Below are 57,671 nucleotides of genomic sequence, written 5' to 3'. Positions count from 1 at the left end.
ACAAGTCTCAGTGGTGTGCTCGTACACTTTCTCAAACTTGGCCTTTCCGTCACTCCACTCTTTGTGTGCCTTTTTGAAACAACTGTGGTAATAGCGCGGACCAAAAGCAAAGTTGTTGAATTGCAGGTCAGGTGAAATATCCGGTTGTACGATAACTCGTCCACAAGTCGCACAGTTAGTTTTACCTGACGCCATTTTCTTCTCCCATATCAGAATACAAAATGAACCGCATCTCAACAGGATACAAGATCGCAATTGTAGCAAGAAACCCAATGCCTGTTTAGGATCAATTGCAAGGCTTGTGAAAAACTCTAGACACGATTTCAGAAGGAAGAGTTGAAGGCTCTCTCTCCTTGCTTGCAGGCGTTTCCGCGCGAATGTACCGAATCATTTCAAGAAGGTCACAAGCGAGCGTTTGAATTCTTCGGTGGCGTACCGACACGGATCAGCTACGACAATCTAAAAATTGCTGTGACGAAGATCACCGGCAGTCGTCAGCGTGAGCTGACCAGTGAGTTCTTGAGACTCAAGAGTCACTACCTGTTCGAATCTCATTTCTGTTTGGTTCGTCGAGCCAATGAGAAGGGGCACGTCGAGAACTTGGTGGGCTATTGCAGACGCAATTTTCTAGTGCCGATTCCCAAGGTGAATACGCTCACCGAACTGAACGAGGAACTAGAGCGACGCTGCCGCGTCGATCTGGACCGCACCTTACGTGGTAAATCGGCGAGCAAGCGAGAACTTCTCCGAGAAGAACTCGCTAAGATGCTCGACTTGCCTCGGCAAGCGTTTGACGCCAGAAGGGTCACCGGGGCAAGTGCTAACTCGCTGTCGCTGGTCCAGTATGATACGAACCGATATTCCGTTCCTGTAAAATACGCTCATCGGCAGATCACCATCGTGGCGAGCGTTGATGAAGTTCGCTTGACGTTTCAGGGAGAGCTAATCGCTAGGCATTCACGACACTGGGGGCGAGAAAAACACGTCTTTGACCGACGACCTCGAGGTTATGAGGCTCCCTGCTGCAATCTAGAGAAACTACTTAAAAACAAGCCTAGAACGCGATCTTACTACACTGTTGACTTCTTGCAAGTCTTAGCAAGTCTTAGCATCTTTAAGCAGGTTTTAGCACTTTTCTACCTGCCAACGGTGTAATCGAAATCGGTGGACAATTGTCTGACCTGCCCCCAAAAGTGGTACCACTTTTGGGGGCAGGTCATCTCCTTTGCTGTTTTTCCAAAAACGTATGTACCGTTCTTGAAGCTTGGGAAACGCCGCACTGTCGAACGTCGACAGGTAACAGAAACTCTTATTTCGGCGGGAGTTTCGTCTAGTCCGCCCGGAGGGACTCGAACCCCCAACCCCTGGTTCCGAAGGTCGGAGCCCACGCTGTTGTTCCGTCGAACCTAAGCTGTTGTCCTGGTTGAAGTTGCCAAAGCAAATCGAGTCGTAACGACCGCTCTGACGACACCCAGATTTTACATGTTTTTCAGATTCTTACCAGGGATTCTCTGACAGTTTTCTGACAATGATTGAAGTACTGGTGCATAGCACCTGAGCTCTATCCTCAGTTGCTTCACTTGTCATAGAAGTGTCAGAGAAATGAACAAGAAACGGTTATCGTAAGTGTAACGATATTTATTGGCCTCGTGTAAATGGCAGTTGAAAACCAGAGCGCCTGGCGGGGGGAATTGGCAACTGAAAAGTGAAGCGCACAACCGTGCAGTCGGTGTAATCTGTGAAGATGGCGGCGTCAGCCGCTATCTTCCCCAGATTCACACGGAGGCACAGGAGTGTATGCCGATATGCAACAGTGGACCGAAGTCCGTCGCCGGGTGCTGACCGGCGAACTTTCCAAGCGCGCCGCCTGTCGTGAGTATAATCTCAGCTGGCCGACGCTCGAGAAGATGCTCACCCACGCCGAGCCCCCCGGCTACCGGATGAGCAAGCCCCGCACGAAGCGGAAGCTCGATCCCTACCTGCCGATCATCCACGAGATGCTCGAAGCGGATCAGCAGGCTCCCAAGAAGCAGCGGCACACGGCGACCAGGATCTTCCATCGCCTGCAAGCAGAGCATGGCTACGACGGAGGTTATACTTCCGTCCGCAACGCAGTCCGCCAGTGGCGGGAAACCTCCCAAGAAGTCTTCCTGCCGCTATCGCACCCACCAGGCGAAGCGCAGGTCGACTTTGGCCACGGTTATGTCGACGTAGCGGGAGAAAGAGTCCAAGCCGCTTTGTTCGTGGCGTCACTCCCTTACAGCGACGCCTTCTATATCCAGGCTTTCCCTCGCGAATGCACCGAATCGTTCCAAGAAGGTCACAAGCGAGCCTTTCAGTTCTTCGGCAAGGTGCCCACGAGGATCAGCTACGACAATAGCAAGATTGCTGTCACCAAGCTGACCGGTAGTCGCGATCGAGAGCTCACCAAGGAGTTTCTCCGGCTCCAGAGCCACTACCTGTTCGCGTCGCACTTCTGCCTAGTGCGACGAGCGAACGAGAAAGGGCATGTCGAGAATCTGGTCGGCTTCGGCCGCCGCAACTACCTGGTCCCCGTTCCGAAGGTGGATTCCTTTGCGCAACTCAACGCCGAACTCGAACGTCGTTGCCGGGAGGATCTCGAGCGAAGGCTGTATGGCAAGCCGGCCACGAAACAGCAGTTGTTACTCGAAGAACATGCTGCGATGCGGGAACTCCCCAGCCAGCCGTTCGATGCCCGGAGAGTCACACCGGCTGCCGCCAATTCGCTGTCACTCGTGCAGTTCGATACGAACCGCTACAGCGTGCCGGTAAAATATGCCCATCGACAGATCACCGTGATTGCCAGTGTTGACGAAGTTCGCCTGGCGTTCGGTGGGCAACTCGTGGCCCGGCACCCACGGCACTGGGGCCGGGAACAACACGTCTTCGATCCGGTCCACTACTTGGCCCTCTTGGAGAAGAAGCCGGGGGGCTTCGATCATGCGAGGCCCCTGGAGGATTGGGACCTCCCTGAGTGCTTGCTGACGCTTCGTCGCCGGATGGAGACGGAGCCCAGTGGCTTGGGGACACGGGAGTTCATCCGCACACTCCGCCTCCTGGAGTCGTGTACGCTGAAGCAACTGGCCGATGCGGTCGATTATGCGCTCGACATCGGCATCCACGATGCCGATAGCATTCGGGTAATCCTGGAGCATCGCCGGGAATCGCCGGTGGGGCTGTTCTCGCTCGATGGCCGGCCCCATCTCAAAACGGTGGCGGTGACCGAGACGAATGTCTCGGCCTACCAGGCTCTGCTCCTGGAGGGCCAATCATGACCAAGACCGAAACCAAGAGCACGGTGCTGGTGAAGCACCACCTGAAACAACTCAAGCTGCCCACCATGCATGGCGAGTGCGAGAAGGTGGCAGCCCGCAGTGCGCAGGAGAATCTCGATCACCTGGCGTTCCTCTTAGCATTGTGTGAACTGGAACTGGTCGATCGGGAGCGGCGGGCCGCCGACAGGAGGCTCAAAGCCGCCCGGTTTCCCGCTCACAAGACGCTCGATGAATTCGACTTCGCGGCCCAGCCCTCGGTCAACAAGCCACTGGTGCTGGAACTCATCAACGGCGAGTACCTCTCGAAGCGGGAGAACTTGATCGTGGTTGGTGCCAGCGGGACCGGCAAGACTCACCTGGCCACAGCGCTGGGCATGGCGGCCTGCCTCTCGGGCAAGAAGGTCCGCTTCTTTCGAGTCACGGAGCTGATCACCACGCTGATCGAATCGCGTGACGAGAAATCGCTGCTGCGGATGCGTTCGCAACTCGCGAAGCAAGACCTCTTGATTCTGGATGAGTTGGGCTACGTGCCGGCGAGCAAGGTCGGTGCGGAGTTGTTGTTCGACATCATCGCCACGGCCTACGAGCGGCAGAGCCTGATTGTGACCACCAATCTGCCGTTCGAGAACTGGACCGAAGTCCTTGGCAGCGAAAGGCTGACCGGCGCTGCGCTGGATCGCTTGACGCACCGCTGTCACATTCTCGAAACCACCGGCGAGAGCTATCGACTCAAGGACGCCCAGAAACGTCGCCGAAGAAAGCCTCAGGAGTAACGTACTTGGCCCAAACGGGAGGGCTCATTACAATCCCCGTACCCAACCAGCGCTAAACTTTTCGACCGCCAGGCGCTCTGATTTTCAACTGCCATTTACACTATCGTCGAGACAGAACGTCGAGTACCGCCACTGTGGCGAGAATGCCTTTTGAGACGAACAGCCCGCATATCACTTATTGTGCCGGAGTCACAATTCCCACGCAGATAATAGCTTGCTCAATGGGACGGACTCGATGTATGTAACTTGAGTAGAGTTGAAGTGCTCGCTCGAACTTATACCGTGTTGCCAGACAGGCTCATGTGTCGCCGGACAAGCAGCACTCGTGTTGCGAGACAAGGTTCTCACGTGTCCTGAGACATTTTGTCACGTGTTCTCAGACAAGAACTGTCGTGTCGCCAGACAATTTCGGTGGTCATTTCGTGAGTGAATTCAGGAAGTTGGCAGGAGCGGACTTATGAACTAGATGAACATAAAGAACGTTTATGGACTTTTTTCGAGAAAATTAAAGGAGCAACTTGAAACTGGTTAGGAGCAAGCAAGCAGAAGATAAACTAGTCCCGCTTTTCGGAAAGGATGAGATGAATCTCGTCGAGTTTCCGTTCGGCCCCATCAGTAACACCCGTGTCAAAACGATGGAAGTAGAGCACGAAACGTTTGACCGCACGCTCAAACGACCGGTCGCACGAAAAATGCTGATTACCGGTTCGGACGCTTTTGGGCTGCCACGCCCGATTGACGATCAAGTCCTCGTGGGAATGAAGTTATTGACGCATGAAGCGGGCTATCAGTCCCGTAGAGTTGATTTCAGCCGCTACTATCTGTGCAAATCGATCGGCTGGCCACCCGATGGGCGAGCGTATCGTCGGCTGGAGGAGTCTTTTGATCGAATTGCCGGCACGACGCTCAAGTTCAAGAACGCCTGGTGGGACAAAGGAGAGCAGGAATGGAAATCCAAAACCTTCCATTTGATTGAAGAGGTCAACCTCTGCTCTCGGGACCGGCTCGACCGGGCACGTGCCGCTAGCGGCTCCGCTGAGCAGCGACTCTGTTCCTTCGTATGGACCGAAGTCATTTGGAAGAGTTTTCAGGACGGATTTATCAAGACTCTCAACATGGAACTGTTTCGCAAAATCGGCCAAGGGCGTCGGCGCGAAGTCCCCCTTCGATTGTTTCGCATCCTTGACAAACGATTTCATCACAATCCCGTCGCCAAATTTGATCTGCGCCGGCTGGCTGTGGGTACGCTGGGACTCTGTCCGACTTACAGCCCGAGCCAAATGGCCCGCGTCCTGGATCGGGCCGCCAAATGGCTGTGCGATTGCGAGTATCTCCAGGAGATGTGGTATGGAACCGAAAAGGGCACGGCCATGATCTTCTTTCGCAAACGCATTGAACCACGCCTGCCGAAGCAAAGTAGAGAGTCCGCTGTGACGATAGAATCGACGAATGATCAATTCAAGTCCTGGCTCGCAAGTCAACAAGAAGACGAACTCTTCGCTGGTGAAACGAGGGCACTGGAGAGCGGGTTTGGATCAGACTTCGAACGTCGCATCGTGCAGGAGGAGCGCTCCAAGGGAACCCCGCTCCTTCAATCGCGGCGGATTCGTCAGGAGTATGTCCGCCGTTTCCTGGACATCAAAGCAGGTGCGCCTGCTAATTAACCGGCGGTGTCACTTGGCTGGGTCATGGTAGTAGAATCCTTGTTGCTATCGATCTTTTCATTGATTTCTTATTCCAAACCATGTTATAGATTTCATTCAGGAGGGCACAGGATAGGCCCTTCGACTGTCGATGATCGTAAAACGCTTTGACATTTCCATCCGTTTGGGAGTGATCGCCCGAGGAACATGGCCGCCAGCCATGTGAAAGGGGACGGAGTTTACCGCCCGTCACGATCGCTTGCCGGTAGAGCCGGATGCGCGGAAACGTGCTTGTCCGGTTCGAAGGAGGCTTTCCAGAGTAATCCTTTCGGACCGAACTGTTTTTGTAGTGCAGTTCACACAACGAGAGAGTAATCCTGGATCTCTATCCTATAGACTTATTCTCTTTTCGCTCCGAATGGGGGCGATGCGGAAAACCTTGCGATGGAGTTCTATCGCAAGCCGTCAATTTCAAAGTAGGTGATGCCATTCCATATGTAGGATGGCGTAATCCACCCAGGGGATACAGACCTCCAGCGGGAGACTGTATGACCTCGGCCGGCGTGGGGAGTTTCCGACTTGGCGACAAGCGGAATCGGGCGGTGACGCGCCCGGCGTCTAGCGGAAGCTAGCGACGAATAGCTCAACCATGAAAGGCCCGTGAGGGCTTGCCGGTCAGCTTCGAGAGAGTCGATGCCGAAATGCGTACGTTGGCGGCGATAGCCGCAACGTACTGGGGACAAGCAACCGTTTCACGGTAAGGGGATCTTCTAGATTCGCACCCTGAAACCGTAAGGGATGGACCGATCGAATCGGTCACCTTGCGTCGAGTAGGACGGCCTGACAGCCGCACCTAGAAGCGTGATTGCCAAGCAGGGAAACCTGCTCACCCACGGAACTCTCGTGACTAAGCGAAGAAATTGACTAACGCAGGAAGGGCTGTCGCTGCCGGTTGGTAGCCGGTGCGTCGCTTGTCAGCGACGTGCTTCAAACGCGACAGTCTGGGAGTGGGCTGCAAGTAGAAAGCCAAATGCCTGCGGGGCGGAAGCCTCGGAGTGCACTTCGGCGATGTTCTTTGCGCAGGCAAAGACGGAATTCGCACGCACGATGCATGTCGATTCCGCCGGGCAAGGCAGTCCGGACTCGTTGGCGTCCTGGGTGGCACCAGGACACAATAGCCACGACGAAAGCAGTGACTGGCCTACAGGCCAAACGGATGGACGAGCTACTTGCGGGCCGACCGGGATTTGTGTTCCCGGCGGTCCGCTGTAGTTTCCTTGGTTGGAAGCAATGTGAGTCAAACGAGTTCTCTTCGGGAGAAGAGGAGTCTTTTGGCAGCGAATCGAGGGTGAACAGCCGAGGTGTAATTACTGCACGAGGACGTTCCCCCGAGGTTTTCAGATACTGCGGTGGTATGGAATTAAGAGCGTGGCGGCTGTGAATTTAGTAGCCACGCCGCTGCCAACCCGCGTGTCACAAGGCTCTTCAATGCAAGGTTGATCAGGATTTTCCAGAGGTTCTTGAAAGTCTTGGCACTTTCCTGCGGGGAGGTTGCCAGGGCGTGAAAGGATTTTCTCTAGCGGGCGAACAACAAGGATTTTGTTCGCCCTTCTTTGAGACTGTTTGCACAAGGCAAGTAGTCTCCAAGGAGGGTGGTGCAATGGAATACCAATATGAAGTCACAAGTTTAGTGGGCTACCTGCAACGGGTCGCGACGCATCTGTTGCCGAAAGGTTATTACTTTTTTGTGCAGGGTTTAGTGCCGGCGGACAAGAATCCGCCGGTGCTCGATGCCAAGCTGCTGGCCAAGTATGATGTCGCTAAGACCGAAGGGGCACGCCGCTGGCGGAAGAGCCAAGGATTGGGGAATGTTCAGTATGTTCGCTTCCAGAGGGCTTGGATTCTCTTGGCGACCCACGGCGATCATCCCATACGCGAGGGAGAGAGAACCAACTTGAAGGACGTTCGGCGTATGCCGATCAGGATCGGAGATTATTCTATCACGGTAAAGCGGGGAAACTATCTCAAGAAACGATCACCGGAGGATCCACCAAGAGTCGATGGAAAGTGGCGCGTGCGAGTACTGATCGCCCGAGATGCGTATCGAGAACTCAGTGCATACTTTCTCTCGATTGCCTGTCACCGCCGCGCAGAGGCACTCGCCGAAGAACTCTATATTCTTCCTTACGTTCCCTATGCGCCGGTCCGCAAACAACTCCTGAAGCTATTACGATTGATTAATGCGAAGCGTCAAGCTGCCGGCTACGCGAAGATACCACCAAGTTGTCTGCGGTTCAAACGGGAAATTGTCCGGTCGTTCGAAAAGAGAATCGATCGAAACGAGATGGTCGGAGAGGCGAGCATTGGGCAATTCTGAATTGGACATTCAACGTTGTGCAACGCTGCTTCCAGCCGTCCTGCAGATTATCCTGAAGAAATTGGGCTTCGATCCGGCCTGAGGCACAAGGGTGGAAATGCAGATGCCAAGAGGATATGACCTAGTGGGCGTATTGCAGTCTGATCGAAAGGTGCCCTGGCGTGTCGGGCTGAGGGAGGTTTGAGCGTCCGCGAGTAGCGCTACCAGATCGTCTCTAGCTCGACACTTGGGGCAAGTATGCTATAATGCGGACTTTCGCTGGATGCCTAGTCGTAAAGGAGAACTCCATTCGCTACTCAACGCACTGATCTGCTGAAGCAGCTCGTCGCCGGAGGTACCTACGGAAACCGTTGGTATAAGGTCAACCTCCACGCTCACGGCCTCGGGCATTCCGCCAAGGACATGGTTTCCGAGGCACGTAAGGCCGAGATCGACATTCTCGCGATCACGGACCATCAGACATTCGACGCCTACGAGAAAATCTACGCTGAGTCGAAGACCGAAGGCCGAGCACTGACCGTGCTCCCCGGCATCGAGATCACGACTCACGAGGGCGTCCACATCATCGCGATCTTCCCGCAGGAGTACACTGCGAAGCAGCGCGAGCACTTCATCGGCTGGCTACAGATCCCCGGCACCGGCGATACCAAGATTGGTTCGAAGAAAACGGTCGATGATGTACTCCAGCATATCGTGGATGAGGGCGGGATCGTCGTCGCACCGCACCCGTGGACTCCCAATATCGGGTTCCTCTCCTGTTCGCCGAAGATTCAGACCCGCGTCAATTGGCTTGAGACCGGGCACATCAAACTGATTCAGGTCAAACAGGACGCGCACGCCGACAAGGTCACTTACATCGGCCACGACAAGGACGGCACTTGGGTCAACCGCTACGTCCTCAGTTCGGCTTCACCTAAACAGATAGCAGAGAGCACCTACTGCCTGGCTCCGTTCAACCGAAGTGATGCTCACGAACCGTCAGATATTGGCGACGGTTGCTCGTGGTTCCGCATGGAAGCTCCGACCATCGACGGGCTGCGGCAGGTGGCCTGCGAGCCTCGCACCCGTATCTCACTAGATGAACCACTGGCTGCAGTCCACGATTGCATCCTTGCCGTCCGTGTCCACGGTGGGTACTGCAAAGATCAGACTTTCTGCTTTAACGAATCGCTGAACTGCATTGTCGGTGATAACCATGCCGGCAAGTCAGCCATCTTCGACTTTATCCGGTTCGTGCTCGGCCACACTGAAGACCCGACGGATGATAATTCGAGGCTGACACTGCTGCGACGCTTGGAAAGTATCCTGCAGGCCGAAAGCAAGGTCGAGCTATTTCTCCGCTCCAACGGCGAGCACTACGTCTTCGAGCGTACGTTCCGACCAACGACGAGCGGCAAGGACGTGACCGGCTGCTGCGACCCGGCGATTGCCTACGTCTACGACGAAGATAACGAGAATCTAGAACCGGCAGACGACTTTTCCTTCCAGATCGAGGTCTATGAGCAGGGTCGCATCGGTCTCCTTCGCAGCGACATCGACCGGCAGATGGAAATGCTGGACGAGTTCGCAGAACTCGACAGCACGAAGGCGAAGCGCGATGAGATCTTCGGGAAGCTGACGATCAATGCCACTGCCTTGAAGCCGCTGCACGCTGAGCGTGAGACGCTGAAGACCGAGATCGCAGGGCTCAAGCGTCTGGAGGAGGAGTTGAATGAATTCAACGAGCAGCTGCCCGACGAAGCTACGGAAGGCGAGTGGGGCAACGCTGTTGCCGTTGTGGATGAGATCACCGGGGCTGTAGATACCATTACACTCGCGGCAGCTCAAATCCCTGACCCAGCCGTCCCGAATGAGCTGGCCGACGAAGACGACGTGCTGGTGCAGCTTTTCTCGCAATCACTTCCAGCTGTCCCCGTCGAGAAGGTGGCCGACCGGGAGGCCATCGTGGCTTGGCGAGAAGATACCCAGAAGGGTCTCAACGAGATCGAGGCCGCCCGAGCGCAGCTGGTCGGTGCTATCAAGAGGCTCAGCGATACGCATCAGTCGCACTTGAAGCCGTGGAAGGCGAAGCACGCCGATCACGAGAAAGAGATTGCCGAGCAACTGAAGAAGAGTGGCGTCGAATCGCCGACGCAACTGCGTCAGCAGATTGCGTCACACCGCGCGAAGATCCGTAAGATCAAGGAAAAGGATCAGCCCCGGCTTGGCAGCGTAGAGACTGAAGTCAGCCGACTGGAGAACGAGCGGGATACGCTGCGGAAGCAGCTGCAAGTCGCCAACGCCACGATCAGGAAGACTCGATCGGACAAAGCCGAGGAACTGAACGGTGCCTTCGATAAGAAGATCGTTGTCAATGTGGAGGCGAGTGGCGACACACGGCAGTATCTCGAATCGCTACGCGAAATCTGCGACGAGATCACCAACAAGTACCAGCGAATCCAGAACCGCGAACAGCACCTCCGGAACATAGCAGCAAACGTTACTCCATTGGAGCTGGCCGAGGCAGTATGTAATGACGGCGCGATCGCCAGCCGACCGGGATCACCGTCGCTGCTCGAACTGTGCGACCTAACCAAGAACACTCAGGAAGTGCTCTGCACGATCGGATGCGACATCGAGCTGGTCAACAAGATCGAGACCATCGAGGTTCCCGATGTTCCACGCATCAAAGTAAAACGCGAGGGCGAAGAGACATATGCAGATCTCGCTACTGGCCTGTCACCCGGTGAGCAGAGCGCAGCAATCCTAACGCTGGCGCTTCAGACCCGGTCGCGTCCTCTCATCGTTGATCAGCCGGAAGACGAGCTGGGATACTCCTACGTCGTCAACCTGATCGTCCCCAAGATGCTGAAGGCGAAGTTTCTTCGGCAGCTGATCGTCGTAACCCACGTCGCCAACATTCCCGTCCTTGGAGATGCGGACTACGTGATCAAGCTGGAGAACCGGCCGCACGCCGATACTGGCCGTCAGTGCGTCGTGGTTGCCGAGGGCTGCTTCGAGCGATCTGAGGTTACGACCGCAGTCGTGCAACTAGAAGGCGGCGAGCAGGCCTTCCGGTTCAGACAGCATCGTTATTCACTTACGAAGATGAGCGAGGTCGTGCCAGCCAAGGCTGTGGAACAGAAGTTGAAACCAACCCTAGCTGAGTCACCAGCCGCAGCCGCAGACGTTTCCGCCTGACGAACTCTGATAGTATGGCAACTAGCTGAGACGCGAACCTGCGCAGGCCGTAAACACCTAACGGGTTTCAGCGACACGTCCCCCGATGTTTATAAGGGCAACTGACGCGTCGAGGCCGCTATCTGCCTTACGTCGCTCAAATGCCGCGCACGACCGTGCCTCGCATTGACTGCCGTTCTTGCGAGTTGAACAATGCACTGCATGAATTCCGAGGTCGCGACAATAATTGCAGGCTGGCTGAAGAAAGCCGAAAACGCGGTTGTCTTCACGGGCGCCGGCGTCAGTACCGAGAGCGGGATTCCCGATTTTCGCTCGCCCGGCGGCGTCTGGTCGAAGTACCGCACCGTCTACTACGACGAGTTTATGGCCAGCGCCGACGCGCGATACGAATACTGGCGACAGAAGGCGGAGGGCGATCGTGACTTCGCCGACGCACAACCAAACAACGGTCATCGCGTGATCGCCAAATGGGAGCGCGACGGCATGATCCGCGGCGTGATCACGCAAAACATTGACGGGCTGCACCAGGTCGCCGGCAATCAGCACGTCCTCGAATTGCACGGGACATCGCGACAGATTCTCTGTCAGGACTGCGGAACTTCCTCCGACGCTGCCCCGTTGATTGCTGAGTTTTTAGAGACCGACCGGGTTCCCGCGTGCCGTATATGTGCCAACGGTCGCTTGAAACACGCGACGATTTCTTTCGGTCAAGCACTACCTGTGGAAGTGCTCGAGCAGGCGGCCGCGTGGTGTCGGCAAGCAGATCTGCTGTTGGCGATCGGCTCGTCACTGGTCGTGTCGCCGGCGGCCGACTTGCCCATGCTTACGAAACGAAACGGGGGCCGGCTGGTCATCATCAACCGCGATACCACGCCGCTGGACGTGATGGCGGACAAAGTAATTCAAGAATCGATCGGCGTCACCCTTTCGGCAGTCGATTACCGCATTGTGTAGCAAGTCTCTGCCATGAAGGGCACAGTCCAGTATTCCTGCAAAAAATGCACACTGAGTTGCTTAAGAATTATTGTCCGTCGCAAAATCGCTTACGCTCCGTGGCTCCCATCATTCGAATTGATTTCTAAACTGCCTCAGCCCTAAAATACTGAGGTTTCATCGAGCCACCCTGGACGCCATTGGTTGATACACAACTGCTGGCGGTGAAAACGACCTCAGCAACTAAGCTCGCTGCTCAACTGAGCGAGGATGATGCATCCGCCGCGCTTTCGAGAAACCTGTAAATGCAGGCGGTGGAGAAAACCTCAGCAGCTGGGCGACGCGATTCTCTCCCGAAAAGGATGGCAGTAGTGTCGCCTGTTTTCGGATCGAATGGGCATCGTGGCGGCTACGCGTCATCAGCCGGCAACGGGTCAGCGGAGTGAGCAGAGTTGGCGGTGAATGTTAGCGCCCAAACGAACGCGACTGCGAGACCAAGACAGAAAACTTTCATAGCTTGGCTTTCGGGTATATGGACCAAAAAAAGGGGGTGCAGTCTGGATCGACCGCACCCCCCCAGACGATCTGTTTACTCGCCGCCGACGGTCATGTTCTTGATCTGCTTTTCTAGTGACTCAAGACTCCAGTCGCCCGGCGTCTGGCTGGGCGGAAATTCCTTCATGCTCGTGAGGAACTTGCTGGCGACCACCTGCATCGGTCCGAGCACATAGGCACGGTCGATCATCCAGTCGTGGTAGGTGTTTGAGTTCCCGTACGCCTTTTCGAACGGGTCGCGGCGGAGGTTGAAGAGCAGCGGCATTCGTAGATGAACCAAAGGCTCTCGCCATACATCCAGTTGATGCGCACGGTTCTCCAGGTAGGTCGCCTTCCAGTCGTCATAGCGGACGGACATCACGGCGCCATCGTCGCCGACATAGATGAACTCGCGGCGGGGCGACTTGTCGGTCTTGCCGCTGAGGTAGTCGATCAGGTTGTACCCGTCGATGTGGTTCTTGTATTGCCGCCCATTCAATTCGGCACCCTTGAGGAGCTGTTCCTTGATGTCGGGATTGCCAGCGGCGGCAGCGAAGGTCGGCAGCCAGTCTTCGTGCGACACGATGCCGTTGAGCGTGACACCTGCCGGGAAGTGACCAGGCCATTTGACGAAGCAAGGCACGCGGAAAGCGCCTTCCCAGTTCGAGTTTTTCTCACCATGGAAGGGGGTGGTGCCGGCGTCAGGCCAGGTGTTGTAGTGCGGGCCATTGTCTGTGGAGTACATGATGATGGTGTCATCCGCGAGGCCGAGGTCGTCGATCAGTTTAACGAGTTCGCCGACCAAAGCGTCGTGTTCGATCATGCCATCAGTGTATTCGTCATTACCCGGATGGCGGTGCTCCTTCCGCACGTGGGTGCGAAAGTGCATGCGAGTTGCGTTCCACCAGCAGAAAAAGGGCTTTCCAGCCGCGGCCTGGCGCTTGATGAAGTCCTTTGCCGCGGCGTTGGTCTCATCATCGATCGTCTCCATGTGCTTCTTTGTCAGAGGTCCAAGGTTTTCTATGACCTGACCGCCCTGGCCATCGGCCTGGGACTTGATCATGCCACGTGGTCCGAAGACTTCGCGAAATGTCTTACCGTTGGCCAGGACCATGTCACCGGGATAGTCCTCGTTCTCCGGCTCTTCCTCAGCATTGAGGTGATAAAGACTGCCGAAGAACTCATCGAATCCGTGCACGGTTGGCAAGTGTTCGTCGCGATCTCCCTGGTGGTTTTTTCCGAACTGCCCCGTAGCATAGCCCTGGCTTTTTAGAACCGTGGCCATGGTGCAGTCGGTCTTCTGCCAGCCTTCGGCGGCGCCGGGCATTCCCACCTTCGTCATGCCTGAACGAACCGGTACCGAGCCGCTGATAAATGCGGCGCGACCGGCCGTACAGCTCTGCTGCGCGTAGTAGTCGGTGAAGGCGACGCCTTCCTTTGCGATGCGGTCGATGTTGGGCGTCTTGTAGCCCATCATGCCACGGTTGTTGTGGCTGATGTTCCACGTGCCGATGTCATCTCCCCAGATGACGAGGATGTTTGGCTTATTTTGAGCTCGCGCGGCACTACATAGGACGAGGCACATAGTCATCGCGACAAAAGGCCGCAGTACGCTGGTGATCATGACAGGTATCTCCGTGGTCCAGATGAGTTGAGTCGACTGACGATGAACAGCGGTGGGGTGCAGCACCTGCCACCCGGCACACGAATCGCCGAATTATAAACTTAACTCGCTCTGCTTGCCTGTCAACATTCCCTCCAGTAATCTTTATTGATATTGTGATTCCCGTAGGGTATCACGTGATAAATCAAGCGAATCCCCGGAGTGAGTTCGATGGCGGAGCCAAAAGATCTGCGAAATCTCGTTGCTGTCTATGAACACTGCCACTTTGGCAAAGCGGCCCAAGAAACAGGACTCAGCCAGCCGGCAATCACGAAGTCGATTCAACGTCTGGAGAAGGAATTCGGCTTAGCTCTTTTTGACCGGTCGCGATCTCACGTCGGGCCGACCCCGATCTGCGAGGCTATTGTTTCACGCGCGAATTCCGTTCTCTCCGGGTTGGAGAACTTGGACCAGATGGTTCGTATGTTCCGTGGGCTCGAAGCCGGATCGCTGACCATAGGTGTCGGTCCGGCGATGTCCGAGTCTTATATTACGCAAGCGATTGGCTCGCTGGCCCAGGACCATCCTGGAATTCAAGTGGATGTCCGGGTCGACCACTGGAAGCAATTATCGGAGTGGATCATTTCCGGAGAGATCGAAATACTTGTCGCCGACCTCGCAGAGGTAGCGGACGATAAACGTTTTGTTGTATCGCCCCTGCCCGCTCAAGAGTTTATTTGGTTCTGTAACAGTCGGCATCCTTTGGCCGAGAAAGAACGGGTGTCGCGTCACGACCTATTACAATATCCGCTGGCGACGCCTCGGATGCCTCCTTGGGCCATCGGGTGGTTCCATGCTGTGCTTACCGAAGAGGAACGGAACAGCGGCAGTGTGCCCCTGCCAACGATTCGATGCGAAAACTACTCAATGCTGAAGCGCATCGTTTTAGACAGCAACTGTGTGAGCGCTGCGTTGGCTGCTACCATCCGACCGGAGGTGCAATCGGGCTTGTTAACCACTCTACCGGTCGATGCCGCCTCGTTAACGACAGAGGCCGGCATAGTACAGTTGAGCGACCGAACACCATCGCCATTAGCGAATGCACTCGTCAACAAGATTGTTGATTTAGCTGCCGTTGAGCATTAAGCAAAGTAATCAGTTTCCGCGACCGACTGCGATTTGATGCTTGGCAACGAGCGTGATGTTGGAGCATCCGCGGCGACTTCAAGAACCGGCGAATCGCTGGCGTTGGCAAGGATCTAGAATTGCTTTGGGCCGTGAGAGCACTCCCTGATTCTCGCTTGGATCTGTGTTGTCGCCAAAGGTAGTCTTCGAAACACTTAAGGCTCCGTCTCGCTATCTAGCGGTCGCATTCACGCTCACCGCCGAAACGAAATTCAGCGCAGCGGTCTCGTCACCTCCTTCAGTTCGCCAGATTCAGAACTCCGGTCGGTTGGACCATCTTCGGCTAGTTATCCCGCTGGCCAACTGGCAGAGGTGTCTCCGCGCCAGAGGCACCGATGCGAGTTCACAGATTCCCAGCACCGGACGCCAAGGAGACAGCCGCCCAATCCGTAACTGCGGTCGGTGGACATCACCTCAGCATCTTACGGCCGGATTTTCGACGCGCCGGAGCGAAACTCTGACGCAGGTTAGCCCTTAGTGTGCTTTCTGCATGAATCAGCGTGGCATCCAATTCAAAACGCTCACCAACAAAAAGCAGGGGGAAGCCTGCTTCTCCTCTCCGCCTGGCCTCACTTGCTCTGGGTTCTGGCGAAGAGCAAGGTGACGCGGCTCCGACGAAAAGCAGGGAACAGGGCAGGGGGGTCAGAAGAGTTCTGTCTCCCCGCAGCCAGGGCACTGAAGCTGACGCAGTTGAGCCAGGTGGGCTTTGCGGTACTCTTCTTGCTTGGCCTTGTCAGCGAGTTCTCTGGCTTGCTGGTCGGTCAGGGCGTTCTCGTCTTGCGGTGCTGGCTCTGGCTTGTGTGTGGGTTGGTGTTGAGTCATAGCGGTCTCCTGGAAATGAAACGAAACGAAATTGTCTCCTCGCAAGAGAATGGGAGACAATTCGGCTCGGCTTCATGTTGGGCAGAGAGCCCAAACAAGAATGCCCACCGACCAGAATGCCAGTGGGCAAGCATTGAGGGTGTTAGGCTGCGTTGAGCACAACCGTCTCGGCGTTGGCCATCTTCTCAGCAATCCAGTCGGACGCCTCGGCAACGACTTGGAGAAGCTGCATCTTGTTGTCGGGAAAGAAGTTTTGCGAGTAGCCTTCCTTACCCGCGTTGGTGCTCTTCCACGACCGAGAGATGGAGTAGTCGTAGTAGACAAATCCAGTCTGACTTTGGCGTAGCCAAATGTTAGCCGCTATCGCTCCCTTTCTTACGGTATGAACGGGCTTGATTCCCACTCTTGATTTCTTATCTTTGTTGTCCATGATTCGATACCTCCTTCATGTTCGTTCAGTTCATGGACGGAAGTATCTCACGGAGTGGATTCTTACTCAAACAGCCTAAGCGGCTTCTCGATAGTCAGCAGTCTGGTGCGGACGCCTGTGTGCCTGAAAGAGTCGATACCCTTGAAGGCATCCTCTGGCAGCTGTTTATTCTCTGCTCCTATTTCCTGCATCCATTCACGGAATGCAGTGGCTTGCTTGTCTCCTCGGAAGAAGGCTCCTTCACCCATGATGGCTACCAACTTGCCGCCTGGCTGCAGTAGCTCGTAAGCGTGCATGACGTGCTCGATGTCTTGCCCTTTCTCAAAAGGCGGGTTCATCAAGATGCGGTCGTATCTGCCCTGATGCACAAGGAAGTCCGCAAACTCCACTTCATGCCCTTTGGCAACAAGTACGTCTTGCAGACAGCGGTACAGCTCAAGGCCGTGCCGATGAGCGTTCGGGTGAGCATCTCGAATGCAGTCGAGAATGTCGCCTTTGCCTGCGGAGGGTTCCAGGACTCGATGGTTGTCGTGGATGTCCGCCAGCTCCATCATCTGACGGATGATGGGCTTGGGAGTCGGGAAGAATCCCACCAGCTTCTTGCCGATGAGTTCTCGTTCGGCCAGCTCCACAGCGTCATCACCGCGTGCCTGCCCGATGTGGGGGATGAGTTCACGCAACGCAGAGCGTAGCTCGTGAATGGTGTCAATCTGAGCCCGCTTGAGGCGGTTGTAGTCTATGGCGGAACTCTCTAGCCAGGTCGTATCGTAGCCAGCCGCCTTGGCCCTGCCCAGAAAATCCGTCAATCGCACAATGTCATGGGGTTCTGTGAACTCCACATACTCAGCTTCTTTGGCAATTCGCTTGGCCATCTGGGCGGACGCCATCTTGGCCCCCTTGGAAGCGGAGCACTTGGCGACCGCTTCTTGCAAGTGCCGTTTGTAAACCGAAGGGTAGGGGTACTCGGCAAAGCGAACATCACTCAGGTTCGGTGCTCGGCCATCTTCCGCGTCAACGCGACTGCGGTAGTCGTAGATGCTTTCTGAATCGCCTTGCTTGATGCTGCGGATGTGAGCCCACTTGGCACGGTACAACACCGATTGCAAAATCTCGACGTGGGTCTTGTGCCGGATGCCATCCAGGTACTTGGCTTCCCCAGACGCCAGGGCGTCAGAGATGGAAACCAGCGTGTGAGAAAGTGCCTGGTCCGCATAAGCTCGGCCCCTAACACCTGCTTGCATGTCGGCACGGCGGGCGGTGTTTTGCAGCGATTCTTTGCTCTGCTGAATCGTCTCTTCGGCCCGCTTGTAAAGGTCATCGGCCAGGTCTTCGAGCCTTTCAGCGGCCGTCATTTGCTTTCGCTCTTTGCTTCGCTCCAGCGTGTCGCTGCGGTCTGCGTCTCCCGAAAGCAGGGAAGTGAACTTCTCGGCGTCTTCTGCGGCCGTGAACTGGAATCCAGCGTCGCTCTTTTTGAAACTCGAATACCAGCCGCCAAGCAGCTTGGCCTTGGTTTTGAGTTCCATGAAGGTGGCCCGCTCCACGCGGCCACTGAGCTGCACAATCCAGAGCGGGATTTGCTTCTTGTCGTGGTAGCCCTCTTTGATGGAGAAGCCCATCTCGTGGGCTTCCTCGGACTGAAACTGCGTGACGGTGCTCGCTTGGTTTGATTGGCGTTTGATTCTGGTTGCATCCGCCGCCAGGGCGTCAAACTGGGCGAGCTGCTGGTCGGTGAGTTCTTCGAACTTCCGTTAGCGAAGGAAGGTGTGAAACTCCTGAAGCGTCTCAGGGTTGTTTAGGGCTTTTTCATGCTCCTCGTTCTGGGTGGCCGTCTCCGCGAAGTAGGCGGCCAGGTCTTCAGCGGTTACCGCCTCGACCTTCTGAGCAACTGCCTTTTCATACGACTCGCCCATCTGGTACGTGCTTTGTAGTGATAGAAACGAGCTTCTTCGTTTCGGATCAAACGACGTGTTTTGTTGTAGGCGATTTTGGTCGGTGTATCGCACTTGTAGGCAGCTCGCAAGAGCATTGCCATGCCATCGCGAATTTGAGGAACTGTAATTGCCGGTGTCCATTTTTTTTCCGCGATGTGATTCACACACCAAGAACCAAGTCAAAGCGTTCTACCGCTCCACGAAACACTTGAGGCGCTACTTCACACTCTGCCAGCATTGCCTCTTTCCGCAACTCAAATCGTCGTTCCATGACATCCATCTCCTGAACGGGTTCTTGTTCAGAAGTCTAATTACCAAAACCACTTACGTGCCGCTATGCGGCTTTGGACAGTAAAACTAGCTAACACTGGACAAACGATTCATCCGCACTTTAGGACTTGTCGTACTGCGGTGGATATCAATCCAATAGTCGTGCGAAATCTTAGTAACGTTCTGGGGTATCTCTAGAACACCACGCAAAGATGAGGTATGCCCAATTCTAGTGATTAAAAGCGTATCATCGTCCTACCAAGTGGAAATGAGACAAAGTCGAAACCTAAACGTGACATGTGACCGCAACGCACTTAACTCAATCCTTCGTGAAGAGACGCTCAACAAAGATAGCCCCGCATTCGCATCGTTAAGATGATATCGAATTGAATTCGATTGCCCTTGACCGCTCATCTTCGACCTCCGAAAATGTGGGTTGATTTAGGCTCACGGAAACCGGCGTTATACCGGGGCCACGGTCCGAATTTCGCAAATCATCAGTGCCAAGTCTGCCGCTTGACACTCGCATTTTGGTTTGGCCATGGTGAAGACATGCGTTCAGTACAGCCAATTTGGATTCTAGTCTTCTTCGAAGCTTGCTTTCCGATGAGTGGATGTGACCGATGGCCTGCCGTGCGAGCAGAAGAGGTTCGCTCGCAGGGTAATAGCGCAATTGCTGCAGTCCAAGGCTCCACTGACGCGGGTGAAGAATCGCAACTTGTGCGGGTTCGGGTGTCGCAGTTTCATATGGGGATGATGGTCCACCTGACGCTCTGGGCCCCTTCGGTCGAGGAGGGTCAACTAGCCGCAGCCGCAGCTTTTGACCGCATTCGGCAGATCAACCAGATGATGTCGGATTTCGAACCGGGAAGCGAGTTGTCTCGGTTATCCGGCCATGCCGGAATGGGTTCGGTGGCGGTTAGTCCGGAATTGTTTGAAGTGCTTCAGTTTGCGCGACGTTTGGCTGAATTGACCGATGGCTTGTACGATCCGACGCTCGGTCCGGTCGTCCGCCTTTGGCGCAAAGCAAGAGAGTCGGGACAACCGCCTCACGCAACCTTGTTAGAAAAAACACGTCAGCTTGTCGACTACCAGGCACTCCTACTCGATTCGAACCAACAGACGGCAGAACTTATGCGGCCCGGCATGCAACTCGATTTGGGAAGTATCGCCAAAGGCTACGCGGGCGACGCGGCCTTGCGGATTCTACGAGAGCAAGGCATTCGCAGTGCTGCTTTCGAGGCGGGAGGTGATAAAGTCTTTGGCGATCCGCCGCCTGGAGAAAAAGGTTGGATGGTCGAAACGCCTCAGCCAGAGGCTAAACCGATGCAGCTAGCCAATTGCGCAGTGAGTATTTCAGGCGATACGGCTCAGTTTATTCAGATGAATGGCCGGCATATCAGCCACGTGATCGATCCTAACACGGGCTTGGGAGTTTCCTCCCGGCGAATGTGCATCACAGTCGCACCGCGCGGCTTGCTTTCCGATCCTTTAGCAACTATCGGTACGATTCTACCGCAGGCGACATACCATGCTCTCCTCAAAGAGCATTTCCCCGAGGTTCGTAGTACCATTTTTCCGGGGACTGGCGACAATTTCATTGAGAAACCGCGTATTCCGTCACCTACTGGACCTCCGCAACTACACGAAAGCCGACCCAAGGGGCGTTGACAAACCACCAGATGCTTTTGGGATTGTTCGGGTAGTCACGGTTCCAATCGGGGTGTTCGACGTGCCGACCGACGCCGAGTTCTTCGCGGTCGGAATCAAAGTGGCCCCCCCGGGCAACGCGTTCCTCGCCTGTTTCGGTGACCCACTCACAGACGTTTCCGGCCAGATCGTAAATGCCGAGATTATTGGGCTGGCCCGAGGCAGTTGGCTTGGTCGCCCAATCGTCGATGTCCTCGTCGAACGAGTTGTCGACATAAACGGCCAGACGTTCGGCCTCCTCAGCCGTTGGGGGTGTGTTGAGGTTTCCTCCACCTAGCTGGTAGATGTGCTCCCATTCCTTCTCGGTTGGCAGGCGGTAGGTCTTGCCCGTCTGTTCGCTAAGCCACTGGCAATAGAGTTCGGCTGACAGTCGGGACATGCTCAAGGCGGGCCGCCGATCCATGCCGAAGCCGCGATCGACTGCCCCATACGGGGGGCTGGGCCGGAGTTTCATTGCCCGCAACTCACCTAGCGGGTCAGGGCTTTCCAGGTCACGGCCATCGACCCAGGGCATGAATTCGTCCCAGGTCACTTCGGACTTGCCCACGTAGAGCGGGGGAATACCACCCTCTTGGTCGCCAGGAACCAGAATTAACTCGAACGGGACTTGGGTGGCAGGGATCGTCTCGATGTAATGAGACGAAAGTTTTGAAGTGTCGGTTGACTCGTTGGCTGGCGACTCAACCTCGCTTTTGTCAAATGGCTCAAGCTGGCTCTTCTCCTCCAGCGCAGCAACCTTCTTCTCGATCGAGAGGAGTTTCTCCTCTAACAGGCCGAACCTTTTATCGATCAGGGCAAACAGCTCTTCAGACTGGGCCTTCTCTTCAGTTTCAGGTGGCTCCTGCTTCTCAGGGGTGCGGTCGAAAGTGGCATTGATTGAACCATCCAGTGCAACCAGTTCCGAAATATTATCGTCCGTTAGCAAGCCAAAGCCGCCGCTATCGACGAAAAGGACATTGAAATCTTTGCGCTGCAGGCTGAACTTGCTGTGGAGTGTGAGCCCCGACGGCGTGAACTCGATTTTCGCGGGAAAGGAGATCGAGCGTTCGATGCCATTGAGTAAGAAGTTTCCTTCGATTTGGTGAGTGGCATCTTCTTGAGCGCTGTTCTCCGGAGCGCCGGGGGTAATCGACGTGCTGACGAACGTCGCCTGCGGATGCTCTTCGACTTGAAAGAATCCTTTGGTAAGCAGCGCATCGGTCAGGAGGTCGTGCTCACTCCAGAGAGAGCCGACGTCGACCTGCAGCTCGAGCTGCAAGAGTTTCTTGGCTGTAGGTTCGACCAGCATACGGCCCTGCAACTGGCCACCGAGCGCCCTATTCCACCCGCCCATCACAGTGACGGTCTTGCCGGCAAGGTTCTTAGCACAGGTGAAACCAATCTTCGTGTTTTCGGCCGACAGAGCGATCGCAACGCTTTCGCTGGGCGCGTCAACCGCAGCAACATGTTTTGCCTGACCTAAGTTGGCGCGATCCAACTTTTGGGCAACATCCTCGCCGCTGGGTATCAGGGCGTAGACCAGGCCGCCAGCAACCACGAGCAAGAGCAAGTATCTAAGTGCCTTCTTCATCCACTTCTTCTTCTCTCTTAGGAACCTTGATTCCTCGTTATAGAACTTGTGTCACGCCAGGGACTGCAATCGGATAGTTTCCTTCGCTGTCAGGCAAGACGGGTGCCTGGTCCTCGAAACTGTGGTAACTGCCCGGATCGGCAAATGCCTGGCTCGAGGCCAGCGCTTCTTCCAGCTTAACTACCTTGCCGGAATAGGTAGCCATGCGGCCCAAAATCACGGTCATTGTGCTCTTGGCTCCATTCTCCGCATTGTTATAGGGGGTACCAGAGCGGATGGCGGCGAACAGTTCGTCGTGCTCCACCTGATAAGGGTTGGGAGTTGGGCCGCGGTAGCGCCATTTCTCTTCGCCCAAAATTCTGCCCTTGCCAATATCGGCGGTGCCGTTGGAGCCGATCGCTTGAATGCCTACGTGATTCCAACAATTGGGGATGTGTCGGCACTGGCTGATCATTTGAGTGCCGTCTGGGTAGGTGAATTCTACCATGTGATGGTCAAAAATCTGACCCGTGTCCTTGCCCTTGCGAACTTGGCGGCCCCCCATGCCTTGAGCTTTGTCAGGATAGTCTCCCTTGAGCCAATTGCTGACATCGTGGTAGTGGATCGCCTGCTCGACGATATGATCGCCACAGAGCCAGTTGAAATAGTACCAGTTGCGCATCTGATATTCCATTTCTGAGAGTTCTCGCCCAGCCGCCTTCTCCAGGCTGGCCCGGTCGCGCACCCATACGCCAGCGGCGTTGAAATAGGCTTGCGTTTGGAGGATGTCACCTATTGCGCCTTCATGCAGCCGTTTGATCGTATCGCGATAGAGAGAATCATGTCGAAACTGAAAACCGACGCCGACACAAAGCGACTTCTTCTTAGCCTCTTCCGCCGCGGCCAGCACACTCCTCACCCCGGGTGCATCGACGGCCACCGGCTTTTCCATAAAGACATGCTTGCCTGCCCTCACTGCGGCATCGAAATGAAGCGGACGGAAACCAGGTGGCGTAGTCAAAATGACCATGTCGACTCCCGAATCGATTGCTTGCTGGTAGGCGTCAAAGCCGACAAACTGCCGTTCCTTCGACACATCGACTTTCTCGCCCAATCCTTGGTGTGCCTTATCATCGTTACTGTCTGCCGGACTCTTGGTGAGCTGTCCAAGACAAGCTTGCAGTCGGTCCTCAAACGCATCGGCGACTGCAACCAATTTCACATTACCCGGGGTGTTGAGCGCTTGCGAGGCGGCCTGCGTTCCGCGGCCACCGCAACCGATGAGCGCTATGCGAATCGTATCGTCTCCGGCAACGTGGGCTGCACGGGCGATGTTGAGTCGGCTAGCCAACGTCCCAACAGCCACGGCAGCGGAACCCGTGCGAAGAAATTCCCGGCGGGTGGTGGAAGACATATCCTGGGGAGTATTGCTAGTATTCACGATGGTCTCCTTTATGAAAAAAGTGGTGGTGTCCGCCAGGTTGCGCACATTCGTTTCAGCTTATCTTTGCTTGGCAGGAAGGGTCTTACAAAGCCAGTCAACCCTCAATGCCTACCTAACATCCGCTAAAGTGCTAATGTACGTAAAGTGACGTGAATCTGGAAGTTACCCTTACTTGAGTTCCTTAATCGAAATGTCACAAAACTTCACTGGGTCGTCGTGGCCGGCGAAGCCGAAGTGGCCGGCGCTTCGCAATCTGCCGGGATGCTCGTGCCCGCCCATCGTTTCAGTGACTTCACTTAAATCGGTTTCGAGTATGATCGAGCCATCCAGCTCGACTTTGATAGTCGGGCCTTCAACGGTTGCCTCTTGGAAATTCCACTCTCCTTGTGGCCGAAGATAGCCGCGCACGGCCGGGACCATACCGTAAGCCGACCCGTGATACTGGCGGACGTCGAGATCCCTGTACTTTGGGTGCTCCGAGTCGAGGATCTGGAGTTCACACATTCCATCGTTCCACGCGCCTCCCTCGCCTGGATAGCGGATTGCTAGTCCATTATTTCCCGCGGGTGGCAGTTGGAACATCAGACGCACGACAAAGTCATCGTAAGACCCATCCGTATACAACACTTCCCCATTTCCACGCCCCTTCTTGCAATACAGAGACCCGTCCTCGATCTCATATTCGGAGACCGCCCCCCGCCACCCAGTGAAGTCTTTGCCATTAAAAATCGACTGAAAGCCCTCCGGATTTTTGCTCGCCAATAACTCGTTTGCTTCCTTAGCAGGGATCTCACGGACCCATATATTCCGCCAGCGGATTTCTCCGCCATGCGTTTGCAATTGGATCGGCCCACTGCTTGAGAGAGGTCGTTTGCGATCCCAGAAGTTTTCCATTATGGCATGATCTACCACCAACTGGTCGTTGAGCCAGACTGAGGTCCGCGCCCCCACTTGGATGATATGAAGTTGATTCCACTCGCCCAAGGGGCGATCCGCCAAGACAATGGGGTCTTTGCATGGGGGAGCCCGGCGAGTTGTTCCAAAGACCGCCTGATCCTTTATCGGCACCGAGTTCCCATTTCCCAGCAGTTTTGGTGGTATCCCATATTTGGACCTGGGGCGAGCCGCGCAAGTAGACGCCACTATCGGCAAGGGGGACCGTTTTGTAGTCGATCCACAATTCGATATCTCCATAGTCTTGATCGGTTGTCGCATAGACTCCGTGCCCGTCGTTGACTAGTTCGCCTTGTTCGACGATCCAGTGTTCATTGAAATCTAACGAGTCTTTCTTAATTTTCTGTTCCTTTTCCGCGTCGCTCATTTTCTGGATCACTTGGGGATCGGTATGCCCCATGCCATGCCAGCCGTCGAGATCGATGCCATTAAACAGCGCGACGGCATCCTTGTGCGGCTTCACATCTTTAGCAGCTGAGAAACTGGGGCCAGCGAGCACTAGTAAGGCGAATAGAAGAATCCGAAATGACATTGCAATAGCTCCGAACTGATCTGATTTCGATCCAATTTATTTGGTGATGTCAAGCATCAATTGCGACCCAAGTATTCATTAAGGATTTCCGTCAAACCAACCTAATATTATTTCAGTAAGCACTTGTTTCGCGGTGTTGCTGGGGAAATTGGGTTGCCCCGCATTTTTTTTCGGAATCCCACGGCCTCAAGGCAATTCATGCGATCGGAGTTCCCTGAATCCAATGGATACTTTTTCAGTTCCCAAAAACTGAGAAAGCCATGAGTGCGATCATAGTTACTTCCCCCGAAACCTCATCTCTATTGATTCATACCCATCTTAGACAGCTCGAATCTACACGTTCTTTTGCAGCAAGCACTTACGGCTCGACGGATAGACTATGGCATTTCACGCTTCTCCTCCATTTCAACGTATAACAAAGAAGTTGAGACAATTGTGGACTCATTAGAGCGTGCGAATTTTAGAAGATGGGCCAGAGGCTATCGGGGGAAGATTGATCTTTACTCTACTTCTATCAGCCGCACTCTGTGGTTGCCACCAACCGTTCATATGATTTCGCATCCAAATGGCACACGGAAGCATGAGCGTCAGGTCGCTAATACGGTAAAAATGACTGGCTCGTGTAAATACAAGAGTTCGGCTTAAAACCTAAGCAGCCACGGCCATTCGGCAGCGACGAATTGTTAGCACCCTAGACCTTTCACCGGCATAAAAAAACTTAGGAAAACCAACAAACTGAAAAAAAACGCTGGAATATCATCACACAATTCACCACTTTGGGAATGTCCTAGTTCAAATGGAGCTAGTCAACAAGACTATTCCCTTCTATGGAGCTACAATAGCAATGGAATTTAACGAGTTGTGCAGACCCTTGCTCACGTTTGTTATTCCGTTGGCCGGGACCAAAGCGATATCAAAACTAGGCGGCTCAGATTTTCACGTGTCAATATAGTTGAGTATATGTCAATCAAAACCACACCAACCTGCCACTCAATGCACTCCACTTACTCAAAAGGAGCAATAGCATTCTTGCCTAGTCCCGAAAAAACCGCATCAAAGCTAGTATTCGATTCTTTATCGTTGTGTGGGGCGGAGGAGTACGTGGATTGCGATTCCAAACCCTCGCCTGTGTAACTTGTCCAATCTCTTACAGGAATACTGAATACGTAATCAAGAACACCGACTGAGAGTGGGTTTGACTGAGAAAAATCTTTCGTTTCCTCAACGGGAATCTTATTGACGTACAATCGTTGAGCGACATTCACTCCCGTGGTGATCCCGAACATCGATTTGGTGTCACTAAAGATAAGTATTGGACTAGTGATATCATTTGACATCTGGTGACGTGGCTCAATTTGAACATTGAGCGGAGCCGACTGGGAACCATATGCCTCTTGCCATAGGATCAGGTCGAGCCCATTCACTGCAGCATCGTTGTTCGCGTCGCCGTCAGACACATTGGCTCCAGAGACGGCTCCAAAGCCTCGCTGCCATTGGAGAAAATCCCGTCCGTCGACGTCACCATCCGTGTCGAAATCTGCATTTTGAGGTTGAACAAGCGCGGCAATGATTTCGTTTGCTTGTTGTTTGGCAGAGTCGTAGGAAAGATTGTCGTAATCTAGCAAAGCATCCTTGTAAGTTTGCTTAAGCTGCAGGAGACTAGGCGAGATTCCCTGCTTAATCGCTTCATCCTGTAATAGCTGGTATGCGTGAGAGATGGAATTGCGAGCGTTTTGTCCAGCGTCTATACTTAAGTTCAGCGCTGAGGCATCAATGTGCTTCAGCTTCACTCGCATAGATTCACCGGATGCTAGCGACATGCTAATGCCGGAGGCCAAAGTACTCGCTGAATAGGGTTGCTGTGTGACAACTCCCAGAGAGTCTTCGAAGGAGAGGATATACTCTCCGGCTGCTAAATGATCCATCTGCAAACCGAAAGTCTTGCTCACTTCCATTGGGTTGTAGGCAATGAATTCACGTTCAGTCGATGAAATTGCTTTCTCCACTCCCTCAATAACATCTAGGCTGACAATTAAAATCTCCTGATCGTCGGATTTGGCATACGCCTCGTAGAGCAAGTAGTTCCATAAGGCACCCCCAGTCATATATATGCGGCGTCCACTAACTCCATTCTGACCTCCAAATTCAAACGTGTAATAGTCTTCGATTGGGAGGTAATCAGCTGCATGATTCAATAGTGTTGGATAAGCAAGAGCGTTGTCTGATTGCACAGCAGGATAAAAAGAGAAACTATTGATGCGTTGCAGATTCAGGATTTTGAGCACCAATTCATTTGGTTGAGATTCATGCTTTAGAAGTACCGTTAAGGGTAGGGTAGCCTCTGAGTTTTCCCAGGGTGACCCCGTGGTGACTCCCGCATGATTGCGAAATAGGCCTGCCGTACGTAATTCCAGATCTTTGGAGTCTGACAACAGATCGCTTTCATACCAGTAAGTCATCCTGACGAGACTATTCAAGAAATTGTCGGCATATAATTCGTACTTCGCATTACCTGTAAGTTGATGCAAAGAAGTGGCTGCCGCAATTCCCCAGGCATTGCCAAAGATCTCGGTGACTGGAAAGTCTACAACATCGTCATAGGTAGTTGTATAAACCGAGTTTGAGATGGTGTACGACAGGCTTGTAAAAAAGGAATCGAGGGCAACAGTTGCTTCGTTCAGATAGGTTGCGTCACCAGTCAGTTCATACGCCTGAGTCATGAGATAGGTAAAAGTGCCAATCTGCCAAGGTTCATTCACGATTCCTAGCGCAGGAACATCTTGCTGAGAAGAAGGGAGCTTCGCGACAGGATCAAACCACTGGGGAAAGTTGTAATTTGTATTGTGGGCATATTCGATAAGGCCATCCATTGCCATCAGGAATTTACCGGCAATAGCTGGATTAAAATCATCGGGGGCAAGCATCCGAGAAGAATTCAACGTTTCCAAATGAAACATAAAATTTTGCCAACTCATCTCAAATGGTCCGACGTGAGCGGGCATGCGTGTCCCATGCCGCATTATTCCCGCAATTGGGTCGAAAAACATTGGGAGTGCGTTGGCTTTTTCAACGACAAAATCGTGCCGGGAACTATCCTGATGGAGTCGGTCATAGGCAATCCAAGGAGCCAAGTAGTTGTTGACCGTGGAAAAGTCCCAAGCTTCTAGCACGCTATCACGGTTATGAAAGGGATCAAGACTCGAACCAACTGCCGTATCAGTACTCACATGGAGGGCATCAATTATATTTTCTTCGAACAGCGGGCCATCTTGCCATAAGGCAGAAGCCGACCAAGCTTGAATACTCTGATCGCCAGGAAGTGAACCATTGGCTCGGCCTGTAGCTGCAGTAATTGTATAGGTTGTTCCCGCTCGGATCGTAATTCCAGTGGATCTGAGCATAAAAGCGTCATCATCCAGATAGACTAAGGTATTCTGACTAGCAGGTGCTGCGAGTGGAGTGACTAAATTGAATAGATTGCCAGGACTGTTCGGAACTAAAAGTCCGCTATTTGCCAAACTCGCACTACCAAGATTCCAGCCAGCATCCGTAACCTCGCCCTCAGTTCCTGGCGCAAGCCCCGTTTCAAGGCTGTCGACAAAAACCTGACTTCCACTCTCTATGACGCGAAAATTATCCCAGTAGACTCTTCCCGGATCGCCCCCATCATAGTTGGATATAAGGATCAACAACTCCTCGCCGACGCGTTCAGGAAAGTTATTGGAGTTGAACGAAATACTGTTATTCGTCCACCCGCCTGTTGGTGCTGTGTTCCACGAACCACTATCAGAGAAATTCTGAGCAATGAAGTTCCGGTTCTCAAGATTCGTGACATCGTCCCATACAATGCCCTTGAGTTGGAGATTACTGTCAACTCCTGCCGCAAAAGTGGTCCAATCGGTTGAGTAGGGTGCCAACCGATTCGAAGGAAAGGCAGCAGTGGAAGGATGCAATGGGGCAAAGGAATCAACCATCGTATCGAGACCTTCGAGTCGAGTCGGTTGGTCTGGTCGAGCGGCAGCGTGCAGATAGAAATCAACGACCATTTCCCCAGCAGGAATCGTACTTCCCCCATTGCTAATTGCCCGGAGTCCGATCCCGGTTTGTCCCCCTGCGGAATAGGACTGTACACGCACGTCTTTGAACCGCCTCAAATTGCTCTGCCCCATCCACTGCATATCTGACATATCAAAGAATACAGCTGCTTCGACGCCTTCATCCCAAAGGTAGGCTGCCGGAAAACTATTGCCCCAGTTCACATCGTCGGTTCCAGTATAGATGTTCGATGGCCCTTGGTTCACTTGCACATCAACGCCTGGCCGATTCATCCAGAGCATTGCAGATGGTTCGGGACCGCTGATTGTCAGAGGAGATTGCAGGTCAAGGGTAAAGCGGAAGTGTAGTAGATTGCTGTCATTTGTCCCTTCCACAAGAAGAGTAAACGGATGCCCCTGCGTGGGATGAGTGCCGCTGAGTTCGACAGCCAGATCAGTCGCCGTATTGGTCAATACATTGACGGAAGTAGGATTCAAGTCGAATGTTGGCCCTCTGAGGATCGGCTGCTGTGCATCGAAAAGCGACTGCCAATGCCCATTGTCCCAAACAAAAGTTGATAATCGATATTGGCCCTGAAAGTCTTTTACGAATGACAATCTCTGTTTAGGGTTCGTGATTTCCACGGCATTTGCTGTAACTGTCACACCAAAATCATTCGTTGGAGGTGCTTCGGAGTTTGGGTACAGAAGACCACTATTGGCAACCGTAGAATTGCCCAGATCCCAGCCGGCATCCGTTACGTCGCCTTCACTTCCTGGCGCTAGGGACACTTCTAAACTATCGAAAAAAACCTGATTCCCGTCCTCTAGGACTCGGAAATTGTCCCAATAGATAGCTCCTGGATCTCCCCCACCGTAATTAGATACCAGAATTATTATCTGTTCACCTATTAGTGCGGAAAAGCTGTCCGCTTGAAACTCAAAACTATTGTCCACCCATTCACCGGGAGAAGGTGAATTCCAATGACCGCTGTCGGAAAAATTTTGACCTATAAAATTTCGATTGCCAACGGTTCCATCGGGTGTGCTAAATGCCTGGAGACTTTGATCCCCCAACGGTTGGTCGTTGGCATTGCCTGCTGCCCCTACAATCGTATACGTCTTGCCTGCTTGGATCGTGATTCCTGTTAACTTGGCGACAAACGTATTGTCGGCTGGTCCTCCATTCACACCAAAGTCATCGATGTAGAGTAGTACATTTCCGTCTGCCGGAGAGGCTAAAGGGTCTACGCAATTGAACAAACCATTCGCTGAAAGAGCGATGCGACTCTCCAGGTTTTCAAACTTTAATCTTCGGCCCAACCTCATGCTCATAGTTTTCTCCGGACAGCATTCTCATAGAAGTGTTTAGCAAATGGAGTGAGGCGTTCGCACTCTAGTAGTGATCAAGAAACAGACTAGCTCTATTAAAATGCACTGCCATAAACTTCTTCGCCGGCAATGGTCGCTGAGGCATTAAATACTTCAAGCTGTACGGAATCACTGACGAAATGGACAGACCCATCTACATAGACGACTTGAATTCCGCCCGGGTGAAAGCTGTTGGCTTCCCACGGGCTCAGGTGGGAGCTATTGGGCGGATCGTCGAAATAGACAAGTGCATGAAGGTTCATTCCACGCGAGAAACCCGTATCGTCCGGTTCGGTGCTTCCCCAGGTTTCGCTAATCATTGCCGTATTGCTGGTTCCATCGGTGATTTGGCTGATCTTCACCTTGGAATCGTTGTAAAACACACCGTCGCCTGCAGCACAGTAATTGTAGGTATGAGTCGATCCGTCCGGATGAGGCTTCAATGAGTATTCATCGGGGCCATGAACTGCATAATAATGGACGATATGTGCAGTTCCACCCGGCCCCCAGGGTGAAGTTTGTCCACGATAAGGATGGCTGGGACAGAGCATCGCATCGATCTCCATCCTCATGGCAACAATATTATCTCTAAAACGATACTGAGGTCGTTTGTCGAAATCGATCATGTCATAGATGTTTTGTAATTCCATATACGGAAATAACAAATTGAACCAGATGCCCATTTGCCCATCCCATTCACAGTGTTCTTCACCGGGATAGAAAGGTGCGTAGTCTGGTTCAGCGCTTGTGCCGTGATCTTCACCAGGAGGAAAGACACGTCTATCGGAGTGGTAGTTTTGCGCAGCCAAGCCCAATTGCTTCAAATTGTTAACGCATTGCGTACGTCGAGCCGCTTCTCGAGCTGCTTGGACCGCAGGCAACAGCAATGCAACTAAAACGCCAATAATGGCAATGACAACAAGCAACTCTACAAGCGTAAAACCTGCCTGAAATGCTCTGCGCACAACCCGTGCCTTATAAGTATCAACGAAATTATCTAGAGTTCTAGATGTCACCTTAAGTCTCATAAGACTTTCGCGGCAAGTTGATTGTTGACCTCGATAAACTCTATTGAACATTACTCCCTACTCCTGTCCTATTTGGAAAAAAGTTCTAGATCGATCTGATTCTCTTTGCCGCTTTCTACTTCCGCCGTCAATCCCGACTTGGCAAATTCCACGTATTTATCGGGAATCAACGAAACCGAGAAAGCCCCTGGTTCCATATTACTTCTTGCGATGACTCTGATGCGATGATGTCCTACCATTGCCCCATCTCCACCCTTTCCTTGCCGATCTGTGGCAAGAACATAGCGCCCCGTGGAATCGATCATTCCTATGGCGGCGGGTCCATTGTCGGGCACAAAAGTTACCTTGCCTTGCGTAATAGGTTTGCCGTCTAAAGAAACTATGCCCGTTACAGGGGCACGCTCTGGTAAATCTGAGTTCGAGCAACCTACGACAATCACGATCACAAGAGGCGCGAAAACCGTGCAACGCCCGGACAAGCAATATGCAGAATTGGTTAAAAACATGAAACTGAAATAGAATCCGTACTGTAGAGGGATTGGTCCATCCACCTGATTCCGCAAGTGGTTCGAGATTACGAAATCAAACGGATGAGAGTTATACTCAATAGGCGCAAACTAGAGCCATAAGATATCAACGATCCTCTGGCTGTTATCTCCTTTTACCAGCGTTCAGAGTGCAGAAACTTGCCAAAAAGGCGAGCAAACATGAGCTTGGTTCAGGAACTGCTGACACAGGGACAGGAGGTGATTTCCCTAGGCCGATTTGCCTTTGCCAAATGAGGAAGTCTTTCCCGTCGGTATCACCATCGCCGTCGGCATCGGATCCGTCATTGACGCCGAAGTCAGCTTGCCACTTAGTAAGGTCCGCGCCATCTACACGTAGATCCCCATTAAAATCTGCCGAAAGATCAATTGCGGCGACCACGCCACTATTTGTCACTGAGGCACTCAAACGAGTCCAACCTGCATCAGTTACCTCAGCATCTTCACCCGGAGCCAAGCCGATTTCAAAACTGTCGCTCCACACTTCATTGCCGTCTTCCAGAATTCTGAAATTATCCCAGAAAGCAACGCCAACATCCCCTGGGTCCCCATTGGCAAACGTGAAGTTGGATAAAAGGATCACTAATTCCTGGCCGGCATTGGTAGGGCTGCCGATGAAGAAGGCTTCATTCTCAGCCCAGGCACCTTCGGCGGCATTATTCCACGACCCATCTCCAGAGAAAGCTTGAGTAATGAACTCACGATCCTCGAGATCACCTACGCCAGTAGTTGGGGTACCCCATGCCTGAATACTCTGGTTGGCGAGAACCTCGCCGTTAGCATGCCCAGTGGCCGCCTTAATCTCATAGCTGCTAATGTCTTGGATAATGATACCTGTGTTGATCGCAACGAAAGAGTTATCTGCTGTGCCATCCAGGTCGTTGATAAACAGCATAGAGTCGCCGTCAGCGGGGGCAGCCAGAGGATTGTTCTGGTCAAAATTGTAAATTGGTGGAGGGCCCGGAGGTGGGGGAAGTGGTGCAATCGGGACAATGGTTTGAGTTCCAATTCCACTCCCTTCCAAAGTTGTATTGCCCATTTTCCAGCCAGCATCGGTGACTTCTCCTTGTGACCCAGGTGATAGTCCAATCTCAAAGCTATCCGACCAAACGAGTTGGTTTCCAGCGCCAGTGTCAGCCTGCACACGGAAATTATCCCAGTAGGCGACCCCCGTGTCCGCAGCATTCTCACTTCCAGGCTGGGGGCTAAAGGAAAAATTAGTGAGAAGCAAAATCAATTCCTCACCCGCATTGTCAGCACCTCCCACGAAAAAGAGTTCATTATCGGCCCACTCGCCTTCTGCAGGGTCGGTCCAAGAGCCAAAAGTCGTGAACGCCTGGCTGATGAATTCACGGTCATCAATGTCGCCAAGACCTGTCGTGGGTGTACTCCAAGCCTGGATGCTCTGATTCGCCAGAGTTTGACCTGCCGCGTGGCCTGTAGCAGCAGTAATCGTGTAGAAACCCAGGTCTTCGAGAATAATCCCAGTATTGACGGCCACGAAAGTACCGTCCTCTCCTCCACCCAGGTCATCGATGAACAGAAACGCATCTCCGTCAGCCGGCCCAGCAAGAGGGTTAGTCTGATTAAAGGCCTGAGCATAGTTTGTGAGCGCCGCCGCACAGGCTAACGAAGTGGCAAAAATTAGCTTTTTCATTCCTTAGACTCCTATGAATTATTTTCGAAAAAACCCAATAAAAGTTGGTTCTCTTCCGATAAAAACGCCACCTGCCCTGCCCCAAAGCAGGCAGCGGATTAACCCTGCAACATCAAGTAAAAGTGTCGGTCTCAATTTCTTTCCAAGTGACAATCCTCAAACTATATGCCGATGTATCCCCAAAAGCGAAACACAACTCATTACCATGAAGGCTAGCGAAGTAGGCTCTGGGACTGTAGTCATGAGGGCCTGAATTTCAGCTTGGGATAACTCAGAGTCATAGATACGGAAGTCGTCGATTAGTCCGTCCCAGTAGTTCCAATACTGTTTCTCGGCACCTAAATAGATGTTGTCAATGTCGGACAGAAGCCCTGTGCCATCACCACCGCCATATGGATTTTCAAAAGTGTTCATCCACAGATTGCCATCAACATAGATTTTCATGCGCGCGTCTGTGGCACTTGCATCGCTTGCAGTCGTATTCTTGACAAACGCAATATGATGCCAGCCATCTTTGTAAAACTGGTTATCCCCTGCGTATTTGTAGGCCCTGTCAAATGCTCCACTCTCGTCCCAGGTATCATAGAACACGTAGTCATTTGCAGAATCGTAAGGGTACTGCAAGCTAATCCGACTCCACTGAGCACCAATCTCTGCCTGGTCATCATTTGCACTAAAGAGGACAGTCGGATCCCCAGTACTAGGTAGTAGGCTAGAGCCATATGCCCACAAAGCTATGGTAACTTCTGAGGTCACAGACGCCATTGCGCCGCCAACACCCTCTGCATAGACAACATTGCTATTCGCCTTCTCAAAGCTCATTGCCTGCCCAAACCCGGTTGGCCCAGATACATATGCACCTGGTGTGCTGGTGTAAGCAATGTTTCCCGTGCTATCTACCGTATTACCCTCGAACTCCAAGTGTGTGACAAGAGTTGCCTCACTGGTGTCAGCAAGAGAAACTGACCAAACAATTACCGCTAACAAAGCAAACAGAAATCGAATCATTAGAACATCCCCTAGATTAGGTACTGGCTGACGGCCAGGTGAAAATGGTTTAACACCCATTGGCCAGCGGAAAAGGAAAAAAGCAACAAAAGCTCCTCCACGCTGCACCTCAGAGACGACAACTAATGCATTAAAACATAATGACATGATCTTTACTGAGATGAGCGTTTTTCTAACCCTGATTTTATATGGAATAATGCATATGTCAAGCAATATATAGAGAAATCTAAGAATTATATTCTTGACGGCGAAAGTGGCCAATAATGGCATCACAGCTTGCTTATGGATGAAAGTACGGACTAACATATCATATGTTGTTTTTGGCCACTGGTAGGGATTTGGGGTTCACTGAGAAGGTGAAACTGGGAAAAGCGCGTGTCTTAATGTCATGCTGTCGAAGAGATCAGAAAGAGGCATGGAATTGGATTTCTGTGTATCCGAAGGAATTTGAAGGATCGCTCGAAGGAAACCTGATGATTTTGAGAAGATCCGTTTCAAATGAGCGCATTCAAAAGCCCCCTCCCCAGAATAAGTGGGGCAATCCTGGTGAAGAGCCGAATAGTCATGCGATTGCAACGCCAAGATGTGCCAATTTCTCGCTTCACTCCGAAACCCCCAATACCGGTCGATGGTCCGAGGTCACATCGTTAGGAGGAATTATGTCCTCCCCAACTTTCCAGGGCCCGTCTATGCCAGAAAATGGCTGGTTCACTTGTTTCGTCTGCTCCAAGCGGGTTTCGCTACTTTGATGACACAGGTGGGCACCTACAAAGACGTACGGGAGCAATCTATTGGAATGTGTTACTTTTTTCGGCAATCGCCGTTCGGGGTTCCTGTCCGAAAGGGTAAGGAAGTGAGTGGACCCAGACCTGTTCGATAGGAAAACGAGAGAGAATCACTTCACCATATTCGCCTCCAGCGTTATGCATCGTGCAGCCATATGCGTACTGCATCTTCGTTAGTTCCGCCAAGTGGGCAGCTTGATCGACACCTGAGGCGCGTGTGGTCTTTCGGTCTACTTCCTGCAAAGCAACTACATCGGGCTCTAAGTCCAGGATGACTCTTGCCAGTCGTGGACAGTCGAAATGCCCGTCAGTGCCCTGACCATGATGGATGTTGTACGTCAACACACTCAGTCGAGGCGGGTTCGACGGGTCCGCATAAATCGAGCTTGTCTGCAATTCCAGTAGAAATGCAATAACTATCAAAGACATTCGCAGCATGGCAAATACGCCTTATACTTTTGGTATTGGTAGAAGTTTTGATCACTTGCAAGGCTCAAGAATTCTAAGCATGGTGCGTGCCGCTTGAATATAATTCCAGGATCTCCGGAAAGTTCAACATTATACTTAATCAAGTCCCTTAAAAATGAATTGTCAATTCTCCACTTCGGGCACGTTCGCCCACTATTAGTAATCGCTTCAATTACGAACGATAGAAAGGACAGAAGTCTGGAGCGGAAAATGTTCTGCTTACCCTTCATAATGCACTAAACGCAGAAAAATCGCGTAATACTGGGGTGGAAGTTTCTTTTGTCACATTCATTCGAAGCTTCTTAGCTTGAACCGGTTTGAAACGGTGTATGCGCTTGTGTCCAACAGACGTTCCGAAAACGATCTGCTGCCAACCGCTATTCGGAGTCAATGCTTCAATATTATAAGCCCGAATGCGCTCACCGTAGCGAATGTCTTCCATGACCCATACATGTTCAACACATTGCGGTTTAGGAAACATCAAAATGTGACAATCCCCTCGTCCTGCGATGCGAGCAACTGGTGTATTGAAACGTGTTCGGATCTCTTTTCCAAGATCTGAATATCGCTTCATATCAGCCTCTGGTACTAATCCACGAGTATCGGGGTTGGCATTTATTAGGAGATTGCAGTTGTGACCTACAGAACGATAATACATATCCATTAGTGATTCGAGAGAATGGATGGTATTTTCCTGGTCGTCTTCCCAAAACCAACCGTTTTCCCGGATTGGCACATCGCATTCGCCAGGCTGCCAAATCGTTCCATTAGGGCTACCCATCCCGTTCTCGTTAAGCTGAGAGACCGTTGCCCAGCATGGATAATCGGCAACTCCTTCTTCGTTGCCAACCCATCGGGTTGTGGCACGAGGCCCCTGGAATACGTTTGCGTTTGACTGCAACCGCTCATACATAGGAACAATATCTGGCCCGCCATCTTCTGGAGCTAGAACACCTCCATCGAACCAAATATAGAATAGCTCTCCATAACGCCCCCAGAGTTCTTCAAGCATACGCTCCTGCGAACGAACGTACTCAGCTTGGTGTTTTGGATCACCTCCGCGGCCACGATTTACTAGCCCTGGATTGTCTACATTCCAATAACAATTGGCAGAGACTGATGCGTATATGCCTGGTCGGACATTAAATTTGCAGCAGGAAGCAATGAAATCTGCAACGATGTCACCATGACCGTCACGCCATTTCGCCTGTTTGACGCCGTATGGATAAATGTCTGACTGCCATGTCAGGAACCCGCTGCAGTGCTTTGCGACTAGCACCGCGTAGCGTGCTCCGATTGCTCTGGCTGCTTCGAGCCATTGGTCCGTGTCTAGTTCTTTTGGGTTGAAGTCCTGCGGCGTCGGAAGACCTTCAAAAGTACGCCAATCCCAACCGGGCTTAAAGATGGGGATATCGAAATGATAGAACATTCCCAATTCACAATCCTGCCAGGCGAGTTGGTTTGCAGCCGGACGGGGATTATCAATTTCACTCAATAACTGGAGATCGAGCTCCGAAGACAGATTGTTATTGGCATAAGCTATCGTCGATGAAAGCCCAGCTACATTGAGACCAGTTGCTATTGAGGACCTTAGGAAATTCCGCCGATTCATGAGTTTATTTGGGAAAGGGTGCCATGCTCTCATAATATCTAATAGGGTACGGAAATGTTCGCCCAGTGAGTTCTGCTCGCTCTAATTGCGATCGCAAGCGGTTGACCATTTCCGATTCGTTCTCGAAGCGATCGTAAAGTTCGTAGGGATCGGATATTAGATCATACAGCTGACCGATTCGGATTGAGGTTGTGCGGTCCCACCCACGATAGACCGGTTGCCAACCGGGAGTAATGCTCTGATGTCCACCGGAGCCATGGGTACCTAGAATAAGCTTCCAACGTTCGTCGCGAATCGCCATGACGCCAGCGTATGACTGGAGAATAACGTGATCTCGAGGCGAAGAGTCAACATCCTCTAACAATGCTGGTAACTGATTGATGCTGTCTTCGGCCGACCATTCGGGCAATTCAGCATTTACCACGGCAGCTAGCGTCGCCATGACGTCGGTCAAGCATAGTAAGTGCGAACTGACAGTTCCCTCGCGCACTTTTCCCGGCCACCTGAGAACGAAGGGGATACGGAATCCTCCCTCCCACACATCGGTCTTGAACCCGCGGTATGGTCCGGAGGGACGATGATTAATTTCGTTACCAAAACGCGAAGGGTCGGCAGCTCCGTTGTCGCTGGCAAAGATTACTAAGGTGTCCTCGGCGATTCCAAGCCTATCAAGGGCTGAGTCGATACGACCGACGCTCTCATCTACCCAGAGACACATATCTACGCGTCGACCAAGTCCGCTCTTGTTTTGCAATCGCTTCGGTGCAACCAGTGGAACATGAGGAGCGCCCAATGCAAGATACAGCAAAAACGGTTTATCGCTGTCTTGCGACGTCATGTCCGACATGAAACTGACGGCCTTTTCGACGAAGATGTCGTCGTGCTCGCCCGGCGCAAGACTCACACCGGGAATTCTGCGGTCGTTTTCGATCACGACATGATCGGCACCTTGATGCGCCGTGCCGTAGAAATAATCGAACCCGATGTGAGTCGGTCCATTTGTGATAGGTCGATTGAAATCAATACGCTTCGCGATGCGGTTCATATCGGCATATCGAATCATTTGCCCGGCCTCCCAGTCACCTGGATCCCCCTCTGTGGGCTGCCAATCCAGCCCCAGGTGCCACTTACCTATGCATGCAGTCGCATAACCCTTCTCCTGCAACATTGAAGCGACTGTCATACGCTCGCGTGATATCAGGGCGGGATCATAGTGATACAAAACACCTTGCTGCATGCGCGTCCGCCAGGGATACCTACCAGTAAGCAATCCATATCGCGTCGGGCTGCACACCGACGCCGGCGTATAGGCATTGAGATAACTGCACCCCTGTTTGGCCAGGTGATCGATATGCGGCGTTTTGAATGCTGCCTGTTTATTAAACGCGCTGACGTCGCCCCACCCCATATCATCCGCGAGAATCATAACGATGTTTGGTAGCCGTCTCTGCTCTCCATACAACGAGAAAGAAGGGAAGATGACCGCAATTAAACAAGCGTAGATGCCTAATTGGACCGAGCCTGCTCCCTGCAGTATGTCGGAAAAGTTCAATCTTCGTGAGTTTTTCTTTGCCGTCGACATACTCAATCTTCCACCACATGCGCTGATAGCACGCCTCATTAGTTAAAAATGGTCTAGAAAAACCTTCGGAATTAAATTGTTTCGTACTCACATGAGTAGAGGAGCATTCGGCGCAAAACCGATAATTATTTCGAAAGTAAATTCACGCACGGGCTTTTCTAAAAAGTCCCAAAATTGCAATGCCCAATAACGACACGATTGCAGCAGAAGGTTCGGGCACTTTGCTTTGGGCAGAGTGGATTGGGTTGGCTGGTGTCCCGAAAAATGCTTGCCAGGTTATCAAATCGGTCTCGCTAAGTGGGCTACTCGATTGGCCGCGTTGCCATGCCAGGAAATCTGCTCCGTCCACGATTCCATCGGCATTAAAGTCGCCGGGTACGAGCAGCGGAGCAGCCAAGCCGCTATTTGCAAGCGAGGAATTACCAAGGTCCCAACCAGCGTCGGTTACCTCCGCCTCCTGCCCAGGCGATAAACCGATTTCGAAGCCGTCCTGAAACACCAAGCTTCCCTCTTCAAATACGCGAAAGTTGTCCCAGTAGGCAGTGCCAATCGTTCCAGGCGGATCTCCAGAGTAGTTGGTAATCAGAATGATTAATTCCTCTCCACTCTGGCCACTATCAGCGGTGAACGAAACACGATTATTGGTCCATTCACCTTCCAGCGGATCAATCCAGGATGTTGCAGTCGAAAATGTTTGGCCTATGAACTCCCGGCTACCAAGAGTTCCGTCTGGGGTACCCCAGGCTTGAATGCTTTGGTTGGCTAAGACTTCGCCATTAGCATAACCTACTGCTGCAACAATTTCGTACTCATTGCCATTCGTTATTGTGATGCCGGTGTTGATTGCAACATAGGTGCTGTCCTGGGCGCCTCCTAGATCGTCGATATAGAGATACACATTTCCATCAGCCGGTGCTGCGAATGGATGTGCTTGGATAAATTTTGGTTGACTAGGCTCAGGAGCAGGCGCTGGCGAAATCCTTAGGACTTGGCCATCACCACCAGATCTTCCGATTGCATAGAGCTCGCCATCTTGATCTTCGCCTATACTAATCAATTGATTTAGTCCGCCGCTACCTGGAGCGAACTTGAGTTTTTGGATCAGGCCAGTTGTTAGATCGCCGTACCAAATTCCATGACTTGCTACTAGGTCACCAAAAATATATTTCCCTTGAAGCTGAGGAATCGCACTGCCGCGGTAGACAAAGCCCCCAGTGACCGAAACTCCTTCGGTGTGATCGTATTCAAAGACGGGTTCGATAAAGCCATTCATTTCTGCCACGTCTCCGATTCCATTGTCGTTGACGTCAATATCTGGCTGAACACCATTTCCGTCCGTGCGGTCAAAAAGGAAAGTCCCCTCCTTGGCAGGCCAGCCGTAGTTGGCACCCTGGAAGACTTGGTTTACCTCCTCTATTTGGAACTGCCCCACTTCCCCGACATAGAGATCACCCGTTTGACGGTCAAAATTAAGTCGATAGGGATTGCGGTGGCCGTATGAGTAGATTTCGGGAAGGGCCCCAGGGAGGGCTTGTCCCGCAGGGATACGATATGCACCATTTGCGCTCGCCTGGGGATCGCCAGGAGCAGGTTCGAGAGGGTCAATCCGCAAAATTTTGCCGAATACCTTTGTCAAGTCTGGTGCGTTGTCTCCAAAAATGACACTCTGCTGGGTCGGCACATCGACGCGAAAACCGCCATCACCGAGGGGAATGTAAAGTAATCCCGCAGTATCGAAAGTTAGGTCGTTCAAATTGTGAGAACCATCGGGTTCCGCAATCCGCATTAGCTCACGTTGCGAACCAGAAAAGACGTTATCCACAACCGAAGCATCTGTCCACTCGGTGATGACCGCATCATGGAGTCCAGACCCCGTAGTAACAGTATCGGAGAACGTTGCCGGCGCGCTCCCCGGACTTTCTGTCGAAAGTGTATAAAATTTCCCGAAACCTAGTGATCCCGTCAGAGCATAATCAGGGTGAAATGCGAATCCCGTCATGCCAAATGTAGGTTGTGTGTAGGTTTTTGGATTAGTCGAGTTGAGAAAAGGTGAAGCAACTAATGCTCCCTGTCCGTCAAGAACCCGGACTAGACCACCCAATGTGGCAATAGCCAAGCGACCGCTCCCATCAGGAAAGGGAACGAGGTCGGTAGGCATGCTCTGGGTCACTCCGTTCACCGAGCCCCCTAGCCCCGATGCGACAAGCTCCAGCTCGACTGTAATATCCCCGCGCAAGATATCGGGTAGCAAATCGGCTCGTACGTGCGTACGTACTACCATCAATAGAAGCAAGACGAGTGAAGAGTCAAATATCGATTTTATAAACGGCCTGGAGGAATCGGGAAATATCATGGATTTGTCACTTTCATGAGATGCAGGATTTGGGACGAGGCTTCCTCTATGCCGATTTTGGCAGAGCAAACAAGAAAAAGGCAGGAATTAGACACATTCAGAATAATCTATCGGAGACAAAACACAATAACCTGTCAATAGGTCATATCAATAAACTAAAATGACTTGCATAGAGTTATTTTGACCACGTTCTGGCTCCCTGAGACGGCAGATAGATTGAAAGGAGCTGCTTATGAAAAGACAATAACCTGGATAACGGCACTGTCTGTCACAAATACTGACCATTTACGGGCCTATTGATAAGACCTGAACTATTTGAGGCTGTTGACACAAAGAGCGGATGTAATTATGTTATGTCATTATGGTTATTGGCTTAGGTCTGGGCGGATTGGCTTTCGCCGGTTTTCGTCTGCCTCGGCGTTTCTTATGCAATCAATGCTTTGGAGAGTGAGCGGCTAGAAAATGAATAGCATTCGATTTTGTTTGATAGGGACAGGACGGGCGGGATTGCTGCACGCTCGTAATCTCCGCGATCGGCTCAAGGGTGCTGATTTGGTGGCAGTTTGTGATTCGAATCCAAGCACTCTTAATCAGTGTGGAGATGAACTAGATGTTGACTTGAGGTTTGCAGACTATCGCGAGGCTGTAAGGCATGCTGAAGTTGATGCCGTGGTAATCGTCACTCCTACATTTCTACATCGTGAAATCGCATGTGAAGCTGCCAATCAGGGCAAGCATGTTTTTCTTGAAAAGCCGATGGCTATTTCGATTGACGAATGCCTGGCAATCAATGAGGCGGTCAAGGTCAACGATGTGAAATTGCAAATCGGTTTCATGCGGCGATTCGATGAGAGTTATTTGAAAGCAAAGGAACTACTCGACTCGGGGAAGCTTGGTCGGGTAATGGTAATTCGCTCTACAGGACGTGGTCCGGGATTGCCTCCACCTTGGATATACAATTTGGAAAAAAGTAACGGGATATTGGCGGAAGTAAACAGCCATGACTTTGACTCTATTCGCTGGCTGGCTGATAGCGAGTTCACGCGTGTCTATGCTGAAGCTGAGAACTTCAAGTGCCTCGATGCAAAAGAAGAATGGCCCGATTTCTACGACAACGCCGTCGCGACCGTGAGATTCACCAATGGAGCCATTGGTACGGTTAATGGCACCTGCCCCTGCCACTATGGCTACGATGCCCGGATGGAAATTCTCTGTGAAAATGGTGTGCTCGTCATTGGCTCGATTGAGCAGCATGGGCTAACCGAGGTGCTCTGCGATGGGAAGGTGATCGGCAGAGCGGTCAAGAGTTGGCGCAATCTTTTCAAGGATGCCTATCAAAGTGAGATGAAGCATTTCATCGAGTGTATCAACGAAGATAGGCAGCCACGAGTTTCTGGCGTTGATGGCTTAAAAGCAGTTGAGGTTGTCGTCGCTGCCAATCAATCTATCCTAAAAAGGCAATCGATCGAAATTGGAGAACGTGAAACAGTATGAAAGCGGCCCGATATACCCAAGGCGAATCACTCTGTTTCGAAGACGTGCCCTTACCGGACATTGACTCGGACGAAATGCTCATTCGCGTTGAGGCCACTTCGATTTGTGGCACTGATACTAAGATCATGCGTCACGGACATCGGAAGCTACACGACGGCCAAACAATCACGTTGGGGCACGAATTTGTAGGTCGCATTGAAAAGTTAGGCGCAAGAGTCTCCGGATTTTTAGAAGAGATGTTCGTAGGAGTCGCACCGAACATCGGCTGTGGAACTTGCGACATGTGTAGTCGCCGTTTAATGAATATGTGCCAAACATATTCTGCATTCGGAGTTGATCGCGATGGCTCTCATGCTACGCACGTTCGGATTCCCTCCGCAGCAATTGCGCAGGGCAATGTTATAGAAATTGCTGATTCGGTTACTCCCCTTGATGCCACTTTGGCCGAGCCCCTTTCTTGTGTGGTCAATGCAGCCCAGGCTACGCGGGTCAAAGAAAGTGATCAAATATTGATCTATGGAGCCGGGCCCATGGGATTGCTGCATCTCATGTTGGCAAACGTCCTCGGCGCTTCTGAGGTCATTATGGTCGACCCTAATGCAACGCGTCTCGAACTGGCGACAAAGGTGGGTGCTTCGACAGTATTAAACCCCAACTTGGTTTCTGTTCCCGATTGGGTCAGCGAATTCACTCAGGGGCGTGGATTGGATGTAGTGATGACGGCGGCTCCCGTGGCTGCATTGCAACAAGAAGGTCTCAGTCTATTGGCTCCCTTTGGACGATTGTGCTTGTTTGCTGGACTGCCCCGGGGAGCAGAGGGGGTTCGACTCGATACGAATGCCATTCATTACAAGAATCTCTATGTCACCGGAGTTACAGGCGGTTCACCAGTGGATTATCGTGCGGCGATAGAGTTGATAAGTTCGGGAAAAATCCCTGTTTCTGAGATTGTTTCTGACGTGTTTCCCCTCAGCGAGTTGGAGCTAGCCTATGAATCCGCTACTAATGGTTCGGCGATGAAAGTTGCAATCCTGGAAGAGAGGCTTTTTGAAAAGAGTTCCGCTCGACAGTCTCAAGCTAGCCAGAACACTACAGCTTGCCAAGCGGCTGGACGCGCATAGGAAGAGGATTCATGGCAAGCCCATTTGTCATCGGCGTTGATATCGGAACCCAGGGCACAAAGGCTGCTCTGTACACTCCGGAAGGTCGCTGTTTGGCCAAAGCTTTTGAGCGTTCGCAATTGCGTCGGCCTTCACCTGGAGTTGTTGAAGAAGATCCTGAGCAGCAAGTATCTTCGGTATGTCACACGATCAAGCAGTGCATAGCAGAAGCATGTGTCGCCAAAGAGGAGGCGGCTGGCATCGCGATCGATGGCCAAATGGCAGGCATTTTGGGAGTCGGGGCGGATGGCCGCTGTGTGACACCTTACGATTCCTGGCTCGACACCCGATGTGCTCCGCAGATCGCGTCGATGCAACTGGTTGCAGGCGACGAAGTTCTGCGCAAAACGGGATGCGCTCCAAGTTACAACCACGGCCCAAAGATATTATGGTGGAAAGAGAATCAGAAGAAGGTTTATCGCTCGATTCGAGCCTTCGTTCAACCAGGTGGTTATGCAGCGATGCGGCTCTGTGGTTTGGATGCCTCCGAAGCTTTTCTCGACAAGAGCTACCTGCACTTCTCGGGCTTTGCAGATAACCGGCGCGCCAAATGGGACAACGAACTTTGTGAGCGATTTTCTGTAGGACAGGAGAAACTATCAAGAATTGTTGATTCACACGCGATCGTTGGTGAGTTGACAAGCTCGGCTGCCAGGCGTTGTGGATTGAAGAGTGGCGTACCTATTGTGGCTGGCTGCGGAGATTCAACGGCGAGCTTTTTGGCCTGCGGTGCCACACAACCGGGTATTTGCGTGGATGTGGCTGGTACGGCATCGGTCTTCGCAACATCAACGGATCGCTTCCGCCCAGATAAAAAGAATCGGACTCTAGCCTGCAGTCGCGCAGCGACACCTGGTCTCTGGCATCCGATTGCCTATCTCAATGGTGGAGGAATGAATCTCGAATGGTTCGCCGATGAGATTCTTTCGCAGAATAACAGCTCTGATTCAATGAGTCTCGATAAGCTCGACAAGGAAGCTTCTCAAATAGAGCCTAGTGAAGACCTGCCAATATTCGTTCCGCATCTAGGCGGTAGAGTTTGTCCTAGCCAACCCCATCTGCGTGGGGCTTGGGTGGGGTTGACGTGGAAACACAGTCGCAAAGAAATGTTTCTCGCGATGCTTGAGGCTGTGGTACTGGAATATGGCATCTATCAGCAAATTATTCAATCTCTGTATCCCGACTTTGACTTTCGTGAAATTCGCATCACGGGCGGGGGAGAGAAAAGTGAACTATGGAATCGTATGAAGGCCGATCTACTCGGAGCGCCAGTGGTTCAAATTGCTGGTGCCCAGGGTGCTCCCCAAGGAGCCGCCATGTTGGCTGCCTGGGGCGTGGGACTTGTTGAAGACTTGCCTTCGGCGGGGGAGCAATGGGTTACCATCGGCAAGACCTACCAGCCCAACCATGATCGCTCGCACTATTTTCAGCAACGCCGAAAACGATATGAACAATTAATTCAAGCACTCGACGGATGGAGTACTATCCATGCAAACTGAAGCGACGGTCGTTTCTGATCCGAAAGGGAAGTATCCAGTAGCTACTTGTCCCACTCTCTACTTTATTGGAGTGACAACGGGCAAGTCTTCGATAATGAAGGTGTTTCCCAAATGGGCTAAGGCGTTGGGACTATCGGGTGCCGTGATTCGCGGCATCGACTTTCCCCTTCATGCCGATCCCCCGCAATACCGGCGTGCGGTCGAACATATCAAGAATGATGAACACTCTTTGGGTGCTCTCGTCACCACGCACAAGATCGACTTGCTCAAGGCATGTCAGGATCTGTTTGACGAACTCGATCATTTCGCCAAGTTGACCGGTGAAGCAAGCTGCATCTCTAAACAAGGTGGAAAGCTGGTGGCCCATGCCAAGGATCCGATCACTTCGGGTCTATCTCTTGAGGCCTTTCTGCCAGCCGGACATTGGCAAAACAAGGAGGCAGAAATTCTAGTGCTTGGAGCTGGTGGATCCTCTATCGCGCTGACGACTTATTTGATGAGTCCAAAAAGAGGTGACAACAGGCCGGCACGAATTGTGGTGACAGATCGAAGTGAACCGCGTCTGAAGGAAATTTTCCACGTTCATCAGGAATTGGACTCAGACATCCCTTGCCAATACCACCATTGCCCAACCAATGAGGATAACGATCGCTTGGTGGCAGATCTGAAGCCCCATTCGGTCGTAGTGAATGCGACTGGATTGGGAAAAGATGCTCTCGGATCGCCGCTTACCGACAATGTGGAATTTCCCTTGCGAGGATTTGCTTGGGACTTTAACTATCGTGGGGATTTGGTCTTCCTTGATCAGGCGCGTGCCCAGAAGCAACTGAGAAACTTGCATGTTGAGGATGGTTGGATCTATTTCCTTCATGGATGGACTCAGGTCCTCGCCGAAGTCTTTCACATCGATATTCCTCCTATCGGACCGCTCTTTGAAGAGCTTTCAAGAATTGCCGCCTCCACACGCAACTAACCATTCGAGATGCACTATGAGTACTGAAACTACATTAATTGAGCCCTTTTCCGTCAGCATCGACTTTGCCGAGTCTGTCATGGTCGATCCCGACAATCATAATATCCGCCGCGCATCCACCATGAGTGGATACTATGCCGATGATGAAGCCCTTGAGCAGCTTATTGATGAGGGCGACGATCCATTGCACTACGAAACCTACGAGAAGCATGTCCCTGAGCAATACGGCCATCTGCTCTTTTGCATCAGCAAGATTCAACCTGGGGTAGTTGGCGAGGAGTTCTTTATGACCAAGGGGCACTACCACACGATCGCCCACACGGGAGAGGTATATCTTTGCCTTCAGGGTGAAGGCCTGATGCTTATGAAGACGTCGGTTGGGGAGTTTCGTTATGAGCGAATGAGACGAGGTCAGCTAGTCTATGTGCCGCCTTATTGGGCCCATCGATCCGTGAACACAGGGCGCGAGCCACTTACCATGTTTTGTGTTTGGCCTGCTGATGCCGGGCACAACTACGGTGACATTGCCACCGAAGGCTTTCCGCGAAGAGTGCTTCTACGGGACGGAAGGGAGGTAATCCAGTAAGTGGCTAAGATTCTAGTAACGCCTCGATCAATTACGTCCCAAGGGCATTCTGCGCTGTCGGCTCTGACAAATGCCGGGTATGAAATTATCCTAGCCACGCCAGGACAACAACCTTCTGAAAACGAGCTGATCGAGCGTTTGCCTGGATGTGTCGGAATGCTTGCAGGAGTTGAAAAGATTAGCGCCCGCGCGTTAGCAGCGGCCACGGAACTCCAGGTAATTAGCCGCAATGGGGTAGGCATCGATGGGATCGACTTGGCTGCCGCCGAATCTCGCGGTATTCGGGTTTGCCGTGCCGAGGGATCCAATGCTCGGGGGGTGGCTGAGCTTGCCATAGGTTTGCTTCTCTCTCTCGCCCGAGCTATTCCTTCAGGTGATCGAGCGATCAAGTCTGACCAGTGGGAACGGCGCCAGGGAATCGAATTGGAAGGGAAGACCTTGGGCATTGTCGGCTGTGGTCGAATCGGCCGTCTAGTCTGTGAGTTCGCACTTGCACTTGATATGCGAGTATTGGCTTACGATGTAGTGCCCGATTCCACTTATGCACCCTCAGATCGTTTTAGTTTTGTTTCCCTCGACCACCTCTTTGAGAATGCTGACGCAATCACACTGCACTGCCCAGCTTCGGTGGAAGACGAGGCACTATTGGACTGTGCCGCTCTCTCGAAGTTGAAACATGGTGTCTTTTTGATTAACACGGCACGACCAAATCTGATTGACATCGACGCCTTAATTTCCAAACTGGATAATGCCGAGGTCAGAGCTGCTGCTGTCGATGTTTTTGAAATAGAACCTCCGATCGGCGATCGTCTCGCCAAGCATCCGCGCGTGATTGCCACGCCGCATATCGGTGGCTTCACCCATGAAAGTATTGACCGGGCTGTGCAGATGGCCGTGGATAATCTCCTCGAAACACTCTGTCCCGTCGTCCAATAGGAGCTACACCCCGTGCAATCTAATGACATATTTCGAGCGATTCAGCGTCATGCACTTATGCCAGTCTTGGCGATTGACCAGATTGAGCATGCAATTCCACTGGCCGATGCTCTCATTGCAGGTGATCTGCCAGTCATGGAAGTCACATTCAGAACCCAAGCGGCAGGCGAAGTCCTTCAAATAATTAGCCGTCAACGCAACCAAGTCTTGCTTGGGGCAGGTACCGTGTTGACTATTGAGAATCTGGAAACTGCCAAGGAGTGTGGTGCTCAGTTCGCACTCGCCCCTGGCTTCAACCCGAAAGTCGTCCAAAGAGCACAGGAACTTGAACTGCCTTTTATTCCCGGAGTGGCTACCCCTAGCGAGATCGAGCAGGCCTCTTCACTCGGATGCAGGATTTTGAAGTTCTTTCCAGCGGAATTGATGGGCGGTATCGCAATGCTCAGGGCACTTGCAGGACCATTTCAACATCTCGGGGTGAAGTTCGTGCCCACTGGAGGAATCGGTCCCGACTTGCTTCAGTCCTACCTCAGTCTCGATATTGTGGCAGCAGTTGGAGGATCCTGGCTTGCCAAGCCACAAGACCTAGCAGAAGGTCGTTGGGATGCGATAAAAGAACGCTCACTTGAAGCCGTAAATCAGATTGCCGAGATACGAACTATTTCACGTCAGACTTCAACGGGATCAAAGCGTTGAAGCAAACCGAACTAAACGTGGGTGTGAAGCGGTTGTTCAATACCGAGCTCGAGCCAGGGACCGTTGGTTTGGCTTGGCTGGGGCAGGCTGGTTTCGCCTTGCGTTATGACAATCTGCGAATGCTGATCGACCCGTACCTTTCCGATCACTTGGCCAAGAAGTATCGGGGGCAACCTTTTTCACACGTTCGACTCATGGAACCACCCATCGAAGCTGAGGAATTGGGAGGAATTGATCTCGTTCTCTGTACTCACGGGCACTCCGATCATATGGATCCTGACGCTCTGGCTAAGATTGCTTCCCACAATTCTAGCTGCCGTTTTCTAGTTCCGAGGTCAGAGATGCTCAAGGCCAAAGGATTGGGGCTTCCCGAGAAGAAGTTAATTGGAATCGACGCCGGCGAGAACTTCAATTTGGCTCCAGGCATCTCAGTCACAGCAACCCGAGCAGCACACGAAGATTTGAGATTGAATGAAAACGGGGAGTCTTTTTTTCTGGGATACGTACTAAAGTTGGGCGATCGAGTTGTGTATCATTCGGGAGATACCATCCCTTTCGAAGGACTGGTGGAGGAACTTGCTCCCCACCAAATCGAGATTGCTTTATTGCCAGTAAACGGTCGAGACGACTATCGAACGAGCCACGGGATTCCGGGAAACATGACCTGTACTGAAGCACGTAATCTTTGTCTTGCAGCAGAGATCCCTCACTTGGTTCCCCATCATTTCGGTATGTTTGATTTCAACACAGCAGATGACATCGAACTCAATGATTTGAAACTGGCGTGTCGCGAGCAATTAACTTGTCTCAGGCCAGAAGTAAATCAAATCATCGTTTTATCACCACGGGGTGCTTGCATTCTTCAGTCACAAGTCATTGAGGAGAATTGGGTATGAATAAGATTGGCATCTATTACGCCTACTGGACGCATGATTGGGATGCCGATTTCGTTCCGTTTGTCTCGAAAGTGAAACAGCTCGGGTTTGACATTCTCGAAGTTAACTCTGGCACTGTAACCAAAATGTCTAACTCCGAACGTGATCGTCTCAAAACCGAGGCACATAAGCAGGGCATAGAGTTGACCTACTGCATCGGACTGCCTCACGAGTACGACATTGCCAGTGAAGATTCTTCGGTTCGACGGGCAGGTATCGCATTTCTGAAGAAAAGCGCGGAAGCCGTGAAATACATGGGTTCAAAGCAACTCGGCGGTATTATCTATAGTTCCTGGCCTGGAAAACTGCCAGGAAATAAGGACAAGCGTGCGTTCGTTGACCGCAGTGTCGAAAGCATGCGCGAAGTGATCAAAGTAGTAGAAGATTGCGAAGTCTTCTTCAATGTCGAAGTAGTTAATCGATTCGAACAATACATCATGAACACTTCCGCCGAAGCCGTAGAGTATGTCGAGCGTGTAGGGAGCGACCACTGCAAGGTATTACTTGATAGTTTTCATCTAAACATTGAAGAAGATGATATTCATGCGGCAATCGTTACTGCCGGTGATCGACTGGGACATTTTCATATCGGCGAAACCAATCGACGTGCTCCCGGACGCGGGAGAATGCCCTGGAACGAAATATTCGCCGCTATAAAACAAATTGGATACCAAGGCGCGATCTCGATGGAACCATTTCTGATGCCTGGCGGTGAGGTGGGGCGTGATATCTCGGTTTATCGAGATCTCCGTGACGGACTCGATTTAGATGAAGAAGCCGGTCGTGCTCTCAAGTTCGTTCGCCAGGAAATCGAGCAGGCCTGAGGCTGTCCCTAGAATTGCCTACGATTGGGTGACATACCATGAACAAAGTTAAAGTTGGAATACTCACGTTCTCCGATGGCCGCGAGTACATCCACGAGCAATTAATATCTGTCAACGAGAAGTATCAGCGCGCCGTTGCAACAGCGCTCGAAGCAACCGGCCAGTTTGAGGTCGTTGAAGGTCGACAGGTCATTTGGAGCCCTCAGAGTGCCCGGGAAGAAAGTAGTTATCTCGCTCAGCAGGGTTGTGAGATGACAATTTTCAATTACGCGATTTGGTGTTATCCCCATCTCAGCGCTATCGCTACGAATTTTGCCCCCGGCCCCTACTTGCTCTTTTGCAATCTTCATCCGTCCGAGCCTGGCATGGTGGCAATGCTGGCTTCAGCGGGTACGATGGATCAGCTCGATAGGAAGTATCACCGTGTTTGGGGTGACATCCACGATCCGCTCGTTCTCGAGCGAGTCATCGAGTATCTCAAGTCGGCAGCGGCTGTCTCAAGACTACGCGGTTTAACGTACGGGCTCTTTGGCGGACGGCCTTTGGGAATGTACACTGCAGTAGCCAATCTTGATCAATGGCAGCAGATGTTCGGCATTGATGTCGAGCACGTCGAACAGGAAGATGTTGTGCGTTATGCGCATCAGGTCAAACCTGAGCGAATCGAGCAAGGTTTCACTTGGCTTAGCGAGCATGTAGGCCAAATCAAGTACGACCAGCATGTGCTGACTCCTGAAAAGCTGAAATTGCAAATCGCATCCTATCACGCCTATCGGCAGATTATTGAAGAGCGTCAACTAGACTTTATCGGTACCAAAGCCCACGGTGATTTGACGGACACTTTTGTCACGCTCGATGTTGCAGAAGCTTTTCTCAACGATCCGTATGACTGGGAGGGCCCACACGAACCAATCGTTGCGGCAACGGAAGCCGATATGGACGGGGCGCTCACGATGCAAATATTTAAGCATCTCTCCGGCCAAACGGTTCTCTTTGCCGATGTTCGGCATTACGACTCGGAAGATCAGGTATGGTATCTATCTAACTCAGGCACGCATGCGACCTACTTCGCTGGCCGTTCTGACGATCCTGCTGAAAATCTCAAAAACGTAACGTTTTATCCTGAAGTATCTTATTATCCTGCCGGAGGAGCCTCGGTACACCACTTTGCTGCGCCAGGAGAAGTCACTTTGGCACGTCTTGCCCGCAAGAATGGTCGCTATCACCTGGCGATTGTCCCCGCCGAGTTTGTCGAATTTCCACGCAATGTATCGTTAGCCAAGGGTGCTACAACAACACCCGAATGGCCCTGTGCATTCGCACGGATTCAAGTTGAGCCAGAAGAGTTCCTGGCAACTTACCCTTGCAATCACATACATGGAATCTATGGCGACTATGTGGAAGCACTCTTGCATGTAGCTAATATCCTTGGGCTCGAAACCAAACTCTATCGATAATTTCACGAGACCGCATAAATCAGACACTTTTCATACTTCGACGTTTCAATTGGTCGAAAGGCTGACAAGAAAGTATTTCGATGACCAACTCTACGGATGAATCAGGTTTGTTGACTTCGGCTGGACTTCCCGAGAAGGGGAGTACTCTTTTCCTAACTTTTGTCTGCATTGTCTCAGCTTTGGGGGGACTGTTGTTTGGATATGACACGGTGGTAATCTCTGGCACAGTGACGGCAGTGAAAGCCCAGTTTTCACTTAGCGACACCTTAGAGGGGCTTTTTGTTAGTTCCGCATTGATTGGCTGTGTGATCGGCTGTGCCGTTGCTGGTCCCATCTCTGATCGAATCGGACGTAAGAAAGTCTTGATAGCATCCTCTCTACTTTTTGTGATTTCGGCCGCGGGCTGTGGAATCGCTGACAGTGCCAACTTTCTTATATGCGCGCGCTGGATTGGCGGGGTTGGCGTAGGTATCGCATCTATGATTTGTCCACTCTATATCTCAGAGATCTCTTTACCGCATTTGCGTGGACGTCTGGTAACCCTTTTTCAATTTGCTATCACGATAGGCATCTGTCTCGCCCTCTTTGCCAACACAGCTTTACAAGGCATTTCCGAGAGTAGTTCCTCTAGTGATGGCCAAGGATTGTGGCATTGGATGGTTGTCGAGGAGGTCTGGCGAGCAATGTTTATTGCAGAAGTCTTCCCCGCCTCGTTGTTCTTCGTGCTTTGCCTGACGATTCCTGAGAGTCCACGGTGGTTAACAAAGATGAATCGAACTGAAGAAGCATATCAAATCCTCGCGAGAGTCGGTGGTCGGCAAACTGCCGAAAAGGAAATACAAGAGATAAGCGACGCAATCGCCCAAGAGGAAGGTTCGGTTGCTCAGTTGTTCAAGCCGGGACTGCGCAAAGCACTTTTCGTTGCACTATTTCTCTCGATTGTCTCGGAAATGAGCGGTGTCACGGTGATACTCTACTACGGCCCAGGTATTCTCGAGAAAGCAGGCTTCACCTTTGGCGATGCATTGGGAGGGTTTGTTCCCATTGGGATTGTCAACATGCTCTTCACGATTCTCGCAATATGGCTGATCGATGTTTCGGGAAGGCGTCCACTCTTGTTTTGGGGAAATTTGGGCTGTTTCTTAGCCCTGGCTACCATTGGGCTGCTTTTTTCTCAAGGTAAAACCGATGGGGCGATTCTCGTCGTGCTGATTTGTTTCTTCATGGCTTGCTTCGCTTTCTCTATCGGGCCTATCAAGTGGGTCGTGATGTCTGAGATTTTTCCGACCCGCATCCGTGGTCGAGCAGTTGCCATATCGTCATTGGCAGTATGGCTTACCGACGCAGTATACAACCAACTTTATCCGATGGCGCGCGAGGTAATCGGAGAAGCTGGCATGTTTTTTGTGTTCGCTGCGGTGTTAATCCCTCAGTTCTACTTTGTCTGGAAAGTGATGCCCGAAACGAAGGGCCTCACTTTAGAAGAAATCGAGCAGTCTTGGACAAATAAGTAGCTTTTGAGGGGAGCTGTATTGAAACAGTTTGGGGCAAAGTCAAAATGAATTTCCAATCGCACAACAGGCCGCGATAAGTGCCGAAGGTCGCCTTCGGTCGCTATTCAAACCTTAATTTCTCTACTGTGAGACGAAAATTATGAAAATTGGCATCGACAGCTACTGTTACCATCGATTCTTTGGTGAGGCCTATCCTCAACAAGAAGCCGCATCAAAGAGAATGACCCTCGAAGATTTCATCGACCGTGCCTCGGAGTTGAAGGTGGATGGAGTTTCGCTAGAGTCGTGCTTTATCCCCGAGAAAAACGATCCGGGCTACCTATCATCTGTCCGAGACCGCTTAGATGAATATGCCTTCGATCGCGTTTATGCATGGGGTCATCCAGATGGATTGGAAGGGGGAACCAATCATACTGAGTACGAAGAAATGATCGGCTCTTTCCAACATGCCAATCAAATCGGTGCCAAGATAATGCGAGTGGTTGGCTCAAGCGGCTTATTTCGGTTTGAAAACCACCAGGAACAAATCTCACGTCTAGTGGCTATGTTTCGAAAAGCAGTCAAAGTCGCAGCGGATTGCGATATAAAGATGGCGATTGAAAACCACATAGATTTCACTGGCGATGAAATTCTCCAGCTGCTTGAGGAGGTTGATTCGCCCTACTTAGGCTTGAATTTGGACACGGGAAATTTTGCCCGCTTACTCGACGATCCGATTAAAGCGATGGAGAAGTTGGCCCCATATACTCTGGCCACACACATCAAGGATTTGAAGATCAACGCTGCAGCATCCGTAGACGACTGGTATTTCTTTTCCACAGTACCTGTGGGGGATGGTTTTATCGACAATCTGCAATTGGCACGACTTTTGAAACGGGCCGACTACCAGGGGTTATTGGCAATGGAACTCGATTTTCTTCATCCAGACTACAATAACGATGAGGACGCAGCAGTCGCTCAGAGTGTGGACGTTCTGCGGAGAATTGCAGAGCGTGTAGAAACTGAAACAACCGATTAGCAAAGTACCATGTCAAAACAAGAACTTAGAATTGGTCTGATTGGCTATAATTTCATGGGCAAAGCGCACTCCCAGGCTTGGCGCAACGCCCCGCTTTATTTTGAAATGGAAGCGAAACCAATCCTTAAAGCAGTCTGTGGACGTTCGAAGGATCGTGTATCTACATTTGCCCAGCGATGGGGATGGGAAGACGTTGAGACCGATTGGCGACGATTGATTGAACGTAACGACATTGATGTGATCGATGTTTCAACCCCGACCTATTTGCATCACGATATGGTGATTGCAGCTGCTCAAGCTGGTAAACATATCTTCTGTGAAAAACCTTTTGCACTTTCGTCCGAAGAAGCCCAGAGAATGCTTGAAGCTGCCGAGACCGCTGGAATTACGCATTGCTTGAATCACAATTACCGTCGTTGTCCGGCTGTGCGACTCGCTCGCAAGCTTATCGATGAGAAAAAGCTAGGGCGAATTTTTCACTGGCGAGGCGCTTATCTCCAATCCTGGATCGTTGATCCGAATTTTCCCTTGACCTGGCAACTCCAAGCAAAGTTCGCTGGAGCAGGACCTCACTATGACCTGAACTCTCATAGTGTCGATCTGGCCAGATATCTCGTGGGCGAAATCTCAACCGTGTCTGCTATGACTTCGCGATTCGTAACACAGCGCCCCCTGCCCGCCGCGAACGCGACTGCTTTCCAGGGAAATTCGGAAAGTGAAGAGCTTGGTGAAGTCACTGTGGAGGACGCTGCTTTCATGACAGTTCAGTTCGAGAATGGGGCACTCGGTTCATTCGAGGCTTCACGCTTTGCCTTGGGACGCAAGAATTACAATATGTTTGAAATCTACGGAAGCGAAGGCGCACTCAGATTCAATTTGGAAAGAATGAATGAACTCGAGTATTTCAACGGCACCGACCCCGAGGCAGCGCAGGGGTTTCGGACGATTCTGGCGACCGAGCCATGCCATGAATATATCTCTAATTGGTGGCCACCCGGACATACCATCGGATATGAACATGAATTCACTCACGCCGTCGTCGATTTCTTCAAAGCAGTATCATCTGGTTGTCCGGTCGAACCAAATTTTCGTGATGGAGTGGCTTGCATGAAGGTGCTTGAAGCTGGTCTCAGGTCAGCCAACAACGGAAGTTGTGAGGCAGTCACATAGACAAATTGCAATAGGCTTATCAATCACAATTCTTATGTGGCAACTTGCATTTTCACGAAATTTCCTCGAAATGAGACTCTGCATAGACGCGATAGGCGACATGAATCGAGATTCTAATCTGCACAAGCTAGGGATGATGTTTCTTGGTGGTTGGTGGTTGCTGTTACTTTCGCTATCAACCGCTGAACCTGCAATTGCCGATGATTCCCAGAATTCTCAAGAGAAATCAAAGGTGGAAGACCACTGGGGAGAAGGTTCCGTGGGGTTTCGTTGGGTAGAGAATGACGGTCACGACGCTCGCTGGAATCAGATGGACACGGGGCCTATGATGACCTCCTCCCTTGATGTACCTGGTGGAGACGGTAAAACCACTATTGTTAGCAAAGCGTTGTCCATCCGCCTTGGAGATCGCCAGAATGCTGCAGTCTGTTTCGACCTCGAACGCATGACAGTTCGATGTGGCTGGGTGGGAGGCTTTCTCGAATATGATCCCATTCGGTTCGGTTTGGTAAATCGACCAAAAATAGCTGGGAAAACTCTATTCACATCACCTCCTAGCACTGGTTGGGGAAATGCAGAAGTAAATTATCGTGGCTCATACTTGCACGGCTCGCGGGTGGTTCTCAGCTATGACGTCGATGCAGTGCCAGTACTAGATTCCTTTTGGGCTCACTCTGCGGAAGATTCGACTTCCATTGTTCGGTTCATGGAGATAGCGCCACATCCAGAATCATTAACCGTCATAGTGGCTGACTCTGGAACTCCCCTTGTCGTGAAGGGAGATTCTCAGTTCTATCAAGTTCTCAAGAGTGATTCCAAGCCGACTTCAATTCGCATCCTGCCAAGTGCCAAGCCTTTGCGATTCGAGATTTGGATAGGTCCACCCAAAACGACCGAAGCTATCAAGATTGCTGGTAAGAAGTACAGGTCTGACTTATCTGCGTTGACAAAGCCGGGGCCACTTCGCTGGGGTGAACCTCTTATGACTCGAGGAGAAGTAGGAGAAAGTGATCAGCCCCTAGTAATTGATTCAGTCGAATTGCCATTTGAAAACCGTTTTGGGGCGCTCCTGTTCGTCGGTGGCCATGACTTCTTCTCTACCCCCGGAAAAATGGCCATTTGCACCGTCCATGGAGATGTTTGGATTGTCAGTGGCATAGACGACACACTTGACAAAATTGAATGGCGACGATTTGCTACCGGTTTGTTTCAACCCCTAGGATTGCGAATCGTCGACGATCTCGTCTATGTGCTTGGTAGGGATCAGATTACACGCCTCATCGACCTCAATAAGGACGGTGAGGCCGATTTCTACGAATCCTTCAACAACGACGGTGAAACTTCACCGGAAGGGCACGATTTTTCTACCTGTCTGCAAACGGATGCCCAGGGAAATTTCTACTACCTTAGTGAGAAAGGTGTTCATCGTGTTTCTCCGGATGGGAAAGAGTACGAAACGATCGCCACGGGGCTGCGCAACCCGAACGGACTAGCAGTTGCGGAAGATGGGACCACTATAGCTTCACCTCAAGAAGGCACTTGGACACCTGCATCAGCGATCGTGGAAGTTACCCCGGGTGGCTACTACGGTTTCGGAGGGCCTCGGGTAACCCCCGAACGCCCCCGTGGCTACGACCCTCCGCTCTGTTGGATTCCACGGCTTATCGACAATTCCACCGGGGGACAGGTCTGGGTCACTGGCGATGTTTGGCAACCGCTCGAGGGACAACTTTTGAATATGTCATACGGCCAATGTCGGTTGCTCCTCACGCTTCTTGAACCGCGAACCTGGTCTGTACC

At 51.9% G+C, this 57,671-nt stretch carries 41 protein-coding genes and 1 pseudogene (1 of these 42 only partly in view); 23 read left to right on the top strand and 19 right to left on the bottom strand.

What is annotated here, in order from left to right:
* Positions 1-336 precede the first annotated feature (336 nt).
* The 4 genes from Pla144_RS22070 (at position 337) to Pla144_RS22055 (ending at position 5,733) form a co-directional block, all read left to right on the top strand.
* Complete coding sequence (locus Pla144_RS22070) at positions 337-1,155, top strand: Mu transposase domain-containing protein (protein ID WP_146452873.1); 819 nt, start codon at positions 337-339, stop codon at positions 1,153-1,155.
* A 650-nt stretch (positions 1,156-1,805) separates the two neighbouring features.
* The gene (gene istA, locus Pla144_RS22065; protein ID WP_146452872.1) at positions 1,806-3,296 is read left to right on the top strand and encodes an IS21 family transposase; all 1,491 of its coding nucleotides are present in this window, start codon (positions 1,806-1,808) and stop codon (positions 3,294-3,296) included.
* On the top strand, positions 3,293-4,069 hold the full coding sequence (istB, locus tag Pla144_RS22060; protein ID WP_146452871.1) for an IS21-like element helper ATPase IstB: 777 nt from the start codon (positions 3,293-3,295) through the stop codon (positions 4,067-4,069). Before istA ends, istB begins: the two co-directional genes overlap by 4 nt.
* 581 nt (positions 4,070-4,650) lie before the next feature.
* Entirely contained in the window at positions 4,651-5,733 is a 1,083-nt protein-coding gene (locus Pla144_RS22055) for a replication initiator protein A (protein WP_146452870.1), read from the top strand.
* Positions 5,734-6,686: 953 nt separating this feature from the next.
* Here Pla144_RS22055 and Pla144_RS22050 read toward each other — a convergent pair.
* On the bottom strand, positions 6,687-7,013 hold the full coding sequence (locus Pla144_RS22050; RefSeq protein WP_146452869.1) for a hypothetical protein: 327 nt from the start codon (positions 7,011-7,013) through the stop codon (positions 6,687-6,689).
* Positions 7,014-7,372: 359 nt separating this feature from the next.
* On the opposite strand from Pla144_RS22050, the gene Pla144_RS22045 reads away from it, so the two are divergent.
* The 3 genes from Pla144_RS22045 to Pla144_RS22035 all read left to right on the top strand — a co-directional run bounded on the left by Pla144_RS22045 (position 7,373) and on the right by Pla144_RS22035 (position 12,223).
* Positions 7,373-8,089, top strand: a complete 717-nt coding sequence (locus tag Pla144_RS22045) for a hypothetical protein (RefSeq protein WP_146452868.1) — start codon at positions 7,373-7,375, stop codon at positions 8,087-8,089.
* 402 nt (positions 8,090-8,491) lie between these two features.
* Positions 8,492-11,269: an AAA family ATPase gene (locus tag Pla144_RS22040; RefSeq protein WP_146452867.1), complete on the top strand. Its 2,778-nt coding sequence runs from the start codon at positions 8,492-8,494 to the stop codon at positions 11,267-11,269.
* A gap of 201 nt (positions 11,270-11,470) precedes the next feature.
* Positions 11,471-12,223 (top strand): SIR2 family NAD-dependent protein deacylase, encoded by a 753-nt coding sequence (locus Pla144_RS22035; RefSeq protein ID WP_146452866.1) that lies wholly within the window; start codon positions 11,471-11,473, stop codon positions 12,221-12,223.
* A 568-nt stretch (positions 12,224-12,791) separates the two neighbouring features.
* Here the strand turns inward: Pla144_RS22035 and Pla144_RS22030 are convergent.
* The gene (locus Pla144_RS22030; protein ID WP_146452880.1) at positions 12,792-14,321 is read right to left on the bottom strand and encodes an arylsulfatase; all 1,530 of its coding nucleotides are present in this window, start codon (positions 14,319-14,321) and stop codon (positions 12,792-12,794) included.
* A 249-nt stretch (positions 14,322-14,570) separates the two neighbouring features.
* On the opposite strand from Pla144_RS22030, the gene Pla144_RS22025 reads away from it, so the two are divergent.
* A complete protein-coding gene (locus Pla144_RS22025; protein ID WP_146452865.1) occupies positions 14,571-15,485 on the top strand; it encodes a LysR family transcriptional regulator in 915 nt (304 codons plus the stop codon).
* Between the two features lie 681 nt (positions 15,486-16,166).
* Here the strand turns inward: Pla144_RS22025 and Pla144_RS22020 are convergent.
* From Pla144_RS22020 to Pla144_RS24850, 4 genes are all read right to left on the bottom strand, one after another.
* Positions 16,167-16,346: a hypothetical protein gene (locus tag Pla144_RS22020; protein WP_146452864.1), complete on the bottom strand. Its 180-nt coding sequence runs from the start codon at positions 16,344-16,346 to the stop codon at positions 16,167-16,169.
* Positions 16,347-16,488: 142 nt separating this feature from the next.
* Positions 16,489-16,776, bottom strand: coding sequence for a hypothetical protein (locus Pla144_RS22015; RefSeq protein ID WP_146452863.1), 288 nt, complete (start codon positions 16,774-16,776; stop codon positions 16,489-16,491).
* 62 nt (positions 16,777-16,838) lie between these two features.
* Positions 16,839-18,392 carry a type I restriction-modification system subunit M gene (locus Pla144_RS22010; RefSeq protein ID WP_146452862.1) on the bottom strand — a complete coding sequence of 518 codons (1,554 nt, stop codon included), beginning with the start codon at positions 18,390-18,392 and terminating at the stop codon, positions 16,839-16,841.
* Between the two features lie 132 nt (positions 18,393-18,524).
* Positions 18,525-18,848 (bottom strand): hypothetical protein, encoded by a 324-nt coding sequence (locus tag Pla144_RS24850; RefSeq protein ID WP_197530933.1) that lies wholly within the window; start codon positions 18,846-18,848, stop codon positions 18,525-18,527.
* 735 nt (positions 18,849-19,583) lie between these two features.
* Here Pla144_RS24850 and Pla144_RS22005 point away from each other — a divergent pair.
* On the top strand, positions 19,584-20,648 hold the full coding sequence (locus Pla144_RS22005) for an FAD:protein FMN transferase (RefSeq protein WP_197530932.1): 1,065 nt from the start codon (positions 19,584-19,586) through the stop codon (positions 20,646-20,648).
* On the opposite strand, the gene Pla144_RS22000 is transcribed toward Pla144_RS22005, so the two are convergent.
* From Pla144_RS22000 to Pla144_RS21945, 13 genes and pseudogenes are all read right to left on the bottom strand, one after another.
* Positions 20,602-22,257: an SUMF1/EgtB/PvdO family nonheme iron enzyme gene (locus tag Pla144_RS22000; RefSeq protein WP_146452860.1), complete on the bottom strand. Its 1,656-nt coding sequence runs from the start codon at positions 22,255-22,257 to the stop codon at positions 20,602-20,604. The two genes, Pla144_RS22005 and Pla144_RS22000, sit on opposite strands and share 47 nt — an antisense overlap.
* A 37-nt stretch (positions 22,258-22,294) precedes the next feature.
* Positions 22,295-23,677, bottom strand: a complete 1,383-nt coding sequence (locus Pla144_RS21995; protein WP_231936497.1) for a Gfo/Idh/MocA family protein — start codon at positions 23,675-23,677, stop codon at positions 22,295-22,297.
* Between the two features lie 171 nt (positions 23,678-23,848).
* Entirely contained in the window at positions 23,849-24,874 is a 1,026-nt protein-coding gene (locus tag Pla144_RS25340; protein ID WP_261342337.1) for a 3-keto-disaccharide hydrolase, read from the bottom strand.
* Positions 24,774-25,034, bottom strand: a pseudogene (locus Pla144_RS25335) (family 16 glycoside hydrolase); the annotation flags it as partial. The gene Pla144_RS25340 and the pseudogene Pla144_RS25335, both read right to left, overlap by 101 nt.
* A gap of 1,136 nt (positions 25,035-26,170) precedes the next feature.
* A complete protein-coding gene (locus Pla144_RS21985; RefSeq protein ID WP_146452859.1) occupies positions 26,171-30,535 on the bottom strand; it encodes a hypothetical protein in 4,365 nt (1,454 codons plus the stop codon).
* A gap of 92 nt (positions 30,536-30,627) precedes the next feature.
* The gene (locus tag Pla144_RS21980; RefSeq protein WP_449240219.1) at positions 30,628-31,536 is read right to left on the bottom strand and encodes a DUF1559 family PulG-like putative transporter; all 909 of its coding nucleotides are present in this window, start codon (positions 31,534-31,536) and stop codon (positions 30,628-30,630) included.
* Positions 31,537-31,667: 131 nt separating this feature from the next.
* Positions 31,668-32,105 (bottom strand): hypothetical protein, encoded by a 438-nt coding sequence (locus Pla144_RS21975; RefSeq protein ID WP_146452857.1) that lies wholly within the window; start codon positions 32,103-32,105, stop codon positions 31,668-31,670.
* 145 nt (positions 32,106-32,250) lie between these two features.
* Positions 32,251-33,801, bottom strand: coding sequence for a hypothetical protein (locus tag Pla144_RS21970; protein WP_146452856.1), 1,551 nt, complete (start codon positions 33,799-33,801; stop codon positions 32,251-32,253).
* A 156-nt stretch (positions 33,802-33,957) separates the two neighbouring features.
* On the bottom strand, positions 33,958-34,809 hold the full coding sequence (locus Pla144_RS21965) for a LamG domain-containing protein (protein ID WP_197530930.1): 852 nt from the start codon (positions 34,807-34,809) through the stop codon (positions 33,958-33,960).
* Between the two features lie 788 nt (positions 34,810-35,597).
* Positions 35,598-36,032 (bottom strand): endonuclease/exonuclease/phosphatase family protein, encoded by a 435-nt coding sequence (locus Pla144_RS21960; RefSeq protein ID WP_146452854.1) that lies wholly within the window; start codon positions 36,030-36,032, stop codon positions 35,598-35,600.
* A 256-nt stretch (positions 36,033-36,288) separates the two neighbouring features.
* Positions 36,289-37,557 carry an alpha-L-fucosidase gene (locus Pla144_RS21955; protein WP_197530929.1) on the bottom strand — a complete coding sequence of 423 codons (1,269 nt, stop codon included), beginning with the start codon at positions 37,555-37,557 and terminating at the stop codon, positions 36,289-36,291.
* A 121-nt stretch (positions 37,558-37,678) separates the two neighbouring features.
* Positions 37,679-39,256 (bottom strand): sulfatase family protein, encoded by a 1,578-nt coding sequence (locus tag Pla144_RS21950; RefSeq protein WP_197530928.1) that lies wholly within the window; start codon positions 39,254-39,256, stop codon positions 37,679-37,681.
* A gap of 142 nt (positions 39,257-39,398) precedes the next feature.
* Positions 39,399-41,609, bottom strand: coding sequence for a PQQ-dependent sugar dehydrogenase (locus tag Pla144_RS21945; protein ID WP_146452851.1), 2,211 nt, complete (start codon positions 41,607-41,609; stop codon positions 39,399-39,401).
* Between the two features lie 462 nt (positions 41,610-42,071).
* Between Pla144_RS21945 and Pla144_RS21940 the strand changes: the two genes are divergently transcribed.
* The 14 genes from Pla144_RS21940 to Pla144_RS21875 form a co-directional block, all read left to right on the top strand.
* Complete coding sequence (locus tag Pla144_RS21940) at positions 42,072-43,103, top strand: Gfo/Idh/MocA family oxidoreductase (protein ID WP_146452850.1); 1,032 nt, start codon at positions 42,072-42,074, stop codon at positions 43,101-43,103.
* Positions 43,100-44,224, top strand: coding sequence for a zinc-binding dehydrogenase (locus tag Pla144_RS21935; protein ID WP_146452849.1), 1,125 nt, complete (start codon positions 43,100-43,102; stop codon positions 44,222-44,224). Before Pla144_RS21940 ends, Pla144_RS21935 begins: the two co-directional genes overlap by 4 nt.
* 11 nt (positions 44,225-44,235) lie before the next feature.
* Complete coding sequence (locus Pla144_RS21930; protein ID WP_146452848.1) at positions 44,236-45,762, top strand: xylulokinase; 1,527 nt, start codon at positions 44,236-44,238, stop codon at positions 45,760-45,762.
* The gene (locus Pla144_RS21925) at positions 45,752-46,735 is read left to right on the top strand and encodes a shikimate dehydrogenase family protein (protein ID WP_146452847.1); all 984 of its coding nucleotides are present in this window, start codon (positions 45,752-45,754) and stop codon (positions 46,733-46,735) included. Before Pla144_RS21930 ends, Pla144_RS21925 begins: the two co-directional genes overlap by 11 nt.
* Before the next feature lie 16 nt (positions 46,736-46,751).
* Entirely contained in the window at positions 46,752-47,321 is a 570-nt protein-coding gene (locus tag Pla144_RS21920; RefSeq protein ID WP_197530927.1) for a glucose-6-phosphate isomerase family protein, read from the top strand.
* On the top strand, positions 47,322-48,257 hold the full coding sequence (locus Pla144_RS21915; protein ID WP_146452845.1) for a phosphoglycerate dehydrogenase: 936 nt from the start codon (positions 47,322-47,324) through the stop codon (positions 48,255-48,257).
* Between the two features lie 12 nt (positions 48,258-48,269).
* Complete coding sequence (gene eda, locus Pla144_RS21910) at positions 48,270-48,953, top strand: bifunctional 4-hydroxy-2-oxoglutarate aldolase/2-dehydro-3-deoxy-phosphogluconate aldolase (RefSeq protein ID WP_146452844.1); 684 nt, start codon at positions 48,270-48,272, stop codon at positions 48,951-48,953.
* Positions 48,950-49,849: an MBL fold metallo-hydrolase gene (locus tag Pla144_RS21905; RefSeq protein WP_197530926.1), complete on the top strand. Its 900-nt coding sequence runs from the start codon at positions 48,950-48,952 to the stop codon at positions 49,847-49,849. The genes eda and Pla144_RS21905 overlap by 4 nt, the downstream gene beginning before the upstream one ends.
* Positions 49,846-50,712, top strand: coding sequence for a D-psicose 3-epimerase (locus tag Pla144_RS21900; RefSeq protein WP_146452842.1), 867 nt, complete (start codon positions 49,846-49,848; stop codon positions 50,710-50,712). Before Pla144_RS21905 ends, Pla144_RS21900 begins: the two co-directional genes overlap by 4 nt.
* Positions 50,713-50,750: 38 nt before the next feature.
* Positions 50,751-52,169: an L-fucose/L-arabinose isomerase family protein gene (locus Pla144_RS21895; protein ID WP_146452841.1), complete on the top strand. Its 1,419-nt coding sequence runs from the start codon at positions 50,751-50,753 to the stop codon at positions 52,167-52,169.
* Between the two features lie 80 nt (positions 52,170-52,249).
* The gene (locus tag Pla144_RS21890; protein ID WP_146452840.1) at positions 52,250-53,683 is read left to right on the top strand and encodes a sugar porter family MFS transporter; all 1,434 of its coding nucleotides are present in this window, start codon (positions 52,250-52,252) and stop codon (positions 53,681-53,683) included.
* A 139-nt stretch (positions 53,684-53,822) separates the two neighbouring features.
* The gene (locus Pla144_RS21885) at positions 53,823-54,701 is read left to right on the top strand and encodes a sugar phosphate isomerase/epimerase family protein (RefSeq protein ID WP_146452839.1); all 879 of its coding nucleotides are present in this window, start codon (positions 53,823-53,825) and stop codon (positions 54,699-54,701) included.
* 9 nt (positions 54,702-54,710) lie between these two features.
* The gene (locus Pla144_RS21880) at positions 54,711-55,871 is read left to right on the top strand and encodes a Gfo/Idh/MocA family protein (protein ID WP_146452838.1); all 1,161 of its coding nucleotides are present in this window, start codon (positions 54,711-54,713) and stop codon (positions 55,869-55,871) included.
* Between the two features lie 70 nt (positions 55,872-55,941).
* On the top strand, positions 55,942-57,671 hold the beginning of the coding sequence (locus Pla144_RS21875) for a DUF6797 domain-containing protein (RefSeq protein WP_197530925.1). 2,698 nt of this gene lie beyond the right edge of the window; 1,730 of the gene's 4,428 nt are visible here — the first part of the coding sequence; its start codon is at positions 55,942-55,944; its stop codon lies beyond the right edge, outside the window.

Origin of the sequence: Bythopirellula polymerisocia (assembly GCF_007860015.1) — a bacterium.
Classification (GTDB): Bacteria; Planctomycetota; Planctomycetia; order Pirellulales; family Lacipirellulaceae; genus Bythopirellula; species Bythopirellula polymerisocia.
This window is presented reverse-complemented; position numbering and strand designations above follow the sequence as displayed.

Excerpts from the sequence above, each read along its gene's own strand:
- Pla144_RS21950 (WP_197530928.1), bottom strand. The coding sequence starts at position 39,256 with ATGTCGACGGCAAAGAAAAACTCACGAAGATTGAACTTTTCCGACATA.
- Pla144_RS21925 (WP_146452847.1), top strand. The coding sequence starts at position 45,752 with ATGCAAACTGAAGCGACGGTCGTTTCTGATCCGAAAGGGAAGTATCCA.
- Pla144_RS22025 (WP_146452865.1), top strand. The coding sequence starts at position 14,571 with ATGGCGGAGCCAAAAGATCTGCGAAATCTCGTTGCTGTCTATGAACAC.
- Pla144_RS21900 (WP_146452842.1), top strand. The coding sequence starts at position 49,846 with ATGAATAAGATTGGCATCTATTACGCCTACTGGACGCATGATTGGGAT.
- Pla144_RS22040 (WP_146452867.1), top strand. The coding sequence starts at position 8,492 with ATGGTTTCCGAGGCACGTAAGGCCGAGATCGACATTCTCGCGATCACG.
- Pla144_RS25340 (WP_261342337.1), bottom strand. The coding sequence starts at position 24,874 with ATGGAGATATCGAATTGTGGATCGACTACAAAACGGTCCCCCTTGCCG.
- Pla144_RS21885 (WP_146452839.1), top strand. The coding sequence starts at position 53,823 with ATGAAAATTGGCATCGACAGCTACTGTTACCATCGATTCTTTGGTGAG.
- Pla144_RS22055 (WP_146452870.1), top strand. The coding sequence starts at position 4,651 with ATGAATCTCGTCGAGTTTCCGTTCGGCCCCATCAGTAACACCCGTGTC.
- Pla144_RS21945 (WP_146452851.1), bottom strand. The coding sequence starts at position 41,609 with ATGATATTTCCCGATTCCTCCAGGCCGTTTATAAAATCGATATTTGAC.
- Pla144_RS22000 (WP_146452860.1), bottom strand. The coding sequence starts at position 22,257 with ATGAAGAAGGCACTTAGATACTTGCTCTTGCTCGTGGTTGCTGGCGGC.
- Pla144_RS22045 (WP_146452868.1), top strand. The coding sequence starts at position 7,373 with ATGGAATACCAATATGAAGTCACAAGTTTAGTGGGCTACCTGCAACGG.
- Pla144_RS21960 (WP_146452854.1), bottom strand. The coding sequence starts at position 36,032 with ATGCTGCGAATGTCTTTGATAGTTATTGCATTTCTACTGGAATTGCAG.
- Pla144_RS21975 (WP_146452857.1), bottom strand. The coding sequence starts at position 32,105 with ATGTTTTTAACCAATTCTGCATATTGCTTGTCCGGGCGTTGCACGGTT.
- Pla144_RS21880 (WP_146452838.1), top strand. The coding sequence starts at position 54,711 with ATGTCAAAACAAGAACTTAGAATTGGTCTGATTGGCTATAATTTCATG.
- Pla144_RS21985 (WP_146452859.1), bottom strand. The coding sequence starts at position 30,535 with ATGAGCATGAGGTTGGGCCGAAGATTAAAGTTTGAAAACCTGGAGAGT.
- Pla144_RS21920 (WP_197530927.1), top strand. The coding sequence starts at position 46,752 with ATGAGTACTGAAACTACATTAATTGAGCCCTTTTCCGTCAGCATCGAC.
- Pla144_RS22030 (WP_146452880.1), bottom strand. The coding sequence starts at position 14,321 with ATGTGCCTCGTCCTATGTAGTGCCGCGCGAGCTCAAAATAAGCCAAAC.
- Pla144_RS24850 (WP_197530933.1), bottom strand. The coding sequence starts at position 18,848 with ATGGACACCGGCAATTACAGTTCCTCAAATTCGCGATGGCATGGCAAT.
- Pla144_RS22010 (WP_146452862.1), bottom strand. The coding sequence starts at position 18,392 with ATGGGCTTCTCCATCAAAGAGGGCTACCACGACAAGAAGCAAATCCCG.
- Pla144_RS21935 (WP_146452849.1), top strand. The coding sequence starts at position 43,100 with ATGAAAGCGGCCCGATATACCCAAGGCGAATCACTCTGTTTCGAAGAC.
- Pla144_RS22015 (WP_146452863.1), bottom strand. The coding sequence starts at position 16,776 with ATGGACAACAAAGATAAGAAATCAAGAGTGGGAATCAAGCCCGTTCAT.
- Pla144_RS22020 (WP_146452864.1), bottom strand. The coding sequence starts at position 16,346 with ATGACTCAACACCAACCCACACACAAGCCAGAGCCAGCACCGCAAGAC.
- Pla144_RS21890 (WP_146452840.1), top strand. The coding sequence starts at position 52,250 with ATGACCAACTCTACGGATGAATCAGGTTTGTTGACTTCGGCTGGACTT.
- Pla144_RS21895 (WP_146452841.1), top strand. The coding sequence starts at position 50,751 with ATGAACAAAGTTAAAGTTGGAATACTCACGTTCTCCGATGGCCGCGAG.
- Pla144_RS22035 (WP_146452866.1), top strand. The coding sequence starts at position 11,471 with ATGAATTCCGAGGTCGCGACAATAATTGCAGGCTGGCTGAAGAAAGCC.
- Pla144_RS21930 (WP_146452848.1), top strand. The coding sequence starts at position 44,236 with ATGGCAAGCCCATTTGTCATCGGCGTTGATATCGGAACCCAGGGCACA.
- Pla144_RS21965 (WP_197530930.1), bottom strand. The coding sequence starts at position 34,809 with ATGATTCGATTTCTGTTTGCTTTGTTAGCGGTAATTGTTTGGTCAGTT.
- Pla144_RS21970 (WP_146452856.1), bottom strand. The coding sequence starts at position 33,801 with ATGAAAAAGCTAATTTTTGCCACTTCGTTAGCCTGTGCGGCGGCGCTC.
- Pla144_RS22005 (WP_197530932.1), top strand. The coding sequence starts at position 19,584 with ATGAGTGGATGTGACCGATGGCCTGCCGTGCGAGCAGAAGAGGTTCGC.
- Pla144_RS21940 (WP_146452850.1), top strand. The coding sequence starts at position 42,072 with ATGAATAGCATTCGATTTTGTTTGATAGGGACAGGACGGGCGGGATTG.
- istB (WP_146452871.1), top strand. The coding sequence starts at position 3,293 with ATGACCAAGACCGAAACCAAGAGCACGGTGCTGGTGAAGCACCACCTG.
- istA (WP_146452872.1), top strand. The coding sequence starts at position 1,806 with ATGCAACAGTGGACCGAAGTCCGTCGCCGGGTGCTGACCGGCGAACTT.